Source organism: Streptomyces yaizuensis, from assembly GCF_034961445.1.
Taxonomy (GTDB): domain Bacteria; phylum Actinomycetota; class Actinomycetes; order Streptomycetales; family Streptomycetaceae; genus Streptomyces; species Streptomyces yaizuensis.
In genome coordinates this window covers 567,668-625,157 of sequence record NZ_BSBI01000003.1, presented here as the reverse complement: position 1 = coordinate 625,157, position 57,490 = coordinate 567,668, and the positions used below count along the sequence as shown (strand labels likewise).

Annotated in this window: 45 protein-coding genes and 1 riboswitch (1 of these 46 only partly in view); of the genes, 24 read left to right on the top strand and 21 right to left on the bottom strand. The window is 73.2% G+C overall.

What is annotated here, in order from left to right:
• From SYYSPA8_RS10955 to SYYSPA8_RS10940, 4 genes are all read right to left on the bottom strand, one after another.
• Positions 1-439: the 5' end (the start) of an ABC transporter substrate-binding protein gene (locus SYYSPA8_RS10955; RefSeq protein WP_323446846.1), read on the bottom strand. The gene continues 1,232 nt to the left of window position 1, outside the view; only the first 439 of its 1,671 coding nucleotides appear in the window; the start codon lies at positions 437-439; its stop codon lies off the left edge, out of view.
• Positions 440-703: 264 nt separating this feature from the next.
• Positions 704-1,504 carry an enhanced serine sensitivity protein SseB C-terminal domain-containing protein gene (locus SYYSPA8_RS10950; protein WP_323446845.1) on the bottom strand — a complete coding sequence of 267 codons (801 nt, stop codon included), beginning with the start codon at positions 1,502-1,504 and terminating at the stop codon, positions 704-706.
• A gap of 225 nt (positions 1,505-1,729) precedes the next feature.
• Positions 1,730-2,497 carry an enhanced serine sensitivity protein SseB gene (locus SYYSPA8_RS10945; RefSeq protein ID WP_323446844.1) on the bottom strand — a complete coding sequence of 256 codons (768 nt, stop codon included), beginning with the start codon at positions 2,495-2,497 and terminating at the stop codon, positions 1,730-1,732.
• 56 nt (positions 2,498-2,553) lie between these two features.
• Positions 2,554-3,276: an AAA family ATPase gene (locus SYYSPA8_RS10940; protein ID WP_323446843.1), complete on the bottom strand. Its 723-nt coding sequence runs from the start codon at positions 3,274-3,276 to the stop codon at positions 2,554-2,556.
• Positions 3,277-3,520: 244 nt separating this feature from the next.
• Positions 3,521-3,616, top strand: a riboswitch (glycine riboswitch).
• A gap of 161 nt (positions 3,617-3,777) precedes the next feature.
• Between SYYSPA8_RS10940 and gcvT the strand changes: the two genes are divergently transcribed.
• From gcvT to SYYSPA8_RS10915, 5 genes are all read left to right on the top strand, one after another.
• A complete protein-coding gene (gene gcvT / locus SYYSPA8_RS10935) occupies positions 3,778-4,893 on the top strand; it encodes a glycine cleavage system aminomethyltransferase GcvT (protein WP_323446842.1) in 1,116 nt (371 codons plus the stop codon).
• 143 nt (positions 4,894-5,036) lie between these two features.
• On the top strand, positions 5,037-5,414 hold the full coding sequence (gcvH, locus tag SYYSPA8_RS10930; RefSeq protein WP_323446841.1) for a glycine cleavage system protein GcvH: 378 nt from the start codon (positions 5,037-5,039) through the stop codon (positions 5,412-5,414).
• Between the two features lie 70 nt (positions 5,415-5,484).
• Positions 5,485-6,744: a serine hydroxymethyltransferase gene (gene glyA / locus SYYSPA8_RS10925; RefSeq protein ID WP_323446840.1), complete on the top strand. Its 1,260-nt coding sequence runs from the start codon at positions 5,485-5,487 to the stop codon at positions 6,742-6,744.
• Positions 6,745-7,029: 285 nt separating this feature from the next.
• A complete protein-coding gene (locus tag SYYSPA8_RS10920) occupies positions 7,030-8,397 on the top strand; it encodes an L-serine ammonia-lyase (protein WP_323446839.1) in 1,368 nt (455 codons plus the stop codon).
• A 207-nt stretch (positions 8,398-8,604) separates the two neighbouring features.
• Complete coding sequence (locus tag SYYSPA8_RS10915; protein WP_323446838.1) at positions 8,605-8,997, top strand: type II toxin-antitoxin system VapC family toxin; 393 nt, start codon at positions 8,605-8,607, stop codon at positions 8,995-8,997.
• A gap of 45 nt (positions 8,998-9,042) precedes the next feature.
• Here the strand turns inward: SYYSPA8_RS10915 and SYYSPA8_RS10910 are convergent, their stop codons facing one another.
• Positions 9,043-10,221, bottom strand: coding sequence for a Dyp-type peroxidase (locus tag SYYSPA8_RS10910; RefSeq protein ID WP_323446837.1), 1,179 nt, complete (start codon positions 10,219-10,221; stop codon positions 9,043-9,045).
• 108 nt (positions 10,222-10,329) lie between these two features.
• Here SYYSPA8_RS10910 and SYYSPA8_RS10905 point away from each other — a divergent pair, with 108 nt between their 5' ends.
• Complete coding sequence (locus SYYSPA8_RS10905; RefSeq protein ID WP_323446836.1) at positions 10,330-11,676, top strand: right-handed parallel beta-helix repeat-containing protein; 1,347 nt, start codon at positions 10,330-10,332, stop codon at positions 11,674-11,676.
• 7 nt (positions 11,677-11,683) lie between these two features.
• Here the strand turns inward: SYYSPA8_RS10905 and SYYSPA8_RS10900 are convergent, their stop codons facing one another.
• The gene (locus SYYSPA8_RS10900) at positions 11,684-12,484 is read right to left on the bottom strand and encodes a hypothetical protein (RefSeq protein ID WP_323446835.1); all 801 of its coding nucleotides are present in this window, start codon (positions 12,482-12,484) and stop codon (positions 11,684-11,686) included.
• A 293-nt stretch (positions 12,485-12,777) separates the two neighbouring features.
• Here SYYSPA8_RS10900 and SYYSPA8_RS10895 point away from each other — a divergent pair, with 293 nt between their 5' ends.
• The gene (locus tag SYYSPA8_RS10895) at positions 12,778-15,366 is read left to right on the top strand and encodes an SdrD B-like domain-containing protein (protein ID WP_323446834.1); all 2,589 of its coding nucleotides are present in this window, start codon (positions 12,778-12,780) and stop codon (positions 15,364-15,366) included.
• A 172-nt stretch (positions 15,367-15,538) separates the two neighbouring features.
• A complete protein-coding gene (locus SYYSPA8_RS10890; RefSeq protein WP_323446833.1) occupies positions 15,539-15,961 on the top strand; it encodes a hypothetical protein in 423 nt (140 codons plus the stop codon).
• 13 nt (positions 15,962-15,974) lie between these two features.
• Here the strand turns inward: SYYSPA8_RS10890 and SYYSPA8_RS10885 are convergent, their stop codons facing one another.
• Positions 15,975-16,889, bottom strand: a complete 915-nt coding sequence (locus SYYSPA8_RS10885) for an NAD(P)-dependent oxidoreductase (RefSeq protein WP_323446832.1) — start codon at positions 16,887-16,889, stop codon at positions 15,975-15,977.
• Between the two features lie 150 nt (positions 16,890-17,039).
• On the opposite strand from SYYSPA8_RS10885, the gene SYYSPA8_RS10880 reads away from it, so the two are divergent.
• Both SYYSPA8_RS10880 and SYYSPA8_RS10875 read left to right on the top strand, forming a co-directional pair.
• Positions 17,040-18,023: a GlxA family transcriptional regulator gene (locus SYYSPA8_RS10880; RefSeq protein WP_407705976.1), complete on the top strand. Its 984-nt coding sequence runs from the start codon at positions 17,040-17,042 to the stop codon at positions 18,021-18,023.
• A gap of 203 nt (positions 18,024-18,226) precedes the next feature.
• On the top strand, positions 18,227-19,408 hold the full coding sequence (locus SYYSPA8_RS10875; protein WP_323446830.1) for a serine hydrolase domain-containing protein: 1,182 nt from the start codon (positions 18,227-18,229) through the stop codon (positions 19,406-19,408).
• A 3-nt stretch (positions 19,409-19,411) separates the two neighbouring features.
• On the opposite strand, the gene SYYSPA8_RS10870 is transcribed toward SYYSPA8_RS10875, so the two are convergent.
• The 3 genes from SYYSPA8_RS10870 to SYYSPA8_RS10860 all read right to left on the bottom strand — a co-directional run bounded on the left by SYYSPA8_RS10870 (position 19,412) and on the right by SYYSPA8_RS10860 (position 20,938).
• On the bottom strand, positions 19,412-19,549 hold the full coding sequence (locus SYYSPA8_RS10870; protein ID WP_323446829.1) for a hypothetical protein: 138 nt from the start codon (positions 19,547-19,549) through the stop codon (positions 19,412-19,414).
• A 65-nt stretch (positions 19,550-19,614) separates the two neighbouring features.
• Positions 19,615-20,592, bottom strand: a complete 978-nt coding sequence (locus SYYSPA8_RS10865) for a CopD family protein (RefSeq protein WP_407705962.1) — start codon at positions 20,590-20,592, stop codon at positions 19,615-19,617.
• A 124-nt stretch (positions 20,593-20,716) separates the two neighbouring features.
• Positions 20,717-20,938, bottom strand: coding sequence for an EF-hand domain-containing protein (locus tag SYYSPA8_RS10860; RefSeq protein ID WP_323446827.1), 222 nt, complete (start codon positions 20,936-20,938; stop codon positions 20,717-20,719).
• 113 nt (positions 20,939-21,051) lie between these two features.
• Between SYYSPA8_RS10860 and SYYSPA8_RS10855 the strand changes: the two genes are divergently transcribed.
• The gene (locus SYYSPA8_RS10855) at positions 21,052-21,699 is read left to right on the top strand and encodes a GNAT family N-acetyltransferase (protein ID WP_323446826.1); all 648 of its coding nucleotides are present in this window, start codon (positions 21,052-21,054) and stop codon (positions 21,697-21,699) included.
• 34 nt (positions 21,700-21,733) lie between these two features.
• On the opposite strand, the gene SYYSPA8_RS10850 is transcribed toward SYYSPA8_RS10855, so the two are convergent.
• Positions 21,734-23,026 (bottom strand): YncE family protein, encoded by a 1,293-nt coding sequence (locus tag SYYSPA8_RS10850; protein WP_323446825.1) that lies wholly within the window; start codon positions 23,024-23,026, stop codon positions 21,734-21,736.
• Position 23,027: 1 nt separating this feature from the next.
• Positions 23,028-23,816: a polysaccharide deacetylase family protein gene (locus SYYSPA8_RS10845; protein ID WP_323446824.1), complete on the bottom strand. Its 789-nt coding sequence runs from the start codon at positions 23,814-23,816 to the stop codon at positions 23,028-23,030.
• 566 nt (positions 23,817-24,382) lie between these two features.
• Between SYYSPA8_RS10845 and SYYSPA8_RS10840 the strand changes: the two genes are divergently transcribed.
• A complete protein-coding gene (locus SYYSPA8_RS10840; protein WP_323446823.1) occupies positions 24,383-26,794 on the top strand; it encodes an eCIS core domain-containing protein in 2,412 nt (803 codons plus the stop codon).
• Positions 26,795-27,042: 248 nt separating this feature from the next.
• Here SYYSPA8_RS10840 and SYYSPA8_RS10835 read toward each other — a convergent pair whose 3' ends face one another.
• On the bottom strand, positions 27,043-27,549 hold the full coding sequence (locus tag SYYSPA8_RS10835) for an ATP-binding protein (protein ID WP_323446822.1): 507 nt from the start codon (positions 27,547-27,549) through the stop codon (positions 27,043-27,045).
• A gap of 262 nt (positions 27,550-27,811) precedes the next feature.
• The gene (locus SYYSPA8_RS10830; protein WP_323446821.1) at positions 27,812-28,582 is read right to left on the bottom strand and encodes an enoyl-CoA hydratase/isomerase family protein; all 771 of its coding nucleotides are present in this window, start codon (positions 28,580-28,582) and stop codon (positions 27,812-27,814) included.
• 212 nt (positions 28,583-28,794) lie between these two features.
• On the opposite strand from SYYSPA8_RS10830, the gene SYYSPA8_RS10825 reads away from it, so the two are divergent.
• The gene (locus tag SYYSPA8_RS10825; protein WP_323446820.1) at positions 28,795-29,031 is read left to right on the top strand and encodes a hypothetical protein; all 237 of its coding nucleotides are present in this window, start codon (positions 28,795-28,797) and stop codon (positions 29,029-29,031) included.
• 103 nt (positions 29,032-29,134) lie between these two features.
• On the opposite strand, the gene SYYSPA8_RS10820 is transcribed toward SYYSPA8_RS10825, so the two are convergent.
• Both SYYSPA8_RS10820 and SYYSPA8_RS10815 read right to left on the bottom strand, forming a co-directional pair.
• Positions 29,135-30,367, bottom strand: a complete 1,233-nt coding sequence (locus SYYSPA8_RS10820) for a L,D-transpeptidase (protein WP_323446819.1) — start codon at positions 30,365-30,367, stop codon at positions 29,135-29,137.
• A 242-nt stretch (positions 30,368-30,609) separates the two neighbouring features.
• Entirely contained in the window at positions 30,610-31,836 is a 1,227-nt protein-coding gene (locus tag SYYSPA8_RS10815; protein WP_323446818.1) for a L,D-transpeptidase, read from the bottom strand.
• A 296-nt stretch (positions 31,837-32,132) separates the two neighbouring features.
• On the opposite strand from SYYSPA8_RS10815, the gene SYYSPA8_RS10810 reads away from it, so the two are divergent.
• Positions 32,133-34,199, top strand: a complete 2,067-nt coding sequence (locus tag SYYSPA8_RS10810) for an ABC transporter ATP-binding protein (RefSeq protein WP_323446817.1) — start codon at positions 32,133-32,135, stop codon at positions 34,197-34,199.
• The gene (locus SYYSPA8_RS10805; protein WP_323446816.1) at positions 34,196-36,106 is read left to right on the top strand and encodes an ABC transporter ATP-binding protein; all 1,911 of its coding nucleotides are present in this window, start codon (positions 34,196-34,198) and stop codon (positions 36,104-36,106) included. The genes SYYSPA8_RS10810 and SYYSPA8_RS10805 overlap by 4 nt, the downstream gene beginning before the upstream one ends.
• A 64-nt stretch (positions 36,107-36,170) precedes the next feature.
• Here the strand turns inward: SYYSPA8_RS10805 and SYYSPA8_RS10800 are convergent, their stop codons facing one another.
• Positions 36,171-36,755: a TetR/AcrR family transcriptional regulator gene (locus tag SYYSPA8_RS10800; protein ID WP_323446815.1), complete on the bottom strand. Its 585-nt coding sequence runs from the start codon at positions 36,753-36,755 to the stop codon at positions 36,171-36,173.
• Between the two features lie 20 nt (positions 36,756-36,775).
• On the opposite strand from SYYSPA8_RS10800, the gene SYYSPA8_RS10795 reads away from it, so the two are divergent.
• Entirely contained in the window at positions 36,776-37,474 is a 699-nt protein-coding gene (locus SYYSPA8_RS10795) for a nitroreductase/quinone reductase family protein (RefSeq protein WP_407705961.1), read from the top strand.
• A 138-nt stretch (positions 37,475-37,612) separates the two neighbouring features.
• On the opposite strand, the gene SYYSPA8_RS10790 is transcribed toward SYYSPA8_RS10795, so the two are convergent.
• Positions 37,613-38,668, bottom strand: coding sequence for an FAD-dependent oxidoreductase (locus SYYSPA8_RS10790; protein WP_323446814.1), 1,056 nt, complete (start codon positions 38,666-38,668; stop codon positions 37,613-37,615).
• Between the two features lie 180 nt (positions 38,669-38,848).
• On the opposite strand from SYYSPA8_RS10790, the gene SYYSPA8_RS10785 reads away from it, so the two are divergent.
• Entirely contained in the window at positions 38,849-39,430 is a 582-nt protein-coding gene (locus SYYSPA8_RS10785) for a TetR/AcrR family transcriptional regulator (protein ID WP_323446813.1), read from the top strand.
• A gap of 19 nt (positions 39,431-39,449) precedes the next feature.
• Here the strand turns inward: SYYSPA8_RS10785 and SYYSPA8_RS10780 are convergent, their stop codons facing one another.
• Complete coding sequence (locus SYYSPA8_RS10780) at positions 39,450-39,605, bottom strand: hypothetical protein (protein WP_323446812.1); 156 nt, start codon at positions 39,603-39,605, stop codon at positions 39,450-39,452.
• Positions 39,606-39,654: 49 nt separating this feature from the next.
• Between SYYSPA8_RS10780 and SYYSPA8_RS10775 the strand changes: the two genes are divergently transcribed.
• The 3 genes from SYYSPA8_RS10775 to SYYSPA8_RS10765 all read left to right on the top strand — a co-directional run bounded on the left by SYYSPA8_RS10775 (position 39,655) and on the right by SYYSPA8_RS10765 (position 44,039).
• A complete protein-coding gene (locus SYYSPA8_RS10775; RefSeq protein ID WP_323446811.1) occupies positions 39,655-40,341 on the top strand; it encodes a response regulator transcription factor in 687 nt (228 codons plus the stop codon).
• 348 nt (positions 40,342-40,689) lie between these two features.
• Complete coding sequence (locus SYYSPA8_RS10770; RefSeq protein WP_323446810.1) at positions 40,690-42,345, top strand: sensor histidine kinase; 1,656 nt, start codon at positions 40,690-40,692, stop codon at positions 42,343-42,345.
• Between the two features lie 176 nt (positions 42,346-42,521).
• Positions 42,522-44,039, top strand: coding sequence for an FG-GAP-like repeat-containing protein (locus tag SYYSPA8_RS10765; RefSeq protein WP_323446809.1), 1,518 nt, complete (start codon positions 42,522-42,524; stop codon positions 44,037-44,039).
• 60 nt (positions 44,040-44,099) lie between these two features.
• On the opposite strand, the gene glgP is transcribed toward SYYSPA8_RS10765, so the two are convergent.
• Positions 44,100-46,895 carry an alpha-glucan family phosphorylase gene (gene glgP / locus SYYSPA8_RS10760; protein ID WP_323446808.1) on the bottom strand — a complete coding sequence of 932 codons (2,796 nt, stop codon included), beginning with the start codon at positions 46,893-46,895 and terminating at the stop codon, positions 44,100-44,102.
• 491 nt (positions 46,896-47,386) lie between these two features.
• On the opposite strand from glgP, the gene SYYSPA8_RS10755 reads away from it, so the two are divergent.
• From SYYSPA8_RS10755 to glgB, 4 genes are all read left to right on the top strand, one after another.
• On the top strand, positions 47,387-49,375 hold the full coding sequence (locus SYYSPA8_RS10755; protein WP_323446807.1) for an alpha-1,4-glucan--maltose-1-phosphate maltosyltransferase: 1,989 nt from the start codon (positions 47,387-47,389) through the stop codon (positions 49,373-49,375).
• On the top strand, positions 49,372-51,087 hold the full coding sequence (gene treS / locus SYYSPA8_RS10750; RefSeq protein ID WP_323446806.1) for a maltose alpha-D-glucosyltransferase: 1,716 nt from the start codon (positions 49,372-49,374) through the stop codon (positions 51,085-51,087). Before SYYSPA8_RS10755 ends, treS begins: the two co-directional genes overlap by 4 nt.
• Before the next feature lie 227 nt (positions 51,088-51,314).
• Positions 51,315-52,715, top strand: coding sequence for a maltokinase N-terminal cap-like domain-containing protein (locus tag SYYSPA8_RS10745; RefSeq protein ID WP_323446805.1), 1,401 nt, complete (start codon positions 51,315-51,317; stop codon positions 52,713-52,715).
• A 270-nt stretch (positions 52,716-52,985) separates the two neighbouring features.
• Positions 52,986-55,193 (top strand): 1,4-alpha-glucan branching enzyme, encoded by a 2,208-nt coding sequence (glgB, locus tag SYYSPA8_RS10740; RefSeq protein WP_323446928.1) that lies wholly within the window; start codon positions 52,986-52,988, stop codon positions 55,191-55,193.
• A 28-nt stretch (positions 55,194-55,221) separates the two neighbouring features.
• Here the strand turns inward: glgB and SYYSPA8_RS10735 are convergent, their stop codons facing one another.
• A complete protein-coding gene (locus SYYSPA8_RS10735) occupies positions 55,222-57,459 on the bottom strand; it encodes a HelD family protein (RefSeq protein ID WP_407705973.1) in 2,238 nt (745 codons plus the stop codon).
• Positions 57,460-57,490: the final 31 nt, after the last annotated feature.

Genomic DNA, 57,490 nt, shown 5'->3' with positions numbered 1-57,490 from the left:
TCTGCCAGTAGTAGGAGACCGCGCTGGACTGGTACGTGCCCTTCCAGTTGAACCAGTGGTCGTAGTTCGCGCAGACGGCCTTGGCGTTCAGCGCCTCGCCGTCGTGGAACTTGACGTTCTTGCGGAGGTTGAACGTCCACACGGTGCCCGCGGGGTTGCTCGACCACTTCTCGGCGAGGCCGCCGACCAGCTTGCTGCCACCGGGCTCGTGCTCCAGCAGCGCCTCGAATGCCTGACGCGTGACGCGGAACGTCTCACCGTCGCTCGCGAGCGCGGGATCCAGGGAACCGGGGTCACCGGCGCCGGCGAACACGAAGGTGTCCTTCGCGTCCGACGTGCCACCGTCCTTGTCCCGATCACTGGCGCAACCGGTTGCGACCAGCCCGACGACAACCGTCGCCGTGATCGCCCGGATCGCCCCGGACTTGTGTATGCGCATGGGTCCACCCCTGGTTCACCATGTGGAGAGGTCTTGACCGGCCGAACACTACAGACGGAGGCGACCGGGGAGAACAGTCCGGATAGCGGTGATACCCAGTCGAGACCCGGACGGTCAATAAATCGCCCGTATACGGGACATCAAGGATCGACTGGTTAAGAGCCTTGACATACAGCGCAGTTCGGAGATGTCCCTGCGGAACCCCCGTGGTGCGGGCCGGCCGGGCACCCCGTGCCGACGGTCCGGCGATTGCCGACGGGGTCCTCAGCGGTGGTCGGCGGCCGAGCCGGGCGCCGGATAGCCGTAGCCCCCGCCGCCGGCCCCGGCGCCGTGCGCCTCACGGTCGTAGAACGGCCGGGCCCGGGCGCGCAGCCACATCGCGACGGGGTCGTACTCGTCCGACATCGCGACCGTGGAGACCGGCAGCCCTTCCGGGACGGCCGCGATGGACTGCTGCATCATGGCCCGCGCCGCGTCCACGGACGGACCGGCCGTGTCATACAGATCCAGCCCGATGGCCAGATAGGGCGCGCCGAGGGCGGGCTGCACCCAGGCCCGGCGGAGCGAGCGGACGGCGGGGGTCCGGTGGGCGTTCTGGGTCAGCAGCGCGTAGAAGTGCGGGATCTCCAGGGAGGGTTCGGAGAGCCGCAGCGGACCCGCGGGCATCCGGTCGAGGCCGGTGGCGATGCGGCGGAGGTCGGTCCAGGGGATGCCGACGCCGCCGCCGGAGGCATGCGGATTGAGCCAGAGTCCCCAGCGTTCGGGGAAGAGGGTGCGGGCGATGTCGACGCCGGTGACGACCTCGTGGGCGCGGGTCCAGCCGGAGCCCGCCAGCTCGCGGTCCGAGGTCACGCAGGGGGCGTAGCCGAAGCCGTCGATCCGTACATCGCCGTACTGGGCGTCGGGGGAGCCGGGTGTGCCGTGCCAGAGGAGCATCCAGAGCCGGCCATGGGCGGGGTCGGCGAGGGCCGCGAGCAGTGCCTCGTACGCGTCGTAGCGTCCGGGGGTCACCTGGCGCAGCATGTGCTCGACCTGGCCGGCCGCCGCGGTGCCTGACGCGCTCACCTGGGGTCCTTTCGTCTCCTGGCCCGTGTTCGGCACGGCCTCCGGCTCGGTGGGAGGGCCGTCCGTGACGAACACGGACCAGCTTAATCGGCGGGGCGCGGCGGAGGGGTGGCATGCGGCCGTGCCGTCGTGCCGTGTGCCCGTGGTGTCACGGCCGGGGTCCGCGCGCCGGCGGCGGCAGGCGCGTGGACCGGCAGACGCACCGGTACCCGGTATCGGTGGGGGTCAGTGCCCGTCCTGGTAGAAGGGGCGGACCCGGTCGAGCATCCCGTCGGCCACCGGGTCGCCGGCGGCGAGGTCGAGCAGGATGAGATGGACCGGCCAGACGACCTGGACCCGGCCCAGCGCGCGGCCGAGGGCGTCCAGCGGGGCGGTCCGCTCGGGGCCCTCCCAGGAGGAGAGCTGGACGCCGACGAAGAGGGACGGCGCGTCGCCCTCGACGGAGGCGAGGATCCGGCGGGCGCTGCGGACGACGCCGGTCCCCCGGAACTCCTCGGCGGCGGCGGCGAGGAAGTCCACCGGATCGTCCTGCCAGTCCGGCTCGAACATGCGGACCCGGCCGCCGGTGGCGGTCCCGTCCAGCGGGGTGAGCCCGGCCCGGCACAGCTCGGCGACGGCGGGCGGGGGCAGCGGTGCCCCGACGACCCCGCCTGGGTTGAGGGCGATGCCGAGCTGCGGGGGCAGCCCGCGGGCGACCTCGCGGGCGGGCGCCACGGCGAACGCCATATGACGGCCGGCGCAGGCGAAGAACTGCTGCTCGGAGGTGAAGAGGGGGACATAGGCGGCCCCCTCGATCTCCACGGTCGGCAGATCGAGGTCCCGGCTCTCGGTGGAGCCGCCGTTGGGCAGGGGCACCCAGAGGGGGCTGCGGCCCAGGACCTCCAGGATGCGGGCGCCGGCGGCGGGGTCGCCGAGGGACGAGGAGAGGACTTCTTCGAGTTCGTTCGCGGGCCAGGCGGTGGTGTGCGGCCCGGTCTGTTCCGGAATGGTCATGGTGCTGCCCTCTCCCCCGGCCGTGCCGGTCGTCCCCTCGGCGTGACCCCCCGACCCTAGTGGGCGGGACGGCCGGGCTCGAAGTCGTGCTCGAAGCCGAGGAGGGTGAGGGCGGTGGCGGCGTCGCGGTCCAGGAGCACGGCCGAGGCGCAGCCCTGGGGCGGCCGTCCGGTCTCGACCTGGGTGATCAGCCGGCCGACCCCTCTGCGGTGGCGGGCGAAGGCGTATCCGGAGACGCCCCGGCCGCGCTCGCGCTGGCCCCGCCGGGCCAGCTCCGGCGGGACGTCGAGGAGGACCAGATGGAGCGCGGTGCCCCGGCGCCGGGCCTCGCGGGCGAGCCAGCGCCGTACCCATGCCTGGGTGCCGCAGTCGTGCACGACGACGCTCTCGCCGGAGCGGAGGGCCCGCCGCAGCCCGGCGTAGTGGGCGAGGCGGACGAGCGGGCGGTAGAGCGCGTACGGCAGGAAGGCGGGCGCGCGGGCGTCCCAGCGGTCCCGGGTGTCCTGGGAGTCGACGCCCCGGCCGGGGGCGGCCCGGCGGATCAGGGTGGACTTGCCGCTGCCGGGCAGCCCGGAGAGGACCACCAGATCACCGGCGGCGAAGACCAGGCTGCGGGGGTGCCGGGCGCGCCCGCGCAGGTCGCGTGGGAGACGGCCGGCCGCTGCCGGGGCCGCTGCCGGGTCGGCGCCCGCCGCGCGGATCCTGCGCACACCGGCCGCCACCGCCCGCGCGGTGCTCCCCCTGGTCGTGGCGTACGCGCTGGAGTGCTGCGACGTCATCACACCCTCCCCCCAGACCGTGTCCTGTGGAGACACGGCCTTGTCGGCTCACCACACACTTGCCCAAGAAGCGTAAAGAAATGGTAATGGGGCGCAACCGATTTGCCCTGGAACCGCGTCCGGCGCGTACGGCGGGCCCCGCTGTGCGCCGGATCACGCCCCTGCCGATTCCGGGCGCGGGCGCGCACCCCCATACGGGCCGGATGCGTGCAATGATGTGCCCGCCAACTGCATATCGGCCGTTTGAATCCGCGCGGGAGAGTCCCGGTACTGGTGTGCCGGGCGCCGAAGGAGCAAGTTCCTCCCTTGAATCTCTCAGGCCCCGTACCGCGTGCGACGAGGCAGATCTGAAAAGCGGGCCGCCGTGCGCGGCTCCACCCAAGGTGCAAGTCGCGACCCCGGGGTACGTGTGTACGTACGTACGGTCGTGACGAACCTCTCAGGTTCCGATGACAGATGGGGAGGATCGTCCTCGCCCGCTTTGTCCTGGGAGTCCGATTCATGAGCAATGCCCCTCGTCAGACCGCACTGGACGCCCTGCATCGTTCGCTGGGCGCGACCATGACCGACTTCGCGGGCTGGGACATGCCGCTGCGGTACGGCAGCGAGCGCGACGAGCACGTCGCGGTCCGCACCCGGGCCGGTCTCTTCGATCTCTCGCACATGGGCGAGATCACCGTGCACGGCCCGCAGGCGGCGGCCGTCCTGGACTACGCCCTGGTCGGGAACATCGGCTCGGTGGCGGTCGGCCGCGCCCGCTACACCATGATCTGCCAGGAGGACGGCGGGATCCTGGACGACCTGATCGTCTACCGCCTCGGCGCGACCGAGTACATGGTCGTCGCCAACGCCTCCAACGCGCAGACGGTGCTGGACGCCCTCACCGAGCGGGCCGCCGGTTTCGACGCGGAGGTCCGGGACGACCGGGACGCCTACGCGCTGCTCGCGATCCAGGGCCCCGCCTCCCCCGCCATCCTGGCCTCGCTCACGGACGCCGACCTGGACGGGCTGAAGTACTACGCGGGCCTGCCCGGCACCGTCGCCGGGGTGCCGGCGCTGATCGCCCGTACCGGCTACACCGGCGAGGACGGCTTTGAACTCTTCGTCGAGCCCCGGCACGCCGAGGAGCTGTGGCGGGCGCTGACCGACGCGGGCCGCGAGGCCGGTCTGGTGCCCTGCGGGCTGTCCTGCCGGGACACCCTGCGCCTGGAGGCGGGCATGCCGCTGTACGGGAACGAGCTGACCACCGGCCTGACCCCGTTCGACGCGGGCCTCGGCCGGGTGGTCAAGTTCGAGAAGGAGGGCGACTTCGTCGGCCGTGCGGCGCTGGCCGAGGCCGCCGAGCGGGCGCGGACCGCCCCGCCGCGGGTCCTGGTCGGCCTGGTCGCCGAGGGCCGGCGCGTCCCCCGCTCCGGGTACGAGGTGGTGACCGGCGGCACCGTCGTCGGCACGGTCACCTCGGGCGCCCCGTCCCCGACCCTCGGCAAGCCGATCGCCATGGCCTACGTCGACCAGGCGCACGCGGCCCCCGGTACCGAGGGCGTGGGCGTCGACATCCGGGGCAGCCACGAGCCGTACCAGGTCGTCGCGCTCCCCTTCTACAAGCGCCAGAAGTAACCCCGGGCCGCGGCCGCCGCGGTGCCTCGTTCCCGGCACGCCGTCCCGGCGCCCGGCGCCGCGGCGGCGAAAGTGACCAGCGGCACCCCGTACCACCCCCAGCACGTCGTTTCCCGCTTCCCGCGTACAGGAGAATTCAGGACATGAGCAACCCCCAGCAGCTGCGCTACAGCAAGGAGCACGAGTGGCTGTCGGACGCCGTCGACGGCGTCGCGACGGTCGGCATCACCCAGTTCGCGGCCGCCGCGCTCGGTGATGTCGTCTACGCCGAGCTTCCCGCCGTGGGCGCCACCGTGACCGCGGGCGAGTCCTGCGGCGAACTGGAGTCGACCAAGTCGGTCAGCGACCTCTACTCCCCCGTCACCGGCGAGGTCACCGAGGCCAACCAGGACGTGGTGGACGACCCGTCGCTGGTGAACAGCGCCCCCTTCGAGGGCGGCTGGCTGTTCAAGGTCCGCGTGAGCGAGACCCCCGAGGACCTGCTCACGGCCGACGAGTACGCGGCCTTCACCGCGGGCTGACCGACCGCCCCGGCCGCCGCCACCACGGCGGCCCCCGCCCCGCCCACGACGATCACGACAGGGACCCGAGATGTCGCTTCTCAACACCCCTCTCCATGAGCTGGACCCGGACGTCGCCGCCGCCGTCGACGCCGAACTCCACCGTCAGCAGTCCACCCTGGAAATGATCGCCTCGGAGAACTTCGCTCCGGTGGCGGTCATGGAGGCCCAGGGCTCGGTGCTCACCAACAAGTACGCCGAGGGCTACCCCGGCCGCCGCTACTACGGCGGCTGCGAGCACGTCGACGTGGTCGAGCAGATCGCGATCGACCGCATCAAGGAGCTGTTCGGCGCCGAGCACGCCAATGTGCAGCCGCACTCCGGCGCCCAGGCCAACGCGGCGGCGATGTTCGCCCTGCTGAAGCCCGGCGACACGATCATGGGTCTGAACCTCGCCCACGGCGGGCACCTGACCCACGGCATGAAGATCAACTTCTCCGGCAAGCTCTACAACGTGGTCGCCTACCACGTGGACGACGCCACCGGCCAGGTCGACATGGCCGAGGTCGAGCGGCTGGCCAAGGAGGCCAAGCCGAAGCTGATCGTGGCCGGCTGGTCCGCGTACCCGCGCCAGCTGGACTTCGCCGCCTTCCGCCGGATCGCGGACGAGGTCGGCGCCTACCTCATGGTCGACATGGCCCACTTCGCGGGCCTGGTGGCGGCCGGGCTGCACCCCAACCCGGTGCCGCACGCCCATGTCGTGACCACGACCACCCACAAGACGCTGGGCGGCCCGCGCGGCGGTGTGATCCTCTCGGTCCAGGAACTGGCCAAGAAGATCAACTCCGCGGTCTTCCCGGGGCAGCAGGGCGGCCCGCTGGAGCACGTGATCGCGGCGAAGGCCGTCTCCTTCAAGGTCGCGGCCTCCGAGGAGTTCAAGGAGCGCCAGCAGCGCACCCTGGCCGGCGCGAAGATCCTCGCCGAGCGCCTGGTCGCCGACGACGTCCGCGAGCACGGCGTCTCCGTGCTCTCCGGCGGCACCGACGTCCACCTGGTCCTGGTCGACCTGCGCGACTCGGAGCTGGACGGCCAGCAGGCCGAGGACCGCCTCCACGAGGTGGGCATCACCGTCAACCGCAACGCCATCCCGAACGACCCCCGGCCCCCGATGGTCACCTCGGGCCTGCGGATCGGCACCCCGGCGCTCGCCACCCGCGGCTTCGCGGACGAGGACTTCCGCGAGGTCGCGGACATCATCGCCGAGACGCTGAAGCCGACCTGGGACGCGGCGGCGCTCCGTGAGCGGGTCTCGGCACTCGCGGCGAAGCACCCGCTGTACCCGGGGCTGTAAAGCGGTCCTAGCGGAGCGACCACGTACGTTTGTACGAGGCCAGGGGGCATCGCGCACACTGGAAGGCCCAGTGGGCGCGGTGCCCCGCCGCTTGCCGCCCCCTTTCACCCGCCATCCCTGACCCTCCCGGCCGCGCCGCCCGTGCCATGAGCACAGGGGCACGCACCCCGTACCACCGCACGACCCGTTCCACCGCACCACCCGCACGCCCGCCCTCGCACCCGGCGCACCGCGCCACCCGCGTCACTGGCAGACAACGGCGTCTACCCAGCCCTAGGAGTTTCCGTGGCCATCTCGGTCTTCGACCTCTTCTCGATCGGTATCGGCCCCTCCAGCTCCCATACGGTCGGCCCGATGCGCGCCGCCCGGATGTTCGCCCGGCGGCTGAAGAACGAGGGCCTGCTCGCGCACACCGCGACCGCCCGGGCCGAGCTGTTCGGCTCCCTGGGCGCCACCGGCCACGGCCACGGCACCCCCAAGGCGGTCCTGCTGGGCCTCGCCGGCGACTCCCCGCGCACGGTGGACGTCGAGACCGCGGACGCCCGGTTCGAGCAGATCAGGACATCCGGCCGGATCGAGATCCTCGGCATGCACGAGATCCCCTTCGACTTCGACCGCGACCTCGTCCTGCACCGGCGCAAGGCGCTGCCGTACCACGCCAACGGCATGACCATGGCCGCCTTCGACGCGGACGGCGCGCTCCTGCTGGAGAAGACGTACTACTCCGTCGGCGGCGGTTTCGTGGTGGACGACGACGCGGTCGGCGAGGACCGGATCAAGCTGGACGACACCGTACTGAAGTACCCCTTCCGCACCGGTGACGAGCTGCTCCGGCTCACCCGCGAGACCGGTCTGTCGATCTCCGCGCTGATGCTGGAGAACGAGAAGGCCTGGCGCACCGAGGACGAGATCCGCACCGGGCTCCTCGACATCTGGCGGGTCATGCAGTCCTGCGTCTCCCGCGGCCTCGCCCGCGAGGGCATCCTCCCCGGCGGCCTCCGCGTCCGCCGCCGCGCCGCCGGCTCCGCCCGCCAGCTCCGCGCCGAGGGCGACCCGCTGGCGCGCTCCATGGAGTGGATCACCCTCTACGCCATGGCCGTCAACGAGGAGAACGCGGCCGGCGGCCGGGTCGTGACCGCGCCGACCAACGGCGCGGCCGGCATCATCCCGGCGGTGCTGCACTACTACATGAACTTCGTCCCCGGCGCCGACGACGAGGGCGTGGTCCGCTTCCTGCTCGCGGCGGGCGCGATCGGCATGCTCTTCAAGGAGAACGCCTCGATCTCCGGCGCCGAGGTCGGCTGCCAGGGCGAGGTCGGCTCCGCCTGCTCCATGGCGGCGGGCGCCCTGGCGGAGGTCCTGGGCGGCACCCCGGAACAGGTCGAGAACGCCGCCGAGATCGGCATGGAACACAACCTCGGCCTCACCTGCGACCCGGTCGGCGGCCTGGTGCAGATCCCCTGCATCGAACGGAACGGCATGGCGGCGGTCAAGGCCGTCACGGCGGCCCGCATGGCGATGCGCGGCGACGGCAACCACCTCGTCTCCCTCGACAAGGTCATCAAGACCATGAAGGAGACGGGCGCGGACATGTCGGTGAAGTACAAGGAGACGGCGCGGGGCGGGCTGGCGGTGAACATCATCGAGTGCTGACGCGCTCGTGATGAGTAGGCCCTGACCAGCGCTTTTGTGTCTTTCGGCGCTGTCGGGGCCTTCCCTGCCCGCACGGGGCGGCCACGGATGGCGATCACGCGGTAACAGCGAAGACGCCGAAGCCGAACACGGTTCGGTGGACCAGGCAGCGGTAGAAACCAAGCGGGCGTTCCTGCGCGGTGACGTGGCCGGCTCGGCGGACGCCGCGTGAGCGGGACGCTCGTCCTGGACTGTGAGGGATTGTCCAAACTGGTACGGCGCTCCCCTGAAGTCACCGAGTGGTTGGCTGCGGCCGAGGCCGAGGACATCCGCGTGGTCACCAGCTCCGTCACACTGGTCGAAGCACGCGACCCCGGAGTCGATCAGGCCCGCTTCGACTACGTCGTCTCCCGCGTGAACATCGTCCCGCCCACCGAAGCCATCGCCCGCGATGCCGGCAAGCTCCTCGCCGCTGCCGGCCTGCACGGCCACAGGTACGCCCTCGACGCCATCGTGGCCGCCACCGCACTCGCCTCGCCCGCCCCCGTGACCGTACTGGCGTCGGACCCCGAGGATCTCCTCGCGCTGTGCCGCCCCGACGTCCGCGTCATCAAGGTCTGACCCGGCACATGCCCTCCACGGAGGGCCGTATGCGGCGTTCACGGATCAGCCGAACAGCGCGGAGCCGAGCGGGCGCCTCGGGCCGTAGCCGGGGAGGATCAGGAAGGTCGCGCCGGCCGTCGTGGTGGTGAAGGGCAGCAGCGCGTCGGAGGTGTCCATGCGGGCGAGCGTGGCCGTGAAGGTCCGCAGGTCGTTCTGGAAGCTGATGAAGAGCAGACCCGGGGCGGGATCGTCGATGCTGTAGGAGCGGCGGAGCATGTGGCCGACGCCGACCACCGTGGGGTTCGCCCTGCGCACATGGGCGTCGGCGGGGACGAGATAGCGCCCGGCGGCCGTCTTGGCGCCGAGGCCGGGGGCCGAGGCGACGGTGCCGCCGGAGAGGGGGACGCCGCTGGCCCGGCGCCGCCCGAAGACCGCCTCCTGTTCGGCGACGGACAGGGCGGCGAACCGCGTCAGGTCGAGTTCCATGCGCCGCAGTACGGCCAGGGTGCCGCCGGCGACCGCGGGGGGTCCGGCCAGCCACAGGTCGCGTTCCTGTTCGGCGGTGGTGTGCGGGCCCACGATGCCGTCGAGGAAACCGAGCACGTTGCGCGGTGCGGAGCGGCCCTCGGCCACGGGCACCTCCGTACCCCGGCGTCCGTACTGCCGCCAGCGCTCCCGGACGCGGTCGCCGGCCTGGTCCAGGAGCGCGTCGGCGACGACCGGTACGAGCACGGGATCGCCGGCGCAGATCTGTATCAGCAGATCACCGCCGCGCGCCGGCGGGGCGATCCGTTCGCGGGAGAACCGCGGGAGGTCGGCCGCGCCGGGCAGGGCGGCTCCGGGCAGAGCGGCGCCGGCCGCCCGTACCAGCCGTGGGCCCACGCCGACGGTCACGGTCACATCGCCCGGGGACAGGCCCAGCAGCCGTGGGTCGGACCCGGCCGTGAGGGTGCGGACGGCCTCGCCGAGTTCGGCCAGCAACGGGCCGGGGGCCACCCTGGCGCCGAGGTCGGCCACCAGGGCCAGCAGGTGGGGCTGGGCCACCCGGGGAATCGTCACGCCCGCCTGGTGCCGGCCCGTCACCGGGACCGGCGCGGGCGCGGGTGCGGCCGGCGCGGAAGGGACCGGCCGGGCGGGCCGGGCGGAGTCCTCGGAACACCCGGCGAGGAGTCCGGCGGCCACCGTGGCGCCGGTGACATCGAGGAACGCGCGGCGCGACGGGGGACGATCGGCGCGATGCATGAGGGGTACAGTGCCACACCCGATCCGATTCCGCCGCCCAACCTCCGCACCTTGGCGGGGAGTTCGACATCCCGGCGCGAGGGCCCGGCGCCGTGCCAGACTGGGATCATGTCTCGATTAGCTCTTCGCGTGGTGGCGGCTGCCCTGGGCGCACTGACGCTGGTGACCGGATGCGGCGACGGCGACAGTGACGGCGGCGGATCGGACGACGGCCGGCGGCCGGACGGCTCACGGGTGACGATCCGGGTGCCCGCCGACGCCCCGACGATCTCGGACGCGGTGTCCCTGGCCCGCCCCGGTGACCTGGTACTGGTGGCTCCGGGTGTGTACCGCGAGTCGGTACGGATCGACACGGAGCGCATCACGCTGCGGGGCGAGTCCCGGGCCGGTGTGGTCATCGACGGGCAGGTACGGCGGCCGAACGGTGTGGTCGTGGCGGCGCCCGGGGTGGCCGTGGAGAACCTGACCGTGCGGAACAACACGCACAACGGCGTGCTGGTCACCGGTTCGGCGGCGGCCATCGCCGGACTGCCGGGGAGCGGCGGCTACGACACCGGCGACGAACCCGTCACCCTCCTGAAGTCGTTCCTGGTCTCGCATGTGACGGCGACCCGCAACGGCCTCTACGGCATCTACGCGTTCTCCGCGCGGAACGGAGTCATCGAACGCTCCTACACCTCCGGCGGGGCGGACTCGGGGATCTACGTCGGTCAGTGCAGGCCGTGCCGGATCGTGGTGCGGGACAACGTCTCCGAACTCAACGCGGTCGGTTACGAGGGCACCAACGCCGGCGGTGACATGTATGTCGTCGGCAACCGTCTGGTCGGCAACCGCGTCGGGCTGACCACCAACTCCGACCACCAGGAGAAGCTGCTCCCGCAGCGCGACGCCGTCATCGCGGGCAACCTGATCGCGGACAACCAGCAGCGGAAGACCCCCGAACAGGCCGACGGCGGCTGGGGCATCGGCATCGGCGTCGACGGCGGCAGCGACAACCGGATCGTCCGCAACCGGGTCACCGGCAACACCAACGCCGGGCTCGTGATCACCGCGACCGCCGACCTGACGGCGGACCGCAACCGGATCACGGACAACACCTTCACCGCCAACGGCGTCGACATCGGCTGGACGTTCCCCACCGCCACCCGGGGACAGGGCAACTGCCTGGAAGGCAACGAGCTTCGGACGACCGTGCCGGCGGGGCTCGCGTCCACCGCGTCCTGCCCGGTCCCCGCCACGTCGCCCACGCCCTCCGGCAGCTGGCGGGGCCCGGCGGCACCCGCGGGCATCCCCTTCACCGAGGTGGTCGCGCCCGCCGCCCAGCCGGAGTTCCCGGGGGCCGGCACGGTCGGCGCCACCGTCGTGCCGGACACTCCGGCGCTGCCGGCCGTCGCGGACATCGCGCTCCCGGCGCCGTCGCTGCTCGCCGACGGCGCGCGGGTGCGGACCTCCTGAGCGGCGGCTACGGCAGCGGCGGCGACGGGGTGGCTTTCGGGAGCGGCTGGACGGGGACGTACGGCCGGGTGCCGAAGTCGAAGACCACCGGCCGCGGGGCGGAGGCGATACCGGTCTCCACCCGGTGCATGGTGCCGTCCGGGCCGATCCAGTAGCGCACCGTCCGTGACGTACCGGCGCCGGGACCGCCACGGGAACCTGCGCCGGCACGGGGACCGGCACTGACACTGTCACTGGGACGGGCACTGGGACGGGCATCGGGACCCGCACCGGCATCGGCCCCGGCCTCGGCCTCGGCACGCGGGCCGATCATGATGTCCGTCCGGTGGCCGCGCACCCGCTCCCGCCCGACCCAGGCGGCGCCGTTCTGCGCCAGCAGCGCGGCGTTGTCCGGCCGGTCGCTGCCGAGGTCGAGCACGATGGCCAGCGCACTGTCCAGGGTCATGCCGGATGTCCGCAGCGGACGGCTGTACCAGCCGGACGCGGGCGGCGACGCCGGTGCGGCCGCCGGGGGGTTCTCCATGGGGTGGACGAGGACCGTGGTGGCCGTCCACCGGATCAGCCCGTCGCTGGACGCGTCGCGCCCGCTCCCGCGCACCACCCCGTAACCGGTGTGCGTGCGGTAGTCGACGGATCCGGTGATGACCAGCCCGCCGCCGATGTTCGGCACGGTGATCGTCACCGACCGGCCCCCCGCCTGGTAGTTGAGGAATCGCGTGACCGACAGCCGGTTCACCTCGTCCCCGGTCAGCGCCCGCGAGGAGACGTCATCACCGCCGTCGCCGAGCAGGACGACGGCACTGGTCACGGCAGCCGCGATGCCGACGGCTGCGCCCGCCGCCCACCGTAATCGCGACCACCGGCGACGAGCCTCGCGTCCCTCAGGGCGCCGCTTGCCGCCCTTGTCCCGCGCGCCGGTGCTCCGCGCCTTGCCGTCCCGCGCTCCACTGCTCCACATGCTCCGCACGCGGCGGGATCGTAACAGCTCTCGCCCGGACACCCCCGAACTCCGCGATCGCCGGACGTGACGGCTCGTCAACTGTATTCTCTGCGCGGGAGTTGTCGGATTGGCGTGAGCTTGGGGCGAGATAAAGGAGCGATATGCGATTACGAGTTCCCGTGCGGCTGGGGCTGTCCTGTCTGCTGCTGGTAGGCGGCGGTGTGGGTACGGTCCTGACCGGCGCCGGGCAGGCCGGGGCCGCGGCCCCGGACGGCACCCTGACCGTCGAGGTACTGCGGGACTTCTTCGGCACCGGTGTGATCAACGCGACCATGGATGTGCCTCAGCGGGGCATGCGGGTCGAGGTCACCGACCCCGCGGGCCGGAGTGTCACCGGTGTCACGGACGTCACCGGGAGGGTCGTCGTGCCGCCGTCGAGCGAGCTGACCGGCGGCCGGTACCGGGTCGATGTCACCGTCCCGGAGCCCTACAGCGACTATCTGCGGGCGGCGCCCGCATCGACCGCGCCGAACCACTTCGACAGCTTCACGTCGTTCGTGGACGTCTCGGACGGCCAGAACGACTCGGTGACCACCGGGGTCTGGAACCCGGCCGACTACGCGCTGCCCGACTCCCGCTACTTCGTCCCGATCCAGAGCGGCGCCAAGGCCGGCCCCGGCGGGACGGACACCCGGGCCCTGGTGGCGTTCGGGACGGGCGCCCGCGGCAACTGTCCCGAACAGGAGCCGTGCCCGGAGGTGCTCAACACCCAGGACCAGGTGGGCACCACCTACGGACTGGCCTACGACAGGTACCGCGGCCGGCTGTTCCAGGCGGCGTTCGCCCGGCGGTACACCGAGTACGGGCCCGGCGGCGGCGACGCGATCTACACCGTGCCCGCGAACGGCGGCGCCACGAAGCTCTTCGCCAAGGTGCCGGACGCCACGAGGACGGCCCACGACACCGGCAACCTGATCAAGGACGCAGGGTTCGTCGACGTACCGGGCAAGGAGAGCATCGGCGGCCTGACCCTGTCGGAGGACGGCTCCACCCTGTACGCGGTGAATCTGCTCACCCGCAGCCTGGTCAGCTTCGACGCGACCGGGACCACGGCCGCGGCGCCCGAGGAGACCGTACCGATCCCCGACCCGGGGTGCGCGTCACCCAAGGACTGGCGCCCGTTCGGCCTGGCCACCCACAACAACACCCTGTACGTCGGAGGAGTCTGCAACGCGGAGAGCACCCAGCGACGCGCGGACCTCAAGGCCGTCGTCGCGACCTATGACGGCAACCGGTTCACCACCGTGCTCACCCAGCAGCTGACCGCCGAGCGCGGCAGCGTCTTCACCACCAACTCCGGCCGCGACCAGGTCAACCACTGGAACCCCTGGAACACCGCCCTGGAGGACTGGGACTCCTTCACGGTGAGCGGCGCCATGATCAACCCGCAGCCGGCGCTGGCCAGTATGGCCTTCACCCGCGACGGCTCGCTGGTCCTCGGCTTCCGCGACCGGTTCATGGATGTCGTGAGCTGGGGCGGGCTGGACCCGAGGCCGGGCAGGGACACCCCGCAGAACGGTATGTCCGGCGGCGACGTCAACATGGCCTGCGCCACGCCCACCGGCGGGTTCGAGTGGGAAGGCACCGGAAACTGCGCCGACCACGCCACGGACCCGACCCTCGACGGCGCCCAGCCCGGCACCGTCGTGGAGTACTTCCCCGGGGACTTCTTCCCGAACGGCGGCTCCGCGACCTCGCCCGGACCGCACCAGGAGTCCTCCCTGGGGTCGGTCGCCTACATCAAGCAGCAGCAGTGGGTCGTCACCACGCAGATGGACCCGACCGGCCGGGTCATCACCAACGGAACCGGCTACTACGACGTCGCCACCGGCCTCGGCCCCGGCAACGACCCGGTGAACAACGCGTACGAGTTCGTCGGTCCGAACCAGAACGGGTTCGGCAAGGCCGGCGGCCTCGGCGACATCGCGTACGCGGCGGCCAACGCACCGATCCAGATCGGCAACGTGGTGTGGTACGACGGCGACCGCAACGGCGTCCAGGACCCGGGGCACGTGCTGCTGCCGGGTGCGACGATCAACCTCCTGGACGCCGACGGCAAGCAGGTCGCCACGACCACGACCGACGCCGCCGGCGAGTACTACTTCGGCGGGGTCGGCGCGGACTACGAGCTGACACCGGGCGCCGAGTACACCGTCCAGTTCGACGTGTGCACGGCGGACACCAGCAAGGTGCCGGGCCAGCCGGCCGCCACCGACCTGCGGTTCACCCTGCCGCGCGTCGCTGACGACCGGGTGCACGACTCCAACGTGACCCCGCCGACGGACGGCCGGCTCTGCAACGGGTACGCCCCGGTCACCGCGCCGGCCACCGCAGGAGGGGTCGATCACACGATCGACGCCGGTGTGCACATCCCGGAGCCGGTGTCGCCGACTCCGACTCCTACGCCGACACCGACGCCGACGGACTCCCCGTCGCCGTCCCCGACACCGACCCCGACGGACTCCGCGTCACCGTCCCCGACACCGACACCGCCCGGGTCGCCGTCCCCGCCGCAGCCGACGGGCCCGGGACCCAACACCCCGACACCGCCCGGACGGACACCCGGGGGCTCCCTCGGCCAGACCGGCATGGCCGGCCTGGGAGGCGCCGCCGCCCTCGCCGCCGCGCTGCTCGGCGCGGGTGCGACCGTGGTCTTCGTCACCCGTCAGCGACGCGCGAGGCGCCACTGACACCCCCGAACACCAGGAAGGATCAGGAAAAACCCGACGGGCCGGTGCACCGCACCGGCCCGTCGGCCTGTTGTCCGGGCGGCACCGCGCACGATCCGCGCCCGGCCCCGTACCCGGATCCGTTCCGGCCGAAGCGCCCCGGGCACGACAGGCCCCGCCTACGCTGTCCGCCATGGAGCAGCCACCCGCACCCGGACGCATCGGCCAGTACGGAAACGGAGTCGTCCTCGATCACGGGCTTCCCGTGGAGGAGCGCGTCGCCCGTGTCGCGGAGTGGTGGGACGCGGACAGCCGGGACGGGAGGTGGCTGGTGACCGGCAAGGCGTACTTCCTGCTGCGGTGCTGGCTGCTCGCCAGGGCCGGGGCGCTCCCGTCCGGGGTCGGCGGGTACGCCGCCGACTACGCCGCCGCCTGTCTCTCGGTCAACGGTGGTGAGCCGGGGTGGGACAGGGCGCTCAGGGCCCGGTTGAGCTGCCCCGGCTGCGGGGACGGCTACCGGGCCGAGAACATGCGGATCTGTGTCACCTGCGCCGACTACACCTGTTGCTCCTGTGAGCCGGACACACACGCGCGGGAGTGCGAGGTCGTCGGCTGATCCGCCGGAACGGTCAGGCGTCGCCCGCCGGCTTGCGCAGGGCCTCGATGACGCTCGCGTAGCTGTCGGAGCCGTGGCCGAGCGCCTTCGCCCGTTCCATCGTGGACTTCAGCAGCTCGGGCAGGGCGTTGTCGACGCCCCGGCCGGCCGCCGCGTGCAGGAGGTGGTCGATGGTCGCGATCTGGACGTCGACCGTGGCGTCGTCGCCCGGGTAGTGGCCGGCGTCCACCTGGGACGCGTAGGTGGTCATGAAGCCGGTCACGGCGCTCAGCCAGCGGATCGCGAGCGGGGTGAAGTCGGTGGCCTTGACACCGTCCGCGCCGGTCAGGGCGGCGCCGTGGAGCCAGCCGGTGAGGGTGGACCACATCAGGCCGAGCAGGGCGGAATCGTAGAGGGAGGCCAGGCCCGGGTCGGTGCCCAGGTAGACGGGCTCGCCGAGGGCCTCCAGGGCGGGGCGGTGGGCGTCGAGGGTCGCAAGGCTGCCGCTGTAGAGGAACATCATCTGTCCGGTGCCCACCCCGGGCGGCGTGGTCATGATCGCCCCGTCGAGGTAGTCGGCGCCCAGGGCCCCGGCCCAGGCCAGGGCCGCGTGGGCCTGCTCCGGGGAGCCGGAGGTCAGATTGACCAGGGTCCTGCCCGCGAGCGCGGGGCCGGCGGGGTCGAGGATCGTGCGCAGTGCGTCGTAGTCCAGGACGCAGGCGATGGTCAGCGGGCTGGCGGCGACGGCCTCCTCGGGGGTCGCGGCGAGGCGGGCGCCCCGGTCGACCAGGGGCCGGGCCTTGTCCGGGGAGCGGTTCCACACGGTGGTCGGGTGGCCGCGCTCCAGCAGCGCGGCGGCCAGCGCCGAGCCCATCGAGCCCAGTCCGATGACGGTGACGGCCTGCGGGGCAGCGGTCTGCACGGCGGCGGTCTGCGGGGCGGCGTTCATGGCACAACTCCTCGGTCGGGTCCGCCGGATGGCGGTTGATCACGTAGCACCACGCTCTCAGCGCACGACCGCCCGGAGAAGTGACCGGGATGACGGTGCTCACCAAATTCCTGCCATAGGCTTCGGGGTATGAGCGCTGGAACCGTCGCCGTGGTCGTGGCAGGGGAGATCTCCCTTCCCTCCTGGGACCTCTACGAGTTGAGCATTCCGTGCACCGTCTTCGGCAAGCGGCAGCCCGACATCCACGACCCCTGGTACGACCTGCGGCTGTGCTCGACCGGCGAGGAGCCCGGCGAGGAGCCCGGCGAGGACGCGCCCGCCGTCGCCCGGCTCGCGCTGCGGACCGGGTACGGGCTGGACGGGCTGGCCGGCGCGGACACGGTGATCGTGCCCTCGGTGCCCGACGCCTGCGTGGAGGACGGCAGTCCGCTGCCGCCGCGGCTGATCGGCGCCCTGCGCGACGCCCATGACGCGGGCGCCCGGATGGTCTCCCTCTGCACCGGGGCGTTCGCGCTCGCCGAAGCGGGGCTGCTCGACGGCCGGCGGGCCACGGCCCACTGGATGCACACCGGCCAGTTGGCCGCGCGTTATCCGAAGGTGCGCGTGGACGACTCGGTGCTGTACGTGGACGAGGGCGATGTGCTCACCAGCGCCGGACTCACCGCCGGGCTGGACCTCTGTCTCCATCTGGTCCGCCGCGACCTCGGCGCGCACGTCGCCAATCAGCTGGCCCGCCGGATGGTGGTGCCCGCCCACCGCCACGGCGGCCAGGCGCAGTTCGTGGACCTGTCCGTGCCGGTCACCGACGACGAAGGGCTCGGGCCGGTGCTGGACTGGGCGCGGGCCCATCTGGACCGGCCGCTGACCGTCGCGGATCTGGCGCGGCGGGCCGCGATGAGCCCGCGGACCTTCTACCGCAGGCTCCAGCGGGCCACCGGGACCACTCCGCTCCAGTGGCTCCTCAATCAGCGCCTGGGGCGGGCCCAGGCGCTGCTGGAGTCGACGGATCTGCCGGTGGAGAGGATCGGCGAGCTGAGCGGCCTGGGGACGGCGAACAATCTGCGCCACCACTTCGTCAAGCAGGTCGGGGTGGCACCGAGCGACTACCGGCGGTCCTTCTCCCGTACGGCCTGACCACCGGCCCCGTCGAGGAGCCGGGGCCGGGGCCGGGTCCGCCGCCGTGCGGCCTCACCCGGACGGGCCTAGCCTGGTCGGGAGTCTCGTCCTCGGACGACGGGAGAGCTGCCATGGGGTGCTCATCGGGACGTCGGGGCAGGCTGCGCGGACTGGGCAGGCTGTGGGTGGCCGCGGCGGCCACGGGGACGCTCCTGGGACCGATGGCGACGGAGGGCGCGGCGGCGGAGCCGTCGCCGGGCCCCACCGCCTTCACCTGCCGGTCCGGGGCCTCACCCCCGGCGGACGGCTTCGCGGAGCTGGACGAGGCGACCGCCGGCCGGCTGGACCGGGCGATCCGGAAGGTGATGGACGAGGCGGAGCTGCCCGGGGTGATCGCCGGAGTGCGGGCCCCCGGCAAGGGCGACTACGTGCGGGCGTTCGGCACGGCCGACAAGGCCACCGGCGCCCCCATGGCCACGGATCTGAACATGCGGATCGGCAGCGTGACCAAGACCTTCACGGTCACCGCCCTGCTGAAGCTGGTGGACGAGGGCAGGGTGGCGCTGGACGACACCGTCGGCCGGTACGTGGCCGGGGTGCCGAACGGCGACCGGATCACCCTGCGGGACCTGGCCGGCATGCGCAGCGGGCTCTTCAACTACTCCGAGGACGAGGACTTCTTCAAGGCCCTGACCACGGATCCGGAGCGGCCCTTCACGCCGCGGGAGCTGCTGGACTACTCCTTCAGGCACCCGGTGCGATTCGAGCCGGACGCGCGCTTCGAGTACTCCAACACCAATCTGATCCTGGTGGGCCTGGTCGTGGAGCGGGTCAGCGGGACGGATCTGGACCGCTATGTCCAGCAGCACATCCTGACCCCGCACGAGCTGACCCGGACGTCCTTCCCCACCGGCGCGGAGTTCCCCGCTCCGCACGCCCAGGGCTACACCGACCAGACCGCCGACGGGCGGGAGGAGAACGCGACCGACTGGAACCCGTCCTGGGGCTGGGCGGCCGGGGCGATGATCTCCGACCTGGCGGATCTGCGGCGCTGGGCCCCGCTCCTGGCGACCGGGCACGGTCTGGTGAGCGACCGGACCCAGCGGGAGCGGCTGACGCTCCACCCGACCACCGTCCCGGACGTGGGATACGGCCTGGGCATCTTCATGGTGCGCGGCTGGGTCGGGCACAACGGCTCACTGCCCGGGTACGAGGCCCTGACGCTGTACCTGTGCGAGCAGCGGGCGACGATGGTCGTCCTGGTGAACACGGACACCGGGCACGGGCAGCAGGAGCCCAGCACGCTCGTCGGTGAGGCGATCACCGAGATCGTGAGCCCGGGCCACGTCTACGACCTGCCGCAGCCGGGCCCCCCGTCGAAGTCGCCGTCGCCGGGCGGCTGACCTTCAGGGCTGGTCGATGTCGTTGTCCCCCTCCGCCTGCGAGGGCGTGGTCCGGGGTACGTCGGGGTGCTGCTCCTCGACCGGTTCGTCGCTCTCGCCCTCGGCCTGCGACGGGGTGGGGTACTCCTCGTACTCGCTCATGACCGATCCTCACTTTTCGGTACAGAAGTACAGATCCCGGCGATCGTAACGCGGTACGGGGCGGCTCAGCGGATGCCGAGCCGGGTGCTCACCCAGTGCGGGTCGGGAACCACCGTCAGGACCGCCGAGACCACCGTCACCGCCACCAGGAAACCCAGCTCCACCCGGGCCGGCAGCTGGGCGTCGAGCCGCCCCCGCCGCATCCGGTGCCGGGCCGCGAGGGCCAGCGCGCAGACCACCCCGACCAGGGCCGTCTTGACGAGCAGGAGCCGCCCGTACGCCGATCCGAGCACCACGTCGGGCGGGAGTTTGCGCAGGGTGGAGGCGGTGCCGGTGAGGGCGAGCACCGCCAGGGGCCAGAGCGCGGTACGGGCGTACCGGCGGAGCACCGCGAGCGCGCCGGCCCGGTCGCCGCGCCGCAGCCCCATCACCCGCAGGGCGTGCAGGAGTCCACCGGTCCACAGGGCGGCGGCGGGCAGGTGCAGGAGGGTGAGCAGGGTGCCGATGAGCGGGGTGTACTGCTCGGGGTGGGCGCGCACCGCCTCCGCCCCGACGATCAGCAGCAGCGGCAGCGCGGCGAGGCGGGGGCGGCGCAGCCTGACGCAGGCCGCGGCGGCGAGGAAACCGTTCGCCATGAGGAGCAGCAGCCGGCCGTCGCGGGTGCCGTAGGCGGTGGCGAGGTCGATGTCGCTGACCGACGCGTGCACGACGATCTGGCCGGCGGCCCCGGCGGCTCCGGCGAGTGCCGCGTACAGCGACCAGTCACGGGGGCGGGGGCCGTCCCCGGCGACGCGGCGGCCCGCGAGTTCGCCGATGTGGACGGCGAGCGCGGCGAAGACCACCGTCCGCAGCACGGTGGTGGTCCCGGCGGCGGGCACCCGCAGCTCGCCGGTGCCCCGGGCGGCCAGTGGCCCCGCGAGCAGGGCCACGGCGAGCGCGCCGAGCAGACCGGCGAGGACCAGGGCGGCGGTGCGCCGCGCGGTCCTGCGGGCCGCGCGGCGACGGGCGGCCCGCCCGGGGGCCAGGGCTCCGGGGCTGGTCATTTCATGATCGTCACCTGAGGTCGCATACATGGCAACTCGGGCGGCCCGTACGCGCCCCGGCCCGCCGGAGCGCCCCCGGCGACGGGCCGGGGGCCCCTGGGGTCGGCCCTGGTTCAGCCCTGGATCAGCCCTGGTTCCGGTCGATCGCGTCCCAGAACTCGTCGAAGGTGAGCCGGCCGTCCCCGTTGGCGTCCTTGTTCCTGATGATGGCCGCGGCCACCGTCTCGGTCACGTTGAAGTCGCCGAGCTGCGCCATCACGCTCTTGTACTCGGCGGCCGTGATCTCGCCGTCGCCGTCGAGGTCGTACCGGTCGAACGCCTTGCGCGCCTCGTCCTTGGACACCACTGCTGAGCCCCTCCTTGGTGCGTGACCGTGCACGGACCGCACGGCTGACGGGGTCAGATTATCCGCTCGGGCCGCTGTCCCGGTTCCCTGGGGCGGTCGGCGACGATGGGGGCATGAGCGATGCGTTGGAACGGTTCCTCACGGCGGCGGCGCGGGGCGAGTTCCCGCCACCGGACGGCGGGGTCACGGTGATCGGGCAACCGGCCGCCCGGGACGCGGGCGTCCTCGCGTTCACCGGCCACTCGGTGGTCTTCTCGGACGAGGATCCGGCGTGGATACGGGAGCTGCTGGCCGCGACCCCGTCGGACCCGCCGGCCGCCGCGATGAACCCGGTCTTCCTGGCGGGCATGCTCGCCCGTACCGGCCGCTGGATGAGCACCGTCGATCTGCTGACGGTGGCTCACGCGCTGCCGGGCCGTCCCGACGTGCCCCTGCGGGAGATCGAGGATCCGGACCATCCGCGGGTGCGGCGGGCGAGGGTCTACCGCGACGGGGTACGGGTGTGGGCCGCCGACGGCGGGACGCTGATCCTCGGCCGGGGGCTCGCGGGCCGCTGGGAGTGCGCGATCGAGGTGGACGAGGGGTACGGAGGTCAGGGGCTGGGGCGGGCGCTGGCCCGCGCGGCCCGGCAGCTGGTGCCGGACGGGCGGGTGTGGGCGCAGCAGGCGCCGGGGAACGCCCGCAGTGTGCGGACGTTCCAGGCGGCGGGGTTCCGTCCGGTCGCGTCGGAGGCGCTGTTCTCGCTGGTACGGCCCTCCTGAGCCCCTTTCCGAGCCGGGTCGTGGTGGGCGGGGTTCAGCGGAAAACGCCCGTGTGCCCCAGGGAGTAGCGGCCCGGCTGGGGATAGACGGCCAGTCCGTGCGGGCCGCTGCCGACGGGGATCCGGGCGAGCTGTTTCCCGGTCCTGGTGTCGATGGCGTACACCTCCTCGTCGTAGCGCCCGGAGAGCCAGAGCACCTTGCCGTCGGCGGAGACCCCGCCCATGTCGGGGCTGCCGCCCTCGGGGAGCCACCACTTCTTGGTGAGTTTGTTCCGGGGGAAGTCGAAGACGGAGATGGAGCCCTCGCCCCGGTTGGGGATGTACATCTCGCGGGAGTCCCGGCTGATGTAGAGGCCGTGGGCGCCCTCGCCGGTGGGCAGCAGCCGGGGGGTGGTGAACTTCGCCCCGTCGAGCACCCAGACCCCGTGGGCCATCATGTCCGCGACATAGAAGGTCTTCCCGTCCGGGGAGAGCTTCACGTCCTGCGGCATGGCGCCCTCGAAGGGCAGTTTCTGCTGGCCGACGACCTCCATGCGTTCGGTGTCGACCTTGAGGAGTTCGCCGGAGAACTCGCAGGAGACGATGAAGTAGCGGCCGTCGGCGGAGAAGTCCGCGTGATTGACGCCGAAGCAGGTCACGGGGACGGTCTTCACCCGGTCCATGGTGCGCGGGTCGCGGAAGACGAGTTCGCGGTCGAGGGAGGCCATGACGACGGCGTACTTGCCGTTGGGGGTGAAGTAGAGGTTGTACGGGTCGTGCACCTCGACGGAGCGGCCCGCCTTGCCGGTCGCCGGGTCGATGGGGGTGAGGGTGTGGCCCCGGTTGTTGTTGACCCACAGGGTCTTGAGGTCCCAGGACGGGACGACGTGCTGCGGCTGGATGCCGACGGAGATGGTGTCGACGATCTCGTAGGTCTTGGGGTCGATGACGGTGACGGTGTTGGAGTTGGTGTTGGGGACGTAGACCCGGGAGGGGAAGTTCTGGACCACCGGGGAGAGCCGGCCGGGCCGGTCGGCGGCGTAGATGTCCTTCGGGTCGAGCACCGGCGGCATTCCGGGCAGTCCGGCCGGCGGTGTGGGCTTCGGCGGCGGGGCGGCGGCCGTGGTGCGGGCGGCGGCGCCCTCGCGGGCGGACTCCGGTCCGCTGTCCAGGCCGCAGCCGGTGACCAGGGCGATCAGCGCTCCGGCGGCGAGCGTTCCGGCGCACCGGACGGCCCCCGTCCGGGCGGGGCCGGCGGGCCGGAGGAACCGGGCGGGCCGGGTCGGCGGCCGCGTGGACCGGGAGAGGCGGGAGGGCCGGGGGATCCTGAGGGGATTCGCGGTAGGCATATCAGCTCAGCAGCTCCGTGGTGGTCACCGCGCGCAGTCCGCGGCGGTGGAGATCGTCGAGCAGGGCGGGCATCGCGGCGACCGTGTCCGCGTAGCCGAAGTGCAGGCTCACCACCGATCCGCGCCGGATCTGCCCGGTGACGGTACGGATCACGGCCGTGGCCCCGGGCGAGGTGAAGTCGAGGGAGTCGAGGTCGTACGCGAGGGTGTGCGGATAGCCGGCCCGCTGGGCGAGCCGGACGAGCGACGGGGTGGCGATGTGGGTGCGGGAGGGCCGGAACCAGGTGCCGATGGAGCCGGTGAGCCGGCGCAGCCGCTCGGCGCAGGCGGTGATCTCGGCCAGGACCCCGGCGTCGGGGAGTTCGGTGAGGGTGCGGTGGTGCTGGGTGTGGTTGCCGAGGTCGTGGCCGCCGTCGAGGATCCGGCGGGCGAGCGCGGGGTGCTCGTCCAGCCACTCCCCCACGGCGAGGACGGTGATCCGGGCCCCGGCCCGTTCGGCCTCGGCGAGGATCGCGCGGGCGGTGGCCGGGTCGCCGCCGCCGTGGAAGGTGAGGGCGACCCGGTCGCGGTCGCGGGGGCCGTGGGTGATCTGGCCCGGCCGGCCGGGGAAGCGCCGGGGGGCCGGCGCGGGCCGGGCGGCGGCCGGACGGGGGGAGGGCGGCCCGGACGGGGGCGTCCGCGGCGGCGGCCCGCCGGGGGTGGGCCCGGGGCCGCCGCAGCCCAGGGCCAGGGCTGTGGCGGCGGCACCCGCACCTGTGCGCAGGGCCCGGCGGCGGTCGATCGGGGTCACGGGCACCGACCCTAGGAGCAAAGAGCACAAAAAATGATGATTGCCCCGTTTGCCGGGATGTACGGGTCGCGGCGGTCTGAAGCGTACAGATCAAGGAAACATTCACTCGAAGCGAACTTCAGGCGCGAAATGTGAGGCGGGTGGGCCAGATCACCTGAGATTCTTGAGCCGTCTGTCGCTTTTAGCCACTTATTACCGAATAGAGAATTTTGGACGCGAGGCCCCCGTCTGCCATAGTCGATGGCACGACCCCCCTCGACCCGGGCCAGGTCGTTGTCAGCGACCGTGGAGACACCCCCTTTACTCCACATCGCGCCCCGGAAGCCCCCGCCGCGTCGACATCCTCGACCCCCCGGGGGCTTCCGCGCGTCCGGGGGTGGCGTTGCGGACGCGGCTCGCGCTGCCGGACACTCCCCGCCTCCTGCGCCTCCCGGACCCGAACCCGCGTTGCCCGACCGCCCATCGGAAGCTGCCCCGGCGTCCGTTGTGCCCCGGCGACCCCGCCGAGTAGACAGGGAGGAACGTACGAGGAACGTACCCGTACCGCGCCCTCCAGGAGGATTCCCATGCGCGCCAAGGACGGACCGAAGCCGTCGGCCGCGACGGCGGCCGAGGCGGGCGCACGCCGTGACGTCCCCTCCCGCTCCACCACGGTCCCCCCTGCGACCGGGCCTTTCACGGGGGTCGGCGGCATGTCCCCGCAGACCGTCCTCGCCCTCCAGCGCACGATCGGCAACACCGCCGTCTCCCGGATGATCGAGGAGTCCCGGCACCGGCACGGCGCCGGGTGCGGCCACGCACAGAGCCCTGAGGCCGCGCCCGCCCCCGTACAGCGTTCCGCCGTCCACGGCGTTCTGCGCAGCCCCGGGAGCCCCCTCGACGACGACACCCGTGCCGACATGGAGTCCCGGCTCGGCGCCGACTTCTCCGACGTGCGCGTGCACGACGACAGCGCCGCCCGCGCCTCCGCCGCCGAGGTCGGCGCCCGCGCGTACACCTCCGGCCATCACATCGTCATCGGCGACGGCGGCGGCGACCGCCACACCCTCGCGCATGAGCTGACGCACGTCATCCAGCAGCGTCGGGGCCCGGTGTCCGGCACGGACAACGGCTCCGGTCTGCGCGTCTCCGATCCCTCGGACCGCTTCGAGCGGGAGGCCGAGGCGAACGCCCGGCGCGCGCTGTCGGGCGCGGCTCCGGCGGCGCAGGCTGCCGCGCAGCCCGTCCAGCGCGCGACCGGGGGCACGCGGCCCTCCGTTCAGCGGGTGCCGGCGGAACCGGCGGAGACGACGTCTTCGTCCTCCGCGGCGCCCACGCAGGCGGCGGTGGTCCCGGCCGCCCCGATGTTCGGCATCAGGATCAGCAGCGCTGCGGAGGCGAAGGCCAAAGGACTGACGGCCGAGAACACTCTCGTCGTCAACGCGAAGCACTCCGGCGACATGTACCACGTCCGGGCCGCCCTGATCGTCAACCCGGACCTCAGGCTCCTCATGTACGGACTGCTGGACGACTTCGACCCGAAGGCCGACAGAAAGCGGATCACCGAATCCGTGACGAACAGGAGGAAGGCGGAGGAGAAATCCCCGGACAAGGTCGCCGCGTCCACCGCGAGGGCGACTGCGTTCAACCAGATGAAGGCCGCTATCGGAGATGCAGTCGGCACATCCTTCCCTCCTGATCATGATCCTGCCGCCGCCGATGCCGAGGCCCACGTCGCGAAGTGGCGCGAAGAAGAAAAGAAACGCCGGATCAAGGCGGCCATGAAAACCTCGCCCGAGGCCGTCTACAGGGACAACCTCAAAGCGGAGACGGACGCGGAAATCGCCACGGAGATCGCCGCGACCCAGGCCAACCGCCCTGCGGAGAAGCGCGCCGTCGACCGCAAGGCCCAGCACATGTACCAACTCCACAAGGACCTGCCCGACCGGGTCTTCTACACCAAGGAGAGCCCGAGGAACCTCAAGATCGGGCACAGCGGCGAGACCAGATCCACCGACGACTTCAAGGACGGCATGCTGGAGCAGCGGCGCGCCTGGGTCGGTGAAGGGGGTGACGCGGCGGGGATGCAGGACTTCTACCGCGAGTACGCCGCTCCGGACGAGGTCACCAAGCAGGCTTTCGACGCCGCCCACGCGACATCCGACCACCCGCTGAGCAAATTCAGGACAGGCGTCCGGTACGTCATCGTGAACTACCGGGACAGCGGCCACACCGGGGAGGGGAACGCCCCCGCGCTCGACACCGGCCGGGAGGGTCTGACCCAGCTCCAGGACATGATCAGGACGCACCCCGATCTCGGGGGCGCGCAGCCCGTCCTCATCGGCGACATTCCGGGACCGATCCCCGCCGACGGGCCGCACCTGCACAAGTACTGGGCGTGGCCCGGGATGACGGGCCGCCGCTCCGAGCTGGCACTGCTGCACTACCTCAATGAGAAGTTCACCATCGTCGGCGCGGTCGGCATGCGCAGCGGCGTCACCGACCAGTTCACCTTCGCCGGGATCAAGACCCTGTCGATCGACATCTCCCCGAACCAGGCCAGGAACAGGAACGCCGACGGGAAGGACAACGAGACGGACGCGACGAAGTACCCCTCCAAGGGCTGGGAGCGCGGCGGGAAACTGGAAGCGGTCTTCGGTTCGCAGTACGGGCGGGCCTTCCTCGGCCAGGAAAGGGCGAACGACCAGGAGGTCACCGACGGCGCGTGGGCGGGCCCCTTCGGGGAGCAGGACCAAACGATGCTCCGTGACGCGATCGCGCACTTCTTCGCCGAGGAACGCGGCGACGGAGGCACCCTCGCGACAGCCGACAACTTCCGGCACTCCTCCCACCCGCTGGACCCGCGCAGCAGCGCCGAACTCGACAAGAGCGAGCTGCTGGGCGATGAAAAGAAGAAGGTGATCCGCGAGAGGATCGCGGCACTGCGGGAGGCGGAGAAGGAGGACAGGGAGAAGAGGGGTCTGCCGACGACCGCGTAGCCGCCCAGCATCGTTTTCCAAAGCCCTACGTGGGCTCCGTGCAGAGTGGAAAGACGCTCAGCCACTGCGTGGCCCATCCAGGGGGAACGGGAAGACAACTCGGGCCTGTTCCCGCTCGACGGCAGTGGGGCCGTGCCGCTGCCCTGACGAAGACCGGCATGTCCATCGGGACGCCCGCCCGCATGGGCCCCGGGCGTAAGTCCCGCACCACAGCTCATTCTGAAACGAGCACTTTGGCGAGGCGACCGTCAGACCCGCATCTCGAACCAGGTCGTCTTGCCGCGCGGCAGCAGATCCACGCCCCAGCGGTCGGAGAGCTTGTCGACCAGGAAGAGCCCCCGGCCGCTGACGTCCATCGGCTGGACCGGCAGCAGACAGGGCAGCCCCCGCGACGGATCCCGGACCTCCACCCGGATCCAGCCCCTGCGGCGGCGCATCCGCAGCCCGAAGACCCGGGCCCCGGTGTGCCGCACGGCGTTGCCCACCAGTTCCGACACGAGCAGGACGGCGTGCTCGGCGGTCCGTTCGGAGAGCGCCCAGTGGCGCAGCGCCACCCCGTGGGTCAGCCGGCGGGCGGTGGCGGCGGACTCGGGCCGGGACGGCAGGCGGATCTCCTCGTCGGCCGGGTTCCCGTACAACTCCAGGGCCTTGAGCGCCTGCTCGTCCTCCGTGGCGGCCAGCCGCCGGATGGCGACCGCGCCACCGCGCTGCCGTGGTTGCTCCACACCTTCGAGGCCCGCCATGCCCCCCATCATGGACGCAGCCGGCGGATCCCGTGGTCGTTCCCGCGCATTGCCGGGCCGCGGACACCCCCGGACGGGGGTGTCCGCCGGCCACGGCCCGGGGCGCCGACCGTACTTCTGTGCCCATCCTGAGCTGGGCTGACTCCTTGTCAATAGGACTCGGACACCCGTACGACCTCCGGATTCCTTAAGGTTTTCTTAAGGCCCCCTTAAGAACAGACGGGTTCCACGCCGGGTTGACCCGGCGGTGGCGACCGGGTCAACCCATGCCGTATCAGAGGAATTCCGCCTTACCAGGGCCTTCCTCCACGAAGCTCCGCATTCCCCGCTCGCGGTCCTCGGTCGCGAAGAGGCCCGCGAACCAGGTGCGCTCGATCGTCAGACCGGTGTCGATGTCGGTCTCCAGGCCCGCGTCGACGGACTCCTTGGCGGCGCGCAGCGCCAGCGCCGGCCCCTTCGCCAGCCGGGCCGCCCAGGCGTGGGCCTGCGCGTACACCTCGTCGGCGGGGACCACCCGGTCGACCAGGCCGAGCCGCAGCGCCTCCTCGGCGCCGACCTGGCGGCCGGTGAAGATCAGGTCCTTGGCGCGGGAGGGGCCGATCAGCCGGGCCAGCCGCTGGGTGCCGCCGGCGCCGGGGATCAGCCCCAGCAGGATCTCGGGCTGGCCGAGCCTGGCGGTGTCCGCCGCGATCCGGAAGTCGGCGCAGAGCGCCAGCTCGCAACCGCCGCCGAGGGCATAGCCGCTGACCGCCGCGACCACCGGCTTGGGGATCCTGGCGATGGCCGTGAACGCCTCCTGGAGCCCGCGCGAGCGAGCCACCATGCCCGCGTGGTCCATGTCCCGCATCTCCTTGATGTCCGCGCCGGCCGCGAACACCTTCTCCCCGCCGTGGATGATCACCGCCCGGACGTCGTCCCGGCGACTCGCCTCGGCGGCGAGTTCGAACAGCCGGTCCTGCATGGCGATGTTCAGCGCGTTCATCGGGGGACGGTCCAGCCGGAGGGTGCCGACGCCGTCCGAGACCTCGAAGTTCACAGTCGTCATGGAGGGAGGTTAACCGTGGCTAACTGCTGCGGAGGGGCGGTTGTGAGACAGAGCACCGCCCCGCACGCGCCCCGGAGGTTCCGTGCGCACCGGAGTCGAGGGGAGTCGGAGAGGGAGCCGGGCGGCGCGGTGGAACCGGGTCCGGCATCCGTGTGACACGTCGGAGTGAACGCGTAGGACTCCGTACCCCGGCGCCGCTACGCTCGCGCGAGATGACCGATTTCGCCGACGAGGCACGTACCCGGGCCGCCCATCTGCTGAGGATGGCGGCCACCGACGATCCACGGGTGCGTGACCGGCTGATCGCGTACGCCGCCACGACGCCCGACCCGCCGCCGATGGGCGGGCAGGGCATCCAGACCAGCGGCTGTCCCCGGTGCGCGGGGACGATGTGGCTGCAACGCGAGGTGTGGGTGTGCTCCGGCTGCGGTCATATGCGGGACCGCTGACCCGGTGACGCGTTGACCGGTGACCCGCCGACCCGCTGACCCGCTGACCCGCTGACCGGTGACCCGGTGACCCACCTGCTCCCCCACGGGCGCCCGTTGCGGGCTACCGCTTCCACTCCGCCCACGTCATGTTCCAGCCATTGAGCCCGTTCTCCGGCGCGATCACGCCGTCCTGGGAGTTCTTGACCACGACCACATCGCCGAGCAGCGAGTTCTCGTAGAACCAGGCGGCCGGGGAGGTCCGGTCGCCGCCGCCCCGGACATCGCGCAGCCCCACGCTGCCATGGCTGACATTCGTCGTACCGAAGGTCCCGGGCGATGACCAGTAGTCGCCGTGGACGAAGGTGCCGGACGCGGACAGGCGCAGCGCGTGCGGCACGTCCTTGATGTCGTACTCGCCGCCGAAGCCGACGGTCGCCCCGTTCATCCGGGTCACGCGGTGCTTCTCGCCGATGACCATGACGCCGTTGTACGTGGTGGTCGCGGGCGCCCCGGCGGTGACGGCGAGGGTGCGCAGCGGCCGGCCGTCCCGGCGCACCTCCATGGTCTTGACGGCGGCGTCCACGGTGGAGACCTGGGCGCGGCCGACGGTGAAGGAGAACGTCTTTGACTGGGTGCCGTGGACGCCGGGGCGGCCCTGGACCCCGTCGAGGCCGATGCGGACGGTGACCTCGGTGCCGGGCCGCCAGTACCGCTCGGGGCGGAAGTCGAGCCGGTTGTCGCCGAACCAGTGGCCGGCGATCTCCACCGGCGGGTCGGCGGTCACCGTGACGGCCCGTTCGACCGCTTCGGGTTCGGTGATGCCCTGGGTGAAGACGAGGGAGACGGGCATGCCCACACCGACGACGGCACCGCCCTCGGGGGTGTGGTGCGCGATGAACGTGTCGCGCGGTACGAGGGTGGTGAAGCTGGTGTCCTTGGCGGAGACCCGGCCCCGGTCGTCCTCGGCGACGGCGTGCACCCGGTAGCGGGTGGCGGCGGCGAGGTGGGTGAGCGGCAGCCAGGAGCCGCCGTCGGCGGCGATCCGGCCCTCGATCCCGTTGCCCCGGTCGTCCTCGACGGTCACGGTGGTCAGCCGGCCGTCGGACGCGGTGATCCGCAGGGCGTCGCTCGTGGCCACCGCCGTCGATCCGTCCTTGGGGGCGACGGTGACGACGGCCCGGGAGGCCGCGTTGCGCGCGCCGGCGTCGCTCGCCGCTCCGGCCCCGCCGCCGCCCGGCCCGCAGGCCGTCAGCAGCAGCGCCGCCAGCACCAGCGGGGCGCCCAGCCGGCGTGCGGGAGCCCCGCGCCGTCCCCGCACGGCGGCCGTCGTCTCCCGTACCCGGTGCGTCCGCATGTCGTCCCTCCCCCGCGCGGGTCCGGTCACGCCCGCGTGCTTCCAGGGAAGCACAAGGGGGTGAGGGTTCCTTCCCTCACGTGTCACCGTTCGGTACCGGCGGGGGCCGGGCGGGGCGCACCGGCGCACGGGAGGAGGGGGACGGGAGAGGGCGGACGGGAGGAGGTCGGAAGGGGACGGGAGGGGGTCGGCGCCCGGCGTCGCGGCCCCGGACCGGGGGGAACGCGCGTGCGGGGCGGGTGTCAGCGCAGCGCCGAGCCGGCCTTCCAGCGCGCCCAGGACAGGTTCCACCCGCTCAGTCCGTTGTCGGCCTCCACCACCTGGTCCGTGGAGTTGACCACCTCGACCACGTCGCCGATCAGGCTCCGGTCGAAGAACCACCCCGCCGGGGAGTCGCCGCTGCCGCCCTTCTCGTCCCGCAGCCCGATGCAGCCATGGCTGACATTGACCCGTCCGAAAATGTCGACGGGGGCCCAGTAGTTCCCGTGCAGGAAGGTCCCGGACTCGGTCAGCCGGATGGCGTGCGGCACGTCCTTGATGTCGTACTCGCCCTTGCCGTTCTCGTCGGTGAAGCCGACGGTCGCCCCGTTCATGCGGGTCATGTCCTGCATGTCGCTGATGACCATCCGGCCGTTGTACGTGGTCGACTTCGGCTCCCCGGCGGTGATCGGGACGGTCGCCAGCAGGCTGCCGTCCCGGCGTACCTCCATGGTCTTCGCGGCGGCGTCCACGGTGGAGACCTGGCTGCGGCCGACGGTGAACGAGACCGTCTTGTGCTGGATGCCGTAGGCGCCGGGGGCGGCCTCGACGTCACGCAGCCGGATCCGGACGGTGACCTTGGTCCCGGGCTCCCAGTACCGCTGGGGGCGGAAGTCGAGCCGGTCGTCGCCGAACCAGTGGCCCGCGATCTCCACCGGCGGATCGGAGGTCACCGTGACGGCCCGCTCCACGACGGCCCGGTCGGTGATCTTCCGGTTGAATTCAAAGGAAACGATCATCCCGGCACCGGTGACGGCGCGGTTCTCGGGTTTGAAGTAGCCGATGAAGCGGTGGGCGGGGACCTCGGTGGTGAAGGTGGTCTGCCGGGCGGAGCGGCGGCCGTGGCCGTCGAGGGCGACGACGTCCACGCGGTACTTGGCGGCCAGCGAGAGCCGGGTGCCGTCCCGGGGGGTCCAGCGCAGGCCGTCCTCGGAGATCCGGCCGGTGATCCGGCCGGGGGCCCCGCTCTCGATCCGGGTGACCCGCACCCGCTCCAGGCGGCCGCTGGGCAGCCGTACCTCCAGGGGCCCTTCGGGCGGGACGTCCCGCGCCCCGTGGTCGGGGAGGACCCGGATGGACTCCTCGGGGGACCGGTGCTTGCCGCTGAAGTCGAGGGCGGGGCCACGGCAGCCGGCGACGCCGGCGAGCAGCGCCGCCAGGGCCAGGGTGTGGGCGGCGGCCCGCCCCGCGCGTCTCAGTACATTTCTCACGCCTCTCCCAACGACGGTGGGCCGTACCGGGAAACCCCGGGGGCCCTGGGGAATCCCCAAGAAACCGCAAGAAGCAGGGAAATACGACCATCGAGGGCAGAACGGGAGCGGCGCCGGGGCTCGGGCCCATCGGCACCGGGCCCACCGGCACCGACCGCGCCGTCCCGGGCCGCCCCGTGCCAGTCCGTGCAGCCCCGTGCCGTCCCCCACCGCCCCGTGCCGTCGCCCGCCGCCCCGTGCCGTCCCGCCGGAAATTGGGATGAGCCGCGGAGGCCAAAAACGTAGGGTCGCCCCTGATGTCCACTACACCTATAGCCACCGGGAAACCGGCCTCTGCTTCCAGCGGGAAACCGTCCCCGGAGACCCCGGAGACGGACCCGCCGACCACGGGCGGACCGGCCGGGGAGGGCCCCGCGCGCGGGCGGTCCGCCACGCGCTCCCTGCTGCGGCTCTGGCCCGTCGTCCGACCGGCCCGGACCCGGCTCCTCCTGGCGGCGCTCGTCGCGATCGTCGCCTCCTGCCTGAGCCTGGTGATCCCGCTGGTGCTCAAGTGGATGGTGGACGGCCCGATCGCCGACGGGGAACCGGACGGGATCTGGCTGGGAGCGCTCGTCCTGCTGCTCCTCGGCCTCGCCGAAGCGCTGCTCTTCGGCTTCCGGCGGTGGCTGGTGGCCCGGCCGCTGGCGCGGGTCGAGGCGCGGATGCGGTCCGACCTCTATGCCCATCTCCAGCGGCTGCCGCTCTCCTTCCACGACCGCTGGCCCTCGGGCCAGCTGCTGTCGCGGGGCACCACGGATCTGATGATGGTGCGGATGTTCCTCCAGTTCCCGCTGACGTTCCTGGTCGTGAACATCACCACCATCGTGGCCGGTTTCGTCATCCTGTTCTGGCAGCAGTGGCTGCTGGCGACGGTGCTGCTGCTGCCGGTCGTCCCGCTGATCGTGGTGACCTCGTACTACGACGGGCGGTACGCGATCGCCGCGCGGCGGGCGCAGGACCAGGTGGGCGATCTGACGACCGTGGTCGAGGAGAGCGTCCTCGGCATCCGGATCATCAAGGGCTTCGGCCGTCACCGCAGCCAGGCGCGCGCCTTCCACACGCTCTCCGGGGAGCTGCGCGGCACCGAGCTGGTGAAGGCCCGGCTGCTGGCGGCCCTGTGGGCGGCGGTCACGGTCATCCCCGAGCTGGCGGTGGGCTCGGCGCTGGTGCTCGGGACGGTCCAGGTCGCGGACGGGGACCTGTCGGCGGGGACCCTGGTCGCCTTCCTCTCGATCGCGCTGGCGCTGCGCTGGCCGGTGGAGTCGATCGGTTTCCTCCTCGCGATGTGCCAGGAGGCGGCGGCCGCGACCGACCGGTACTTCGAGGTGATGAGCGAGGAGCGGGAGACCGAATCGGGCACGACCGGCCCGGCGGCGCAAGGCCCGGATGCGATCGGCCCGGCGGCGAGCACGAGCCACCCGGGTACGACCGGCCCGGCGGCGAAGGGCTCCGGCGCGGGGCTGCGCTTCGAGGGGGTGGCGTTCCGTCACCCGGACGCGGACCCGGCGGCCCGGCCGGTGCTGGACCACGTCGATCTGGACATCCGCCCCGGCGAGACCATGGCCCTGGTGGGGGCGACGGGCAGCGGGAAGACGACGCTCACCTCCCTCGTACCCCGGCTGCACGAGGTGACGGCCGGGCGGATCACCCTCGACGGCGAGGACATCGCCGCGATGCCCCGGGAGCGGCTGCGTTCCCTGGTGGCGGTGGCGTTCGAGGAACCCACGCTGTTCTCGGCCACCGTGGCCGAGAACGTTCTGATGGGCGCTGCGGACAAGGACACCACCTCGGACGACGCCGGTGAGGGCGCGGCGGCGGACGGGAGGGGCGGGGAGCTGGAACGCGCCCTGGAGGTGGCCCAGGCCGGATTCGTCCACCAGCTGCCCGAGGGGACGCTCACGGAGGTCGGGGAGCAGGGGCTCAGCCTCTCCGGCGGCCAGCGCCAGCGGCTCGCCCTGGCGCGCGCGGTGGTCGGCCGGCCCCGGTTCCTGGTGCTCGACGACCCGCTGTCGGCGCTGGACGTCCATACGGAGGCCCTGGTCGAGGCGGCGCTGCGGCGGGTGCTCGCGGACACGACCGCGCTGGTGGTGGCGCACCGGCCGTCGACCGTGCTGCTCGCGGACCGGGTGGCGCTGCTGTCGGGCGGCCGGATCGCGGCCGTGGGCACCCATCAGGAGCTGCTGCGGACGAACGCGGAGTACGCCTGGCTGATGTCGGGTGCCGAAGGCGCCGAAGCCACGACCGGAGCCACGACCGGAGCCACGACCGGGGCCGAGGACGGCGACGCCGGGACGACCACCGGAGAAGGAAGGACGGCCCGATGACCGCCGCGACCACGTCCGGCACCACCGGCACCACCGGCGGCGCCGAGCACACGGATCCCGAACCACCGCTTCCCCTGGCGTCCGCGCCGGCGGGCCCCGGCGACTCCGGTGACTCCGGCGACCCCTTCGACCGGGACGACCTGCCCACGCCCCCGGGCGCGACCGGCGCCCTGCTGCGTTCGCTGCTCGCCCCGCACCGCGCCCGGGTCGCCCGGCTCGCGGTGCTCCTGCTCTTCCAGCAGTTCGCCGTGCAGGCGGGACCGCTGCTCGTGGCGTACGCGATCGACCGGGGCGTCCCCGCGTTCCGGGACGCGGACTACGGGCCGCTGATCGCCGTCGCCACGGGGTACGGGCTGTGCGCGGTGGGCGCCGGGCTGCTCCAGTACCTGTTCATCACCGTCTCGGGCCGGCTCAGCCAGGACGTCCTGCTCGATCTGCGGGGCAGGATCTTCCGGCACGCGCAGGCCCTCAGCGTCGACTTCCACGAGCGCTACACCTCCGGCCGGCTGATATCGCGCTCCACCACCGATGTGGAGTCGCTGCGGGAGCTGCTGGAGGAGGGGTTGCAGGAACTGATCAACGTCCTGCTGTCCTTCGTCTACATCTCCGCCCTGCTGCTCTGGCTGGACCTGGGGATCGGCGCGCTCGCCATGGCCTCCTTCGTCCCGCTCTATCTGCTGATCCGGATCTACCGGCGGCGGGCGGCGGCCATCTACGGCGCCCGGTCGACGGCGATGGCCGGGGTCATCGTGAAGTTCACGGAGACCCTGAACGGCATCCGCCCGGTGCGGGCGTTCCGCCGGGAGCGCCCCAACGACATCGATTTCCAGGAGCTGAACGCGCGCCACGAGCGCACCAACGGGGACGCCATGCTGGAGGTGGCGATCTATGTCGTCGGCTCCCGGGTGGTGGCCGGCACGGCGCTGGCGGGGATGGTGCTCTGGGGCGCGTGGCGGGTCGCGGACGGGACCCTGGCGCTGGGCGTGCTGGCGGCGGCCGCGCTCTATCTGCGGCGGCTGTACGACCCGATCGACCGGCTCGCGATCTTCCTCAACTCCTTCGAGAGCGCCGCCGCGTCCCTGTCGAAGATCGCGGGACTGCTGGCCCAGACACCGACCGTGCCGGAGGCGGAGCACCCCCGGGAGCTGCCGCCGCGCCGGGGCGACGGGCCGGGCCGCGCGGTGGTCCTCGACGGGGTGAGCTTCGGCTACCGCACGGGCGGCGAGGTGCTGCCCCGGTTCGACCTGACGATCCCGGCCGGGCAGACGGTCGCGGTGGTCGGCTCCACCGGCGCGGGGAAGTCGACGCTCGCCAAGCTGGTGGCGCGGTTCTACGACCCGTCCGGCGGGCGGGTGCTGCTCGACGGGACGGATCTGCGCGAGCTGTCCGTGGCGGAGCTGCGGCGGGGGGTGGTGATGGTCACCCAGGAGTCGTTCCTGTTCTCGGGGACGGTCGCCGAGAACATCGCCGTCGGCCGGCCGGACGCCACGCGCGAGCAGATCGAGGAGGCGGCGCGGGCGATCGGCGCGCACGGGTTCATCAGCGCCCTGCCGGACGGCTACGACACGGACGTCCGCAAGCGCGGTGGCCGGATCTCCGCCGGTCAGCGGCAGCTGGTCGGCTTCGCGCGGGCGCTGCTCGCGGATCCCGCGGTCCTGATCCTGGACGAGGCCACCAGCTCGCTGGACATCCCGGGCGAACGCTCGGTGCAGCGGGCCATGGACACGGTCCTGCACGGGCGGACGGCGGTGGTGATCGCGCACCGGCTCTCCACGGTCGAGGGGGCGGACCGGGTGCTGGTGATGGAGCGGGGCCGGATCGTGGAGGACGGCTCGCCCGCCGAGCTGATCGGCGGCACGGGGCGGTTCGCGGATCTGCACCGGGCGTGGCGGGACAGTCTGGTCTGAGCCGCCGGGCCGCGGGTTCCGCGGTCGCACACTCCTCTGCGTGACGGGCCGGAAGCGGATGCGGTCAGTGACTGCCCGGCAGCAGCCGCTCCAGGTAGAGGTCCAGGGTCTTGGCCGCGATCGCCGGGGGCAGTGCGGTGGGGGCGGTGACCGCGTCGAACATGAGGCCGTCGACCAGGGCGAGCAGCAGCCGGGCGTCCCGAACCGGGTGGAGGACGGGGTGACCGGAGGGTGGGGCGGGGAGGGCGGCGAGTGTCTGCCGCAGCTCTTCGTGGATGGCCGCCAGGGTCGCGTTCTGGATGGCGGCCAGGGTGGGCGAGGTGGTGGCGCGGGCCGCGAAGGCGAGATAGACGCGGCATTCCGCGAGGCGCCGCGCGTCGAGCGGCAGCAGCTGCCGCAGGACGGCGGCCAGCGTCTGCCGGGGCCCCGCCCCGGGCTCCAGGCGGGAGACGCGGGCGCGCGTGCGGTCCACGACCTGGCGGAAGGCGAAGGCGAGCATCTCGTCCTTGGTCGAGAAGTAGTACTGCACCGCCCCGATGGACACCCCCGCGGCCGAGGCGACCTCCCGCACGCTGACCCGGTCGAGCCCGCGATCAGCGGCGATACGGAGCAGAGCATCGGCGAGCTGCGCCTGACGCAATTCACTCATAACGACTACAATACGACTGTATGGGACGTAATCGATTCCATCCGCAGAGAGCATTCGGACTGCTCACCGGCACCACGATCGCGGCCGGCCTGGTATGGATCTGGTGGCTCGTCGACCCCACCGCACCACGGGGCGCCGCACTGCCCGCCGTCCTCACCGCCGCCCTCGCGGCCGATCTCGCCCTGACGCTGGCCAGCGCGCGGTTCAAGCGCGCCCTGGTCACCCCCGTACAGCGATACCTCGTCAACCCGCCCATACGCCTGCTGCTGCGCATCGGGCTGATGCCGCTGGGCTACGCCCTGCTGGAGACCCGCGGACGCGTCAGCGGCCGGCGCCGCGCCACCCCTGTCGGCAACGGCCGGCAGGGAGACACCTTCTGGGTCATCGCCGAACACGGCCGGCGAGCCGGATACGTACGCAACATCCAGAAGGATCCGCAGGTCCGCGTCAGGCTCCGCCAGGGCCGGCACTTCGTCTGGAGAGACGGCACCGCCCAGCTGCTCCCCGACGACGACCCCTACGCGCGGCAGCGGCAGCTCGGCCGCTTCCACCCTCTGCGCGCCCTCAACGCCGTCGTCGTACGCGTCATGGGGACCACCGAAATGATGACCGTCCGCATCGACCTGCACGGCATCTCCCGGCGCGATGCGCAGAGCCCTGACGAACCAGCGGACCGGGCATACGGGACCGCAGCGGCCCGGCACGCGCCTGCCGCATGAACCCGCCCGGCGGCCCCGGCTGTTGAGCGCGGGGAGAGCCCGGCGGGACGCGGCGCGCACGCAGACGCGGAACCTACAGCCGGGCCGGGAGGGGGCCGGGTCGGTGACCACGGGTCCAGGATGCGCGGACAGTACGCGTCAGCCGGTCGGCAGCAGCCTCAGGACGGTGTCGCGGGCGCGGGTCCGGTGGGTGGTCATCAGCCGGTGGAGGGTACGGGAGGCGAGGGCGACGCGCTGGGCGGAGCGGCGGCGGGTCCGGTCGTAGGCGCGCAGGGCGGCGGCCGGGTCGCGCGTGCCGCGGGCCGCGACGGCGCCGGTCAGGGCCTCGGCGTCGAGGAGCGCCGTGCAGGCGCCCTGGCCCAGGTTGGGCGTCATGGCATGGGCGGCGTCGCCGACCAGGGCGATCCGGCCGCCCCGGACGAACGAGGGCAGCGCGGGCGCCAGGTGGCGCATGTCGTACCTGATCCAGTCGGACGGGTCGCTCCCCGCGAGGATGCGGGGGACGGGATCCGGCCATGTCGCAAAGCAGGCCCGCAACTCCTCGGCGGTGACGGCGTCGGGCACGGTGGCGTACCAGTTGGTGCGGCCGTGCTCCACCGGGGTCATCCCGAAGAAGCGGCCGTCCCCCCAGATCTCGCCGTGGTCCCGGGGGCCGGTGGCGAGGTCGGCGATGCCGATCCAGGCGGTGGTCCCCACCCGGCGGGGACGGCTCCGCCCACCGAAGTGGGCCGCGCGCACGGCGCTGCCGATGCCGTCCGCGCCGACGATCAGGTCGCTGCCGGCGCCTGCCTCCGTCCCGGAGACCGCGTGGCCGAAGGCGAGGGACACATCGCCGAAGCGGTCCAGCTCGGCGAGGAGCGCGTCGACGAGGTACGGCCGGGAGATCAGCAGCTCCGGCCGGCCGGCCCGGCGCTCGATCCGCTCCAGGGGGAGCCGGGCCAGCTCCCGGCCGGCGGAGCTGCGGATCCGCGCGTGCCGGTAGGGGACGGCCCGCTCCCGCAGCGCGGCGGCGAGCCCGGGGCCGAGACGTTCCAGCGCCGACTGGGCGGCGGGGTGGACACCGAGGGCGGTGCCGTACCGCTCGGGCTCCGCGCGGCGCTCCAGGATCTCCACCGACCAGCCCGCGCGGCGCAGTCCGATCGCCGTCGCCAGTCCCGCGATGCCCGCTCCCACGACGGTCGCCCTGCCATTCATGGCGTTCCCCTTCCCGCAGTGCTTCCCGAACCCTCGACCACCACACCTGTGGTACCACGGTCGCGGTAGTCTCACACCGATCACACCGATCACGCCGGGTATCACAGCGGGTATCAGGGCGGGGATCAGGGCGGTCGGCGCGAGAAGTGGCGACACGTCACGACAGCGGAGGGAGTCCGGGTGAATCCGGCACGGCGGAACCGGCTGCGGGAAGCGGCCATCGTGGTGCTGGCGGACGCCGGCGGGCGGGGGCTGACGCACCGGGCCGTCGACCTGGTCGCCGACGTGCCGCCCGGGACCGCCAAGAACTACTTCCCGACGCGGGACGCGCTGTTGCGGGCCGCCGCCGAGCGGTGCGTCGAGAACTACCAGGAGCTGGCGGCCCGGATGGCGGCGGCCGTGCCGGTGGACGGCGGCCGCGAGGACCTGGTCACCCTGGTACGGGGGCTGTTGGCGAACGCCGCCGGGCCCGGCCGTCCCCGCCTCCTCGCCTACCGGGAACTCCAGGCGGAGGCGGGCCGCCGACCCTGGCTCGCGGAGGTGCTGGACCCCATCGCCGCCGCCGACTTCGCCTGGTTCGGCCAGGTCCTGCGGACGGCCGATCCGTCCGTCACACCGGCCCGGGCCACGCTGCTCACCCTGGTGCTGCACGGGGCCCTCACCCATCTGTCGGCCGGCGGGGCCCGCACCCTGGACGCGGCCGGGCTGGACGATCCGGACCGCTTCGCCCGGGAGCTGCTGGCGGTCGCCCTGCCCGGGTGAACCCTGGGGGCCGGTGCGGTCATTCCGGAGCGTAGACCACACGAAATCCTTCGCCGCCATAAAGCGATTCGTAGTCGATCGTGACGGAAAGACGGTGGCGCAGCAGCCGTTCGACGGAGGCATGGACGTGTGCGTCGTAGTGCGGGAGGGACAACAGGAATTCGCTCGTGGGCATCCGTCCCGGCTCCCCCCGGGGCAGGGCTTCGGCCCCGTAATCTGACGGTATGACCACCACCGATCACCGCACCGGCCCTGCTGTCAGAGTCGTCCTCGCCGACGACGAGGCCATGATCCGGGCGGGGGTGTGCGCGATCCTGGCCGCCGAACCGGGTATCGAGGTCGTCGCCGAGGCGGCGGACGGGCGCGAGGCCGTGGAACTGACCCTCCGCCACCGCCCGGACGTGGTGCTGCTGGACATCCGGATGCCCCGCCTCGACGGGCTGCGGGCCGCCTCGGAGCTGCGCCGGGTGGCACCGGACACGGCGGTCGTCATGCTGACGACGTTCTCGGAGGACGAGTACATCGCCCGCGCGCTCGACTCGGGCGCCAGCGGATTCCTGCTCAAGGCGGGGGACCCCCGCGAGCTGATCGCCGGGGTCAGGGCGGTGGCCGACGGGGCCGCCTGTCTCTCGCCCGAGGTGGCCCGGCGCGTGATCACGCGTCTCGGCGACGGCCGACTCTCGCGCGCCACGGAGGCCCGGCGGGCACTGGAACCGCTCACCGGGCGGGAGCGCGAGGTGGTCGCGCTGGTCGCGGACGGGCTCTCCAACGCGGAGATCGCACACCGGCTCCACGTGGTGGAAGGGACGGTCAAAGCACACGTCAGCGCCGTACTGGCCCGGCTCGGGCTGCGCAACAGGGTCCAGCTCGCGATCCTCGCGTACGAGGCGGACACGGCCCCGCGCCCGTAGCGGCCGCCCTCCCGCGTACGCCACAGGAGGTGACTTTCCGGCCACCGCAGGCCGGCCGGAAACCCTCGGAGCACCCGACAGCGACCACCGCGACCACCGCCGCGCCGCACCCGCGACAAGCCCGGCGAGCGGGAGCCCACTGCCGGCAGGCGGCCGCGGCATGGGGTCTCCAGCGCGCGGACCGGAGCGACCCCAGCAACCAGAAGCGGCCGCAAGTAACCGAAGGCGGCCGGAAACGGTCCCACCGGCCGGACAGCCACCGCGCCGGGCATCGCGGCACCGCCCCCGCGCCGGGGCGGGACTTTCGTCGGGGGACCCGGAAGGCAGGCGTCCGGCACAGTGGGGGCCATGCGCCGAGAACGGACCCGCGACACCCTCGCCGACCTCGCACTCTGGGTGCTGCTCTGCTGCCCCGTCCTGCTCCGGGCCGGTGCGGACGGCGGCGGCCCGGTGGCGACCGGGACCGGGATCGTCCTGCTCGGGGTCGCCGTGCTGGTGGGCCGGCGGCTGCCCCTGCCGGCGCTGGGGATCGTCGTCGCCCTCTCCGCCCTGGAGCACCCGCAGCTGATCAGCCCGGAGTACGCCCCGGCGCTGCCCGTCTTCGGCGCCCTCGCGGGCCGCCGCTCCCCCCGCGCCCGGCCCGCGCTGCTCACCTTCGCCGGGCTCGCCGCCGCCGGGCCGGCGCTGCTGTTCGCCACGGGCGGGGAGCTGTGGTCGTGGCCCGGTCAGCTCGCGGCGGTGTTCTTCGCCGTCGTCGTCCCCTGGCTGGTGGGCCGGTACGCGCGCCAGTACGCGGAACTCGTCCGCACCGGCTGGGAGCTGGCCGACCGGATGGAGCGCGAGCAGCGGGCCGTGGCCGACCGGGAGCGGATACGGGAGCGGTCCCGGATCGCCGGGGACATGCACGACTCGCTGGGCCACGATCTCTCGCTGCTCGCGGTGCGGGCCGCCGCGCTGGAGGTGGACCGGGCCCTCGGCGAGGAGCAGCGGGCGGCGGCCGGGGAGCTGCGGAAGGCCGCCGCCGACGCCACCGCCCGGCTGCGGGACATCGTCGGGGTGCTCCGGGCCGACGACGAGCCCGCGCCGACCGTGCCCGCCGGGGAGACGGTCCGCGCGCTGGTCGAACGGGCCCGGGACGCCGGGGTCGACGTCACCCTCCACGAAAACCACGAAGACCACGAAGAGGCGACGGCGACGGCGGCATCGGCGGAGACGACAGCGGCGGTGCCGGAGATGACGGACCGTGCCGTGCACCGGGTCGTCCAGGAGGCCGTGACCAACGCGGCCCGGCACGCGCCCGGTGCCGCCGTCGCCGTCTCCGTCGTACGGGAGCCGGACGCGGTCCGGGTGACGGTGGAGAACGGCCCGCCCGCGCGGCCCCCGGGCCCGCCCGGCGGCGGCACCGGCCTGGTCGGTCTGGGCGAGCGGGTCCGGCTGGCGGGCGGGAGCATCGGGCACGGCCCGTGCCCCGGCGGCGGGTTCACCGTGACCGCCCGGCTGCCGACCGCCACCACCGGCCACGGAGCCGGAGCCACGCCCGAAGCCGGTGCCGGAGCCGGCACGAAGGCCGGCACAGAGGCGGGGCCGGAGGCAGCGGCCCCCGTCACCACCACCTCCGCTCGGGAGCTGGACCGCGCCCGCCGCCGCGTACGGCGCGGGCTGTGGCAGGCGCTCGCCGCCCCGGCGGTGGCCCTCGTCGTCCTCGGCGTGGTGTTCTTCTTCGTCGACCAGCACATCCGCGCCCGCAGCCTGCTGGAACGGGAGCGGTACGACCTGATCCGCGTCGGGGACACCCACGAGGACGCCCGGACCCGGCTGCCCGAACACCCCCTGGAGTCCCGGCCCGCCGGGGTGGACCCCGAGCCCGCCGGCGCGGGGCGGTGCGCGTACTACCGGGTCCACCAGTACAGCGACGACAGTGCCTACCGGCTCTGCTTCAAGGACGGCCGGCTGGCGTCCAAGGCCGTGGTCAGCGACGTCGACAACGAAGAGGACAGACCCTGACCCCGTCCGCCTATCACCGCGCCGACCGGTGATAGTGATCACGCCGCAACCGGCCCGCGCACGCCTCACGTCAGCCACCAGTACGGGGGTGTCACAGACGCCTCTCCCTGCACCGCTGTCCCTGCTGTTCGGCCATGGGTCCGTCCGGACCCGGCACCCGCACTGAGGAGTACGTCATGACGTCACAGCGATCCATCCTGGGGTGCGCCCTGGTGGCGGCGGCCGCCACCGCCGCCCTGCTCACCCCGACGGCGGCGGCCTCCCCCGCCACCACGCCCGGCACCGGCACCGGCACCAGCACCGGCACCTCGTCCGTGCCCGCCGCGCTGCCCGGGGACTTCGACGGCAACGGCTTCCGCGACATCGCCGTCGCCGCGCCGTCCGCCCAGGTGGGCCAGGCGAGACAGGCGGGCGCGATCACGGTCCTCTACGGCTCGCAGAGCGGCGCGGTCACCGCACGGAAGCAGACCTTCCACCAGGACTCGCCCGGCATACCCGGCGACGCCGAGGAAGGCGACCGCTTCGGCACCACCCTCACCACCGGCGACCTGGACGGGGACGGTTACACCGATCTGGTCGTCGGCGCCCCCGGCGAGGACTACTTCCCGCCCGCCGACCACAACCAGGGCATGCTCACCGTCCTCTGGGGCGGCGGCCAGGGCCTGACCGGCGAGGCGGGCGCGGTGGACGGAGCGTTCATCGAGTCCCGGTTCGGGGACCAGCTGGTGGCCGGGGACTTCGACAGCGACGGGGACACGGACCTCGTCGTCAACAACGCCCGCAACGGCCTGCGGATGTACTCCGGCCCCTTCCTCCGCGACGGCACCCCGGCCGGCATGAACCTCCTCAGCGGCGGTGGCCAGTACACCTCGTGGCTCGAACTCGCCGCCGGTGACCTCAACGGGGACGGCAGGACGGACCTCGTCGCCGCCGACCACCACACGCAGGGCAACAGCCGGTCCGTCTTCTACTGGCTGGGCCGGCAGGGGCGCTTCCAGTCGCCCTCCGCGCTGATCGACGGCTGGGGCAACCACGTCCTCGGCGGTGACGAGGTGGCCGTCGGCGACGTCGACAACGACGGCAGGGACGAGATCCTGATCGGGCGGTCCCGGGAGACCCTCGGGGACCTGCCCGTGCCGCCCGGCGCCCTCGGCGGCAGGATCACCGTCGCCCCGGGCTCCGCGCAGGGGCCCCGCGGCGACCTGGCCCACCACATCCACCAGGACACGGCCGGCGTGCCCGGCACCTCGGAGGCGGGCGACGGCTTCGGCAGCGGGCTCGCGGTCGCCGACCTCGACGGCGACGGGTACGAGGACGTCACGGCGGGCGTCCCGGGCGAGGACCTGCCCGGCGTCGCCGGTCTCGACCAGGGCGCGGTGGTCACCCTGTGGGGCGGCGCGGGCGGTCTGACCGGGACCGGGGCGTTGTCCTTCAACCAGAACACCGCCGGGGTGCCCGGCGCCGCCGAGGAGGGCGACGCCTTCGGCCGCACCACCGGGCCGGTCGACACCGACGGGGACGGGAAGGCCGAGCTGTTCACCGGGGCGCCCGGGGAGAACCTGAAGGCCGGCGCGGTCTGGGCCTTCGACGGCACCGCCACCGGCCCGGCCGCCCAGGGCTCGGTCTCCTTCGGCCCGCACACCGTGGGCATCCACCCCGACGCCGCCGAGTTCGGCTCCGCCTTCAACGACTGAGCACGACTGAGCACGATCGACCCGGGTCCGGTCCGGCGGGGCGCGCCGGACCGGACCACCTCACCCCTGCGCCGCCACCGCCCGCGCGTCCGGCAGCGCCACCAGGCCCGGATCGGTGTGCGACGCCAGCAGCGGATGGGACGGCAGCACCCGCACGGTGTAGCCGAACGGCCCGGTCCGGTCCGGGGTGAGCGTGCCCTCGTACACCCAGCGGCCCGCCAGGTCGCCGCCGCCCACCGGCTTCAGCGGCGAGAGGCGGGCATCGGCGATGGCGTCGTCCGCGTCGACCCGGCCCGCCACCGCCTGCACCTCGACGTCGTCCGGGCCGAGCCCGCCGAGGGCCACCCACGCCCGTACGGTCAGCGCCGTCCCCAGCTCGGCCCGGCGGCCGCCGCCGTTCCCCGCCACGGAAGCGGCGGCTCCCTCCGGAACCGAAACCGGAACCGAGACCTCCGGGGCGCTGTCCGCCGTCTCCGTGCTGTCCACCGTCTCCGTGCTGTCCACCGTCTCCGCGTGGTCGACCGTCTCCACATGGTCGACCGCCACCCCCGCCCACTCCGCCGCCACCCGCGCCTTCCAGGCCGCCAGCGCCCGCGCGGTCTCCGGGTCCAGCACCCGGTGGGCGCGGGCGGCGGGCGCATACAGCCTCTCCACGTACTCCCGGACCATCCGTCCCGCGACCACCTTCGGCCCCAGCGTCGCCATGGTCCGGCGGACCATCTCGATCCACCGCCGGGGCAGCCCGTCCGGTCCCCGCTCGTAGAACCGCGGCGCCACCCGGTTCTCGATCAGGTCGTAGAGCGCCGTCGCCTCCAGGTCGTCCCGGCGCTCCTCGTGGGCGGTGGAGCCGTCGGCGGTGGGGATCGCCCAGCCGAAGTCCGGTTCGTACCACTCGTCCCACCAGCCGTCGAGGACGGAGAGGTTGAGCCCGCCGTTCAGCGCGGCCTTCATCCCGCTGGTGCCGCACGCCTCCAGCGGCCGGAGCGGGTTGTTCAGCCAGACGTCGCAGCCGGGGTAGAGCTTCTGGGCCAGCCCGATCCCGTAGTCGGGGAGGAAGACGATCCGGTGCCGCACCCGGGCGTCGTCGGCGAACCGCACCAGCTCCTGGATGAGCCGCTTGCCGCCGTCGTCGGCGGGGTGCGCCTTGCCCGCGACCACGATCTGCACCGGACGGGAGGGGTGGAGCAGCAGTTCCCGCAGCCGGTCGCGGTCGCGCAGCATCAGCGTCAGCCGTTTGTACGAGGGGACGCGGCGCGCGAAGCCGATGGTGAGGACGTCCGGGTCGAGGACCTGGTCCACCCAGCCCAGCTCGGCCGCGCCCGCGCCGCGCTGCCGCCAGGAGGCCCGCAGCCGGGCCCGTACCTCCGTCACCAGCCGTTCGCGCAGGGTGCGGCGGAGTTCCCAGACCTCGGCGTCGGGGATGTCCACCACCGCCTGCCACAGCGCGCAGCCGCCGACGCTGAGGGCTTCCTCGGCGCGGTGGGCGCCGATCCGGCGGACCGCGAGCCGGCGCACCTCGGGGGCGATCCAGGTGGGGGCGTGGACACCGTTGGTGATGGAGGTGATCGGCATCTCGTCGGGGTCGAACCCGGGCCAGAGCCCGGCGAACATGTCCCGGCTGACCGCGCCGTGCAGGGTGGAGACGCCGTTGGCGCGCTGGGCCAGCCGCAGCCCCATCACGGCCATGTTGAACAGGCGGGGGTCGCCACCGGGGTAGGTCTCGGTGCCGAGGGCGAGGATCTTGTCGACGGGGACGGAGGGCAGTTCGGCGTCGGCGCCGAAGTGGCGGGCGACCAGGTCGCGGTCGAAGCGGTCGATCCCGGCGGGGACGGGGGTGTGGGTGGTGAAGACGGTCCCGGCGCGGACGGCCTCCAGCGCGGCGTCGAAGTCCAGGACCGCGCCGGGGCCGGGAGCGCCTTCCGGTCCCGGGGACCCCGCACCCGCCCCCTGCCCCAGCTCCCGGATCCGCTCCAGGCCGAGGAACCCGGCGTGCCCCTCGTTGGTGTGGAACACCTCGGGCGCCGGGTGGCCGGTGATCCGGCAGTACGCGCGGACCGCCCGGACCCCGCCGATGCCGAGCAGCATCTCCTGGAGCAGCCGGTGCTCGCTGCCGCCGCCGTACAGCCGGTCGGTGACCTCGCGTTCGCCGCGTTCGTTGTCCTCCGTGTCCGAGTCGAGCATCAGCAGCGGTACGCGGCCGACCCGGGCGAGGTGGATCCGCGCGTGCAGCGAGCGCCCGGCGGGCAGGGCGAGGGTCACCCGGGCGGGGGTGCCGTCCGGTTCGCGCAGCAGGGTGACGGGGAGTTCGCCGGGGTCCAGCACCGGATAGTGCTCCAGCTGCCAGCCGTCGGGCGAGAGCGACTGGCGGAAGTAGCCGTGCCGGTAGAGCAGCCCGACCCCGATCAGCGGCACGCCGAGGTCGCTGGCGGCCTTGAGGTGGTCCCCGGCGAGGATGCCGAGGCCGCCGGAGTACTGGGGCAGCGCGGCGGTGACCCCGAACTCGGGCGAGAAGTAGGCGACGGCGGCGGGCAGCGGGCCGCCCCCGGGACCCTGGGGGTCCTGTCGCTGGTACCAGCGGGGGCCGTGCAGATAGTCGTCCAGGTCGGCGGAGGCCGCGCCGAGCCGCCGCAGGAAGGCGCGGTCCCGGGCGAGTTCGGCCAGCCGCGCCGCGGACACGGAACCGAGCAGCCGCACGGGGTCGGCCCCGGCCGCCCGCCAGCCGCCGGGGTCGACGGAGCGGAAGAGGTCGCGGGTCTCGGTATGCCAGGACCAGCGCAGATTACGGGCCAGCTCGCCGAGCGGGCGGAGCGGTCCGGGCAGGACGGGGCGGACGGTGAACCGACGAATGGCCTTCACGGGATCCACCTTCGCAGGGGAGGCAGCCCAACCAGGGGACGCACGGCGGTGCGTCGCCCCGTCGCCGGAGCGGGGCCGGGCCCGCCGCCGTGCCCGCCGCCCTGCCGACAACCGGGTGCCGACCCTCCGGCCCCGTACCCCGTACACGCCGAAAGGGGTCGGTCCACCCGGGTGAACGCGTTCCACGGCCCGGCGCCGAGCCCTCCGGCCACCGGCCGAACAGCTACAAATAGGCACATACAAGTCATCACGTACCACTAACACACGTAGCAAGACCACACGAGCACACGCGACAAGAGCACACGTACCGCCAGCACACGCACCACCAGCACGTCAACGCACCGCCAGCACACGCACCACCACCACCAGCACGTCAACGCACCACCAGCACGTCAACGCACCCAGGCCCCGCACCCCGCAGAGGCCGGCACCCGCAGAGGCCGGCAGCACGCTCCTGGCCTCATCCGCCCGCACAGCCCCCAGGTGAGCCCATGATCGGTCGTATCCCCGTCCTGGACGTCCGTCCGCGCGTCGAGTCAGGACGGCGGCCCGCGAAAGCCGTCGTCGGAGAGAGCTTCCAGGTCAGCGCCACCGTCTTCGGTGAGGGCCAGGAGGTCGTCGGCGCCAATGTCACCCTGCGGGACCCCGCCGGGCGCCCCGGCCCCTGGACGCCGATGCGGGAGCTGTCCCCCGGCTCCGACCGCTGGGGCGCGGAGGTCACCCCCGACACCGAGGGCCGCTGGAGCTTCGCCGTCGAGGCGTGGAGCGACCCGGTGGCCGGCTGGCTGCGGCAGGCCCGGATCAAGGTCCCCGCCGGGATCGGGACCGCGCTGGTGCTCGCGGAGGGCGCCGAACTGTACGCCCGCGCGGCCGAACACGTGCCCAAGCGGGACGGCCGCGAGGCGGTGCTCGCGGTGGTGGACGCGCTGCGCGACCGGGGCCGGCCGCCCGCGGCGAGGCTCGCCGCGGCGCTCGCCCCGGACGTCACCGCCGTGCTCGCCCGCCATCCGCTGCGCGAGCGGGTCACGCTCTCCCGTCCGCTGCCGCTGCTCGTGGAGCGCAAGCGGGCGCTGTACGGGTCGTGGTACGAGCTGTTCCCGCGCTCCGAGGGGGCGCGGCTCACCCGGGGGCGCCCCCCGGTCTCCGGCACGCTGCGCACCGCCGCCCGCCGGCTGCCCGCCGTCGCCGCGATGGGTTTCGACGTGGTCTATCTGCCGCCGGTGCACCCCATCGGCACCACCCACCGCAAGGGTCCCGGCAACTCCCTCTCCCCCGGCCCGCACGACGTGGGGGTGCCCTGGGCGATCGGCTCGCCCGACGGCGGCCATGACGCGCTCCACCCGGACCTCGGCACCCTGGAGGACTTCGACCACTTCGTGGCGGTGGCCCGCGCGCTGCGGCTGGAGGTCGCGCTCGACTTCGCCTTCCAGTGCTCCCCGGACCACCCCTGGGTGCGCGAGCACCCCGAGTGGTTCCGCCGGCGGCCGGACGGTTCGATCGCGTACGCCGAGAACCCGCCCAAGAAGTACCAGGACATCCATCCGATCTGCTTCGACCGTGATCCGGAGGGGCTGGTCCGGGAGGCCGTACGGGTGCTGCGGCACTGGATGGCGCACGGGGTGCGGATCTTCCGGGTGGACAATCCGCACACCAAGCCGCTCGGCTTCTGGGAGGCCGTGCTGTCGGAGGTCGCCCGCAGGGACCCGGACGTGGTCTTCCTGGCGGAGGCGTTCACCCGGCCGGCGATGATGCGCGCCCTGGCGGAGATCGGCTTCCAGCAGTCGTACACCTACTTCACCTGGCGGACCACCAAGCAGGAGCTGACGGAGTACCTGACCGAGCTGGCGGGCCCGTCCGCGGCCGCCATGCGGCCCAATCTCTTCGTCAACACCCCCGACATCCTGCCCGCCCACCTCCAGCACGGCGGCCGGGCCGCCTTCGAGCTGCGGGCGGTGCTGGCCGCGACCCTGTCGCCCAGCTGGGGGATGTACGCGGGGTACGAGCTGTGCGAGAACACGCCGGCGCGGGAGGGCTCGGAGGAGTACCTGCGCTCCGAGAAGTACGAGCTGCGCCCGCGCGACTGGGCGTCCGCCGGGCGCACGGGCCGCACGATCGCGCCCCTGATCACCGCGCTCAACCGGATCCGGCGCCGCAACCCCGCCCTCCACCAGCTGCGGAACCTCTCGTTCCATCACACGGACAACGACAACGTCATCGCCTACGCGAAACGATCCGCCGGCAACACGGTCATCGTGGTGGTCAACCTCGACCCCCACCACACCCAGGAGGCCACGGTCTCGTTGGACATGCCGCGGCTCGGCCTCGCCTGGCACGAGCCCGCTCCGGTGTGCGATCAGCTCACCGGCGAGTCCTACCACTGGGGCAGAGCCTTCTATGTGCGCCTGGAGCCGGGCCGCACGCCCGCGCACATCGCGGTTCTGCGACCGTCCCCGCCGATCGGAGGGTCACCCACATCATGATCATCAATGAGCCCGTCCACGACCTGTTCGAGGACACTCCCGCCAAGGACCGCGATCCCGACTGGTTCAAGCGGGCCGTCTTCTACGAAGTCCTCGTCCGGTCCTTCCAGGACAGCAACGGGGACGGCGTGGGCGACCTGAGGGGCCTCACCGCCAAACTGGACTACCTCCAGTGGCTCGGCGTCGACTGCCTCTGGCTGCCGCCATTCTTCAAGTCACCGCTGCGCGACGGCGGTTACGACGTCTCCGACTACACCTCCGTCCTCCCGGAATTCGGCGACCTGGCCGACTTCGTGGAGTTCGTGGACGCCGCCCACCAGCGCGGCATGCGTGTGATCATCGACTTCGTCATGAACCACACGAGCGACCAGCACGAGTGGTTCCAGCAGTCCCGCAGCGACCCCGAGGGCCCGTACGGCGACTACTACGTCTGGGCGGACAACGACAAGCAGTTCCAGGACGCCCGGGTCATCTTCGTCGACACCGAGACCTCCAACTGGACCTTCGACCCGCTGCGCAAGCAGTACTACTGGCACCGCTTCTTCTCCCACCAGCCCGATCTCAACTACGAGAACCCGGCGGTGCAGGAGGAGATCATCTCGGCCCTGCGGTTCTGGCTGGACCTGGGGATCGACGGCTTCCGGCTGGACGCCGTGCCCTACCTCTACCAGGAGGAGGGCACCAACTGCGAGAACCTGCCCGCGACCCACACCTTCCTCAAGCGGGTCCGCCGGGAGATCGACGCGCACTACCCCGACACGGTGCTGCTCGCCGAGGCCAACCAGTGGCCCGAGGACGTCGTCGACTACTTCGGCGACTTCCGGGCCGGCGGCGACGAGTGCCACATGGCGTTCCACTTCCCCGTGATGCCCCGGATCTTCATGGCGGTGCGGCGGGAGTCCCGCCACCCGGTCTCGGAGATCCTGGCGAAGACCCCGGCGATCCCCGAGAACTGCCAGTGGGGCGTCTTCCTGCGCAACCACGACGAGCTGACCCTGGAGATGGTCACCGACGAGGAGCGCGACTACATGTACGCGGAGTACGCCAAGGACCCGAGGATGCGGGCCAACATCGGCATCCGCAGACGGCTGGCGCCCCTCCTCGACAACGACCGCCACCAGATCGAGCTGTTCACGGCGCTGCTGCTGTCGCTGCCCGGCTCGCCGATCCTCTACTACGGGGACGAGATCGGCATGGGCGACAACATCTGGCTGGGCGACCGGGACGCCGTCCGCACCCCCATGCAGTGGACCCCCGACCGGAACGCGGGCTTCTCCTCCTGCGACCCGGGGCGGCTGTACCTGCCGGTCATCATGGACCCGGTCCACGGCTACCAGGTCGCCAATGTCGAGGCCTCGATGACGAGCCCGTCGTCGCTGCTGCACTGGACCCGGCGGCTGATCGAGGTGCGCAAACAGAACTCCGCCTTCGGCCTCGGCGGCTACACCGAGCTGCCGTCGTCCAACCCGGCGGTGCTCGCCTTCACCCGGGAGCACGGGGACGACCTGGTGCTGTGCGTGCACAACTTCTCCCGCTTCGCCCAGCCGACGGAGCTGGATCTGCGGGAGTTCAGCGGCCGCCGCCCGGTCGAGCTGATCGGCGGGGTGCGGTTCCCCGCCATCGGGCAGTGGCCGTATCTGCTCACCCTCGCCGGGCACGGCTTCTACTGGTTCCGGCTGCGGAACGACCCGAGGGACGCGGCGGCACTCTGAGCACCGCCACCGGCTGACCGGGTACGGGTAAGGGGCCGGGCCGCCCGGCCGGCCCCGCACCCGGCCGCACTCCTCCCGCGGGGCGGTTTCCACCGCCCCGCACCGGGCACCGGGCCCTTTCCCCCGCGCGCCGCCGGACACTCCACCCCATGATCCGGGACACTCTGCGCATTGGCGTATATACAGGGCAAATGGGGAACAGTGCGGACGGGGAAAGGACGCGATCCATGTCGGAGGCTGCCTCCACCCGGGCTCCCGTCGGTCTCCTCCCCTCCCTCGCCCCCCTCCTCTGTTCCTGGCTGCCCCTCCAGCGCTGGTTCGCCGGAAAGGGACGGCCCGTCACCGGCTTCTCCCTGGTCTCCGCGACCGAACTGCTGCCCGTGGCCGCCAGGACCGGCCCCGGCCTGCTCCATCTGCTGCTCGGCGTCGACCACCGGCCCCACCCCACCGCCGGGAACGCGCCCGACTGCTACCAGCTCTTCCTGGGGATCCGCCGGGCACTGCCGCCGCACCTCGCCCCCGCCCTCGTCGGCCGCCCCACCGGCGGACCCCTCGCCGGGCTCACCGTCTACGAGGGCCTGCACGACCCCCGGCTCGCCGACCTGATCCTCCAGCGGCTGCGCACCCCCGGCTCCCACGGCCCGCTCCGCTTCGAGCACCCGGGCCCCCGGCCCGCCCTGCCCGCCCTGGCCGGCCCGCTGCCCGCCCGGCCGCTGGGCGCGGAGCAGTCCAACTCCTCCCTCGTCTACGGGGACACCTACATCCTCAAGTGCTTCCGCCGCGTCCAGCCGGGGCCCAACCCCGACCTGGAACTGTCGCTGGCCCTGGCCCGCGCCGGCTGCGCCCGGGTCCCGGCACCCCTCGCCTGGTACGGGTCCACCGGCCCCCGCCCGTACACCCTCGGCGTGCTCCAGCCCTATCTGCGCGGCTCCCGCGACGGCTGGCGGCTCGCCCTGGCGGCCCTGGCCGCCGGGGCCCCCTTCACCGACGAGGCCCGCGCGCTCGGCCGGGTCACCGCCGAGGTGCACACCGCGCTCGCCGGGGAGCTGCCCACCGCGCGGCTCGCCGGGCCGGGCACCGAACGGCTCGCGGACGGGATGCGGCGGCGGCTCGACCAGGCGGCCCGGCAGGTGCCCGCGCTGCTGCCGTACGTGCCCCGGCTGCGGGCCGCGTTCGACGCGATCGCCGAGCTGGGACGGCGGGGGCGCGGCTGGCGGGCCCAGCGGGTGCACGGGGACCTCCACCTCGGGCAGGCACTGCGGGACGGGACCGGGACCCCGGGCCACTGGTCGGTCATCGACTTCGAGGGCGAGCCCGCCCGGCCGCTGCGCGAGCGCCGCAGGCCCGAGCCCACCGTCCGGGACATCGCCGGGATGCTCCGCTCCTTCGACTACGCCGCCCGCACCCACCGGCCCTGGAACCCCGGCTGGGCGGAGCGCTGCCGAGCCGCCTACTGCGAGGGGTACGCGGACGCCGCCGGCGCCGACCCGCGCTCCGAGCCCGAGCTGCTGCGCGCGTACGAGACGGACAAGGCCGTGTACGAGGTCGTCTACGAGTCCCGGCACCGGCCCGACTGGCTGCCCGTGCCGATGGCGGCCATCGAGCGGCTCGCCGCCGCGCCGATCTGACCCCGCCCCGCCCCCGCCCCGAGGAGAACCGTTCCGGTGACCGTCCGACCGCCGTCCCGTCCCCGTGGCCGCCAGCCGGCCCCGACCACCGCTCCCGCCGGGCGCCCCGGGCCCGTACCCCCGTCCGTGTCCCCCGCCGCGCCTCCCGCAGCGCCTCCCGGGCCCGTACCGGAACCGCCCGCCGCCGGGCAGCCGCGTACGGCCCGCGTACCGGAGCAGCCACCCGCCGCCCCGGACGGCCCCGGGCCCGAGGAGCCGGCCACCGCCGCCCTGCCCGCGCCGCCGCTCGCGCCCGAGGACCGCGACCGGCTGCTGACCGGCCGCCACCACGACCCCCACGCCCTGCTCGGCGCCCGGCCCGCCGCCGGCGGGGTGCTGGTGCGGGCCCTGCGCCCGCACGCCCGCGCCGTGACCGTGCTCGCCGGGGCAGCGCGGTTCAAGCTCGCCGACGACGGCGACGGCCTGTTCTCCGGGGTGCTGCCGCTCACCGCGATCCCCGCGTACCGGCTGCTCGTCGGCTACGACGGCGGCGGCCAGGGGCCGGTGGAGCACGAGACCCACGACCCGTACCGCTTCCTGCCCGCCCTGGGCGAACTCGATCTGCATCTGATCCGCGAGGGCCGCCACGAGGAGCTGTGGCGGGCCCTCGGCGCCCGGGTCACCACCCAGGAGCAGGTCACCGGCGTCCGCTTCACGCTCTGGGCCCCCAACGCCCTCGGGGTCCGCGTCACCGGCGACTTCTGCCACTGGGACCGCACCGTCCACCCGATGCGCTCGCTGGGCGCGTCGGGGGTGTGGGAGCTGTTCGTCCCCGGCGTCGGCGCCGGGGCCCTGTACAAGTTCCTGATCACCGGGCCCGACGGCGCGACCACCCTGCGCGCCGACCCGATGGCCCGCGGGACCGAGACGCCCCCGGCGACCGCGTCCGTGGTGACCGAGTCGCACCACCGCTGGCGGGACGCCGCCTGGATGGCCCGCCGGGGCGAGCGGCCGGTGCACGAGGCCCCCTTCTCCGTGTACGAGATCCACCTGCCGTCCTGGCGGCCGGGGCTGAGCTATCGCGAGCTGGCCGATCAGCTGCCCGCGTACGTCCGCGACCTGGGCTTCACCCATGTGGAACTGATGCCGGTGGCGGAGCACCCGTTCGGCGGCTCCTGGGGCTACCAGGTCACCGGCTTCTACGCCCCGACGGCCCGGATGGGCACCCCCGACGACTTCCGGTATCTGATCGACGCCCTGCACCGGGAGGGCATCGGCGTGATCCTGGACTGGGTGGCCGCGCACTTCCCGCGCGACGACTGGGCGCTCGCCGGCTTCGACGGCACCCCGCTGTACGAGCCCGCCGACCGCTCCCGGGCCGAGCACCCCGACTGGGGCACCCTGGAGTTCGACTACGGCCGGGCGGAGGTGCGCAACTTCCTCGTCGCCAACGCCGTGTACTGGTGCGAGGAGTTCCATATCGACGGCCTGCGGGTGGACGCGGTCGCCTCGATGCTCTACCTGGACTACTCCCGCGAGCACGGCGGCTGGAGTCCCAACGAGCACGGCGGCCGGGAGAACCTGGACGCGGTGGCCTTCCTCCAGGAGATGAACGCCACCGTCTACCGGCGCTGCCCCGGCGTGGTGACGATCGCCGAGGAGTCCACCGCCTGGGACGGGGTCACCCGGGCCACCCACCATGTCGGCGCCGGCGGCTTCGGCGGCCTCGGCTTCGGGCTGAAGTGGAACATGGGGTGGATGCACGACTCGCTGGGCTACATCTCCCACGAGCCGGTGCACCGCAAGTACCACCACCACGAGATGACCTTCTCGATGGTCTACGCGTACAGCGAGAACTACCTCCTGCCGATCTCCCACGACGAGGTCGTCCACGGCAAGGGCTCGCTGGTGGGGCGGATGCCCGGGGACTGGTGGCAGCGGCGGGCCGACCACCGGGCCTATCTGGGGTTCATGTGGGCCCACCCGGGCAAACAGCTGCTCTTCATGGGGCAGGAGTTCGCCCAGGGGGCCGAGTGGTCGCAGGAGCACGGCCCGGACTGGTGGCTGCTGGACCCCTCGTACGCCGCCGAGGCCGACCACCGGGGGGTGCGGCTGCTCGTGCGCGATCTGAACACGGTCTACCGCGCCACCCCGGCGCTGTGGGAACGGGACTGCGCCCCCGAGGGCTTCGCCTGGGTCGACGGCGACGCCGCCGACGACAACGTCTTCGCCTTCCTCCGCTTCGGCGCGGACGGCGCCCCGCTGCTCGCGGTCAGCAACTTCTCCCCGGTGGTGCGGCACGGCTACCGGCTGGGGGTGCCGGGGCCGGCCGCCGGGGTGTGGACGGAGGTACTGAACACGGACGCGGAACGGTACGGGGGCGGCGGGGTCGGGCGGCCGGGCCCGCTGGCGGCCGAGGCGGTGCCCGCGCACGGCCGGGGCGTCTCCCTGGAGGTGACGCTGCCCCCGCTGGCGACGGTGTGGCTGCGCCCGGAATGAGTGCGGTGGTTTCCGTACCGGCGGACGTTCAGCGCAGGGCGGCGGGCAGCTCCTCCCGGTGGACGAGGCCGAGGCGCTGGGTCGCCCGGGTCAGCGCCACATAGAGGTCGTTCACGGCGAACAGCGCGGGCTCGACCACGATCACGGAGTCAAATTCGAGCCCCTTGGCCTGCCGGGGGTCGATCAGGACCACCGGGCGGGTGAGGTCGAGGGGGGCCGCGAACTCGCTCAGCTCGCCGTGGAGTTCGCGGGGCGCGATGACGGCGAGCCGGCCGTCGCCGGACCTCTCGCGCGCCACGGCGGCCCGGACGGCGGCGGCCAGATCCCCGCCGTCGCCCGCGCGTACCGTCCACGGCTCCACACCGGTCGAGCGGACGGAGCGCGGCGGCACGAAGCCGGGGTCGGCGGCCCGGCGCACGGCGGCGGCCCGCTCCATGATCTCGGCGGGGGTGCGGTAGTTGACACCGAGGCGGGTGTGGCGCCAGCGGCCCTCGGCATAGGGGGCGAGGATCCGCTCCCAGGAGCCGACACCGGCCGGGTCGCCGGTCTGGGCGGGGTCGCCGACCAGGGTCATGGAGCGGCTGGGGCAGCGGCGCATCAGCAGCCGCCAGGCCATCGCGGACAGCTCCTGGGCCTCGTCCACGATGATGTGCCCGAAGGCCCAGGTGCGGTCGGCGGCGGCCCGTTCGGCGGCGCTGCGGTGGTCGGCCTCCTCGTGCCGTTCGGCCATGCGTTCGGCGTCGATGATGTCGTGGGCGGCGAGGATCTCGGACTCCTCGCCCTCGAACTCGTAGGTCTCCGAGCCCTGGGAGAGGTCGAGGACGCCCTGCGCGTAGGCGATCCGGCGCAGCCGGCGGCCCTCGGCGGCGGCGCGTTCGGCGGTGTCGTCCGTGCCGAGGAGTTCGGCGGCCTCGTCCAGGAGGGGGACGTCGGCGGGGGTCCAGGGCCCGGCCGTGCGCCGGATGAGGGCGGCCTCGGGCTCGGGGAGCTGCCGCTCGGGGGCGGCGAGGAAGTCGGCGACCAGCCGCTCGGGGGTCAGCTCGGGCCACAGTCCACCGATGGCGGCGTGGACGTCGGCGCTGGTGGCGATCTCCTTGCCGAGCTGGGCGATGTCGTCGGGGCCGAGGAGATTGGGCCCGCCGAAGGGGTCGGCGCCGAGGCGGTCGGCGAGCTGGGCGGTGAGCGCGTCGACGATCCGGAAGACGAAGTGGGGGCGGGCGAGGTTGTGCGGCAGTCCGGTGGCGCGGGCGCGGTCCCGGGCCTCGTACGCCATCTCGCGGTGCAGCCAGAGCGGGCCGTAGGTGCCGTGGTCGATCTCCAGGGCGGGTTCGGGTACGGCGCCCTCGCCCTCGAAGTCCCGCGCGGGCAGGGTCTCGGGGAGCGTCTGCCGGTCCTGGACGGCGCGGGCCAGTGCGTCCGCCATCCCGGCGCGGCCCTTGACCTCGGCGGCGGCGGGGGTGTCGGTCCCGGTGGCCCGTACGCCGGGGAACAGCTCGGCCGGGGTCGCCAGCAGGACGCCGGTCTCACCGAGGGAGGGCAGCACCTCGCCGATGTAGCCGAGGAAGGCGGGGTTGGGGCCGACGATCAGGACCGCGCGGCGGGCCAGCTGCTCGCGGTGGGCGTACAGGAGGTAGGCGGCCCGGTGCAGGGCGACGGCGGTCTTGCCGGTGCCGGGGCCGCCCTCCACGACGAGGACGCCCTCGCGCGGGGCGCGGATGATCCGGTCCTGTTCGGCCTGGATGGTGCGGACGATGTCGGTCATCCGGCCGGTGCGGGCGGCGCCGAGGGCGGCGAGGAGCACGGCGTCGCCGCCGGGGTCCTCGTGGCCGGTGCGGGTGGGGTCGGCGAGGTCCAGCGGCTCGTCGTGGAGCGCGGTGACGGTGCGGCCCCGGGTGGTGAGGTGCCGGCGGCGGCGCAGCCCCATGGGCTCGTACCCGGTGGCGAGGTAGAAGGGGCGGGCGACGGGGGCGCGCCAGTCGATGAGGAGCGGGGTGCGTTCGGCGTCGTCGGCGCGGATCCCGGCGCGGCCGATGTGGTGGGTGGTGCCGTCGCGCAGGTCGAGGCGGCCGAAGCAGAGCCCGGCGTCGACGGCTTCCAGGGCGGCGCGGTGGGCGCTGCGCTCGGCGACGGCCACATCGCGCTCGACCCGGGCCTGGTGGCCCGGGCCGCTGGGGCGGACGGCGAGCGTGAGGGCGCGCCCGGCCTCCTCGCGGAGGGTGTCGAGACGGGCGTAGACGGCGGAGAGGAATTCCTGCTCCTCCTGCAATTCCGTCATGGGCCGCACAGAATCATTTGAC

Bases quoted from the DNA above. Each gene is read 5' to 3' on its own strand.
- SYYSPA8_RS10790 (WP_323446814.1), bottom strand. From the start codon at position 38,668: ATGAATGGCAGGGCGACCGTCGTGGGAGCGGGCATCGCGGGACTGGCG.
- SYYSPA8_RS10945 (WP_323446844.1), bottom strand. From the start codon at position 2,497: ATGACCATTCCGGAACAGACCGGGCCGCACACCACCGCCTGGCCCGCG.
- SYYSPA8_RS10795 (WP_407705961.1), top strand. From the start codon at position 36,776: ATGGGACGTAATCGATTCCATCCGCAGAGAGCATTCGGACTGCTCACC.
- SYYSPA8_RS10885 (WP_323446832.1), bottom strand. From the start codon at position 16,889: ATGAACGCCGCCCCGCAGACCGCCGCCGTGCAGACCGCTGCCCCGCAG.
- glyA (WP_323446840.1), top strand. From the start codon at position 5,485: ATGTCGCTTCTCAACACCCCTCTCCATGAGCTGGACCCGGACGTCGCC.
- SYYSPA8_RS10800 (WP_323446815.1), bottom strand. From the start codon at position 36,755: ATGAGTGAATTGCGTCAGGCGCAGCTCGCCGATGCTCTGCTCCGTATC.
- SYYSPA8_RS10820 (WP_323446819.1), bottom strand. From the start codon at position 30,367: ATGCGGACGCACCGGGTACGGGAGACGACGGCCGCCGTGCGGGGACGG.
- SYYSPA8_RS10910 (WP_323446837.1), bottom strand. From the start codon at position 10,221: ATGCATCGCGCCGATCGTCCCCCGTCGCGCCGCGCGTTCCTCGATGTC.
- SYYSPA8_RS10770 (WP_323446810.1), top strand. From the start codon at position 40,690: ATGCGCCGAGAACGGACCCGCGACACCCTCGCCGACCTCGCACTCTGG.
- treS (WP_323446806.1), top strand. From the start codon at position 49,372: ATGATCATCAATGAGCCCGTCCACGACCTGTTCGAGGACACTCCCGCC.
- SYYSPA8_RS10745 (WP_323446805.1), top strand. From the start codon at position 51,315: ATGTCGGAGGCTGCCTCCACCCGGGCTCCCGTCGGTCTCCTCCCCTCC.
- SYYSPA8_RS10755 (WP_323446807.1), top strand. From the start codon at position 47,387: ATGATCGGTCGTATCCCCGTCCTGGACGTCCGTCCGCGCGTCGAGTCA.
- SYYSPA8_RS10890 (WP_323446833.1), top strand. From the start codon at position 15,539: ATGGAGCAGCCACCCGCACCCGGACGCATCGGCCAGTACGGAAACGGA.
- SYYSPA8_RS10905 (WP_323446836.1), top strand. From the start codon at position 10,330: ATGTCTCGATTAGCTCTTCGCGTGGTGGCGGCTGCCCTGGGCGCACTG.
- SYYSPA8_RS10870 (WP_323446829.1), bottom strand. From the start codon at position 19,549: ATGAGCGAGTACGAGGAGTACCCCACCCCGTCGCAGGCCGAGGGCGAG.
- SYYSPA8_RS10840 (WP_323446823.1), top strand. From the start codon at position 24,383: ATGCGCGCCAAGGACGGACCGAAGCCGTCGGCCGCGACGGCGGCCGAG.
- SYYSPA8_RS10850 (WP_323446825.1), bottom strand. From the start codon at position 23,026: ATGCCTACCGCGAATCCCCTCAGGATCCCCCGGCCCTCCCGCCTCTCC.
- SYYSPA8_RS10810 (WP_323446817.1), top strand. From the start codon at position 32,133: ATGTCCACTACACCTATAGCCACCGGGAAACCGGCCTCTGCTTCCAGC.
- SYYSPA8_RS10805 (WP_323446816.1), top strand. From the start codon at position 34,196: ATGACCGCCGCGACCACGTCCGGCACCACCGGCACCACCGGCGGCGCC.
- SYYSPA8_RS10780 (WP_323446812.1), bottom strand. From the start codon at position 39,605: ATGCCCACGAGCGAATTCCTGTTGTCCCTCCCGCACTACGACGCACAC.
- SYYSPA8_RS10875 (WP_323446830.1), top strand. From the start codon at position 18,227: ATGGCGACGGAGGGCGCGGCGGCGGAGCCGTCGCCGGGCCCCACCGCC.
- SYYSPA8_RS10895 (WP_323446834.1), top strand. From the start codon at position 12,778: ATGCGATTACGAGTTCCCGTGCGGCTGGGGCTGTCCTGTCTGCTGCTG.
- gcvH (WP_323446841.1), top strand. From the start codon at position 5,037: ATGAGCAACCCCCAGCAGCTGCGCTACAGCAAGGAGCACGAGTGGCTG.
- SYYSPA8_RS10865 (WP_407705962.1), bottom strand. From the start codon at position 20,592: ATGACCAGCCCCGGAGCCCTGGCCCCCGGGCGGGCCGCCCGTCGCCGC.
- SYYSPA8_RS10855 (WP_323446826.1), top strand. From the start codon at position 21,052: ATGAGCGATGCGTTGGAACGGTTCCTCACGGCGGCGGCGCGGGGCGAG.
- SYYSPA8_RS10830 (WP_323446821.1), bottom strand. From the start codon at position 28,582: ATGACGACTGTGAACTTCGAGGTCTCGGACGGCGTCGGCACCCTCCGG.
- SYYSPA8_RS10940 (WP_323446843.1), bottom strand. From the start codon at position 3,276: ATGACGTCGCAGCACTCCAGCGCGTACGCCACGACCAGGGGGAGCACC.
- SYYSPA8_RS10775 (WP_323446811.1), top strand. From the start codon at position 39,655: ATGACCACCACCGATCACCGCACCGGCCCTGCTGTCAGAGTCGTCCTC.
- SYYSPA8_RS10825 (WP_323446820.1), top strand. From the start codon at position 28,795: ATGACCGATTTCGCCGACGAGGCACGTACCCGGGCCGCCCATCTGCTG.
- SYYSPA8_RS10765 (WP_323446809.1), top strand. From the start codon at position 42,522: ATGACGTCACAGCGATCCATCCTGGGGTGCGCCCTGGTGGCGGCGGCC.
- gcvT (WP_323446842.1), top strand. From the start codon at position 3,778: ATGAGCAATGCCCCTCGTCAGACCGCACTGGACGCCCTGCATCGTTCG.
- SYYSPA8_RS10835 (WP_323446822.1), bottom strand. From the start codon at position 27,549: ATGATGGGGGGCATGGCGGGCCTCGAAGGTGTGGAGCAACCACGGCAG.